Below are 57,671 nucleotides of genomic sequence, written 5' to 3' on the forward strand. Positions count from 1 at the left end.
TATTTGTCTACACAGACCCGGAGATCGCCGCGCATCTGCTGGATTACCGTTACGGCACACTGGATAAGGCAAGGGCCAGAGCCAGGATACTGGGGCATGATAAAGGCGCTCTGTACCCATGGAGGACCATCAACGGGGAGGAGGCGTCCACCTACTATCCCCTGGGAACGGCTCAGTATCATATAAACGGTGACATTTCCTATGCCCTATGCCTCTATCTGGATGTGACAAAGGACAAAGAATTTTTCCTTGAAAAGGGAGCGGAAATGCTCATAGAGATGGCCCGGGTATGGGCAGATGTGGGAAGCTTTGCGGAATGTAAAGGCGGAAAATACTGCATCTGTGATGTGACAGGCCCGGATGAATATAACGTGCTGGTAGATAACAATTTCTATACAAACCTGTTGGCAAGGGAGAGCCTGCGGGCTGCCCTGAAGGCTGTCAGGTACCTCAGGGAACAGGAACCGGAGAGATACGAAAGCCTTGCCGGGAAACTGGATTTTGCCTGGGAGGAGACAGATTTGTGGGATAAGATCATTGAGAATATGTATTTCCCATACGATGAGAAGCGTCAGGTCTATCCCCTTGATGACGGATTTATGATGCGCAAACCGTGGGATGAGTCTAAGATCCCGCCGGAAAAAAGGGCATGGCTGTATGAAAACTATCACCCGCTGTTCATTATGCGCCACAGGATGTCAAAACAGGCGGATGCCATTCTGGGCATGTATCTGTACAGCAATCTGTTCACTGAGGAAGAGCTTAAGAGAAATTATGATTTCTATCAGGAGGTAACACTGCACCACTCTTCCCTTTCCACCTGTATCTTCGGGATCGTAGCCTGTGAGATCGGTTATTACGATGAGGCGTATACCTACTTCTCCCAGTCTGCCAGAATGGACCTGGATGACTACCACAACAACTTCTACGCGGGTATCCACGCTGCCAATATGGCGGGAACCTGGCAGGCAGTGGTAAATGGGTTTGCAGGGCTGAGGACCAATGACGGCACACTGCGCTTTAAGCCGTATCTGCCGGAAAAATGGGAGGGATATCAGTTCTGTATCGGTTATCAGGGCAGCACCCTCAAGGTGGAGATCGGAAGAAATGGGGCTGACTTTACCCTGCTTGAAGGAAAGCCTGCAGTCTTCTATGTAAACGGGAAAGCGTGCAGTATCAAAGAGGAAGGAGGTACCTGGCATGAAGAAATATAAAGCAGTATTTTTTGACTGGGACGGGACTGCGGTCTTTTCCAGGACAGCGCCTGTGGATCAGGTTGTTGTTCCCATGAAAAAGCTGCTGGCAGAGGGCGTGAAGCTGGCTGTCATAAGCGGCACCACCATCAATAATATCGGAGGCGGAAAGCTCCATGAATATTTTACCCCGAAGGAGAGGCAGAACCTGTTCTACGGTCTGGGCAGGGGGGCTTATAACTACCATTTTACGGATGACGGACGGCCCGAAGTCTTCTGCAGTCTTATCCCGGATAAAGAACTGATGCTCAGGATACACAGGGCGTGTTACAGGATCCATGAGCGGCTGCTCCAGGAGTTCGATTTTAAGACAGACATCGTATTTTCCCGGCCAAATTACTGCAAGATAGATATTCTTGTGGAAAATGACAGGAACGGGCAGTTGTTTTTCCAGGAGCACGAGCTTGACAGCCTGAACCAGACCCTGAAAGAGCACGGGATCGGTGATCTGAGACAGCTTATCCGCATGGCGGAGGAGATTGGCAGGGAGGAGGGATTATCCCTGTCAGCAACCACGGACGCCAAATACCTGGAGGTGGGATTGTCCAGCAAGAGCGACAATGTAAATGCTATCCTGGAGCGGCTTGGCACTGCGTGGGGCATTCAGGCTGAGGACTGTTCTTTCTGGGGGGACGAGTATATCGGGCTCTCAGAGGGATTGTTCGGCAGTGACAGCTTCATGATCACAGAACGGACCATGGCAGGGGATTTCTTTGACGTGTCAGAGGCACGGGGAGAGCGCCCCGAAAATGTGCAGGTACTGGGAGGAGGTGTGGAACAGTTTATCGGCTTTTTGGAAGCCCAGAGTAATTTATAATTAAGACAGGTTAAGAGGATGAAAGTATGAGGAGATTAGGAAAAAGAATTCTGGCGGGCATCGCTGCCTGCTGTATGGTCTGCACCACTATGCCGGAGATTCCGGTGTGGGCGGACGCAGAGGGAACTACCTATTACGTGGACCAGGACGGGGGGAACGATGATGCGTCCGGTACCAGTGAAGCGGAGGCCTGGTCCTCCCTTGACAAGATCAACAGTGTTACATTTCAGCCCGGCGACCGTATTCTCTTTCAAAAAGGAGATGTGTGGACAGGGCAGTTAAGTCCCAAGGGGTCCGGTGAGGAGGGAAATCCCATTGTCATCGGCGCTTACGGTGAAGGGGATGAAAGGCCCAGGATCGACGGCAATAACTGGTGCGGGGAAGACGGGGATGACCTGGAAAACAGGATCTTTAACTCGGCTGTCTACTTCTACAACCAGGAATACTGGGAGATCACATCCCTGGAAGTGACCAACAGAATACCCGGGGACAACCCGGATGACCACATTAAGAAGTACGGGATCCTGATCATGGGAGAGGACGCGGGGACACTGCGCCATATGTACTGTCAGAATCTGTATGTGCATGATGTAGTCTCACACCCCATCGGTCAGCAGGCCGGCATCGGGCGCGGCGGTATCATTTACATTATCAGGGGCAATCAGGTACCTACCAATTGGGATGATATTGTAGTGGAGGACAACTATGTCGGGCCGAATATCAACCATTACGGCATCAACTTCCTGTCCACATGGGGAAGCAGTCAGTTCCAGCACGAGAGCGGCATTCCGGACAGCGAGTATGCAGGTCAGAGGGTCAACAGCACCAATCTTGTGATCCGCAACAACTACTGCAAGGATATCGGAAACGCGGCGATCTGTCCCTCCGCCTACAGCAATGCCCTTATAGAGCACAACACCTGTGACGGCTGCAACAGCGGACCTAACGGAAACGTGCCGGTATGGTGGGAGAACGGTGACTGTACCGTGGTGCAGTTCAATGAGGTCTTCGGTTCAGGCGCGTCCAGCAGCAAGGAGGATTCCCAGGCATTTGACGCGGATGTGAACGCAAAACTGAATTATATTCAGTATAACTATACACATGACAACCCGTCAGGCGCATTTTTCGAGTGTGCCCTGGGGACAAAATACACTACATATATCCGTTACAACATCAGTGAGAATGACGGATGGGGAACCAACGTATACGGCGGCGGGGCTATTGTGACCCTGGGCGGATATTCCAGCGGAAGCGGAAATAAGATGTATGTGTATAACAATGACTTTTACCTCAGTGAAGGCCATGACAGCTATATCACCAACAACTGGGACCAGCAGCAGTTAAACGATGCGGACTTCCAGTTTAAGAACAATATCATTTACAGTGACGCCCAGTCCAAAGGCTGGAGTGAATGGTTTAAGGGCAGCGTGGACAACAATGCTTACGGCGGCACGGACCAGAATATCAGAAGAGCGGATGATGAAAATGCATTGGAAGTTAAAGCTTCTGATTTTGAAGATCTGGGAACAGCAGGCGCCGGAGTGGACGGGTTTAAGCTGAAAGAGACTTCCGGCTGTATAGGCACGGGAGCGCTGATACCGGATAACGGCGGACTTGACTATTTCGGCAATCCGGTATCCTCTGACGGATACCCCAATGTCGGCGCTGACAATAGTTTTGCTGAGATTGGTGCGCAGAATGCGGGAATCGACTTCGAGGACCGTCCTGAGGAGGAGACAGCACTTACAGGCTCCTACGCAGACTGTGATTTCCGGGAGGGATGGCTTACCGCACAGACAGGAAGCTCCAAAGAGCTGTACGGGGACGGACAGAGTACGGTATATAAGATCAGCCTTCCGGACAATAAGACCCTCAAATCCTTCCAGGCACACTGCTCAGGAAGCGCTCTGGTGAAGATCGGGGGCAATGGATATGAGAAGACATTCAACATTACAACACTGAAGAATACCTATGAACTCCAGATTCCATCTGCTATCAAGGAAATGACCGTCACTGTCAACTCCCCAAAAGGAAGCAGTGATGTAAAGTTTGACAACCTGGTTTTGGAGGATGCGGAGTATGCGAGATACAACCTGGCACTGAACCAACCCGCTTATTCAGATGGGAACGACCAGTACTCACCATCCTGCGGAAACGACGGGGATGAGGGAACCATGTGGGTACATGCAGGGGATGACCTGGACGGCTATTGGTTCGTGGATCTGGGACAGGATTATGATCTGTCGGATTTTGAGCTGGTGTTTGAACAGGATGAAGAGAATGCCTGGGGTTACACCATAGAGGCAGCACGTGATGGTGAGGAGTACTTTGAGGAACAGCCTATTTATGACGCGTCAGAAAATACAGATGGTTCCAGAGTGCAGACCGGAAGCTTTGAACCGGGTACTTCCTATCGGTTTATCCTGATCAGACTGACAAAATTCCCGGGGGATGACTACTGGCCCGGATTTGCGGAATTTAAGGTTTATGAGAGGGACAACAGTGAGCTTGACAAATCCGCTTTGACAGATCTGATCCTGAAAGTAAAATACATGCAGCAGGGAAATTATACAGATGAGTCCTGGCAGAATCTGATGAATGCACTGGAACAGGCAAAAGCAGATTTTAACGCGGCAGTTACACCGGAGCAGGTGGATGCAGCCATTTATACGCTTCAGGCAGCAGTGGACAGTCTGGATGAGCATACAGACGGCAATCTGGCACTGAATAAGCCGGTGACATCATCTGCGGAAGAGTATGCGCCTGCATCAAACGGCAATGACGGAAGCACAGATACTTTATGGATCGTAAACGGTGACGCTGTGGAAGATCTGCTTCCTCAGTGGTGGCAGGTGGATCTGGGCAGTGAGTTTGTACTCAGCAATTACCAGCTTGATTTTGAAAAAGACGAGGCAGAGGGATTCTGGCAGTACAGAATCGAAGGCTCAAAAGATGGAGAGAATTTTGATGTGCTGGAAGATAAGACAGAGTCCGAGAGCGGTATCCGTACGGAAACAGGTACACTGACATCTGCGGAGAGTTACCGTTATGTCAGAGTGGTTCTCACAGGATTCCCGGAATACGACGGTGCGGACTACTGGCCTGCATTTGCGGAATTCCAGGTATTCGGGCAGGAACCTGCAGAGCCGGAAGTGGATAAAGAGCTTCTGAAGGCGAAAGTGGAAGGTGCAAAGGCCTTGAACCCGGATAAATATACGGAGGAGAGCTACGGCGTCCTTCTGGATAAGATCACCGAGGCGGAAGCAGTGATCGAAGACGATGAGGCAGCGCAGGAGCTGGTGGACCAGAAATGTGATGAACTGCAGGCTCTTATCGATGCCCTTGAAGTCAAAGTGATCGAACAGGTGAAGAAAGACAGGCTTGCTGCAATGGCAGCGGGATGCAGGGAGGCTGATCCTGAACTATATACGGAGGAGAGCTTCCGGAACCTTACCGATGTACTGGCTCAGGCATCCGAAGCACTGGAAGAGACCTGGTATACCCAGGAGATGGTAGATAATATTTCAGCTCTTCTGGAGGAGGCCGTAAATGGTCTGGTACCGACAGAGGAGGTTTCAGCGGAGGACACGGCAAGGGATCTGGCGAAGATGAGACTGGCCCAGGCAGCAGCACTTGATACAACCCTCTATTCAGAGGAAAGTCTCGAGAAGATTGCGCTGCAGAGCAAAGCACTCAGCGATGCCCTGGAGAATCCGGAACTGACGGCTGAGGAGATCAACAGCCTGACAGCACAGCTTACAGCGGCTCTGTCTGAACTCACAGATAAGGAAGAGCCTGCGGAAGTTGACAGAGAGAAGCTGAATGCCAAGATCATTGAGGCAAAGGCTATCGAGCAGGGTGATTTTACAGATGAAAGTTATGGAAATCTGCAGAATGCCATAATTGCAGCCGAGGGCGTATACGCGGATGAGAATGCCACACAGGAACAGATTGATGAGCAGGTAGAACTGCTGAAAAATGCCATATCCGCACTGGAGAAGAAACCGGCAGAAAAACCGGATGATCCGGATGATCCGAAAGACCCGGAAAAACCCAGTGACCCGGAAGATCCGCATAAACCAGGTACCACACCAACGACACCTACGACACCGGGGGATAACGGCAGTGACAAACCGAAACCGCCTGCAAAACCGTCCGGAAGCGGACAGGGAAATAAGAATACCGGCACCAACAACAATGGAAGCGGCGCAAAAGGTACTTCCGGCGGCAGTAGTGTGAAGTCACCCAAGACAAAGGACGAGGCAAGGACAGGAATGTTTGCAGGTCTCTTTGCAGTATCGGCGGCAGGTATCATTGTATTGGAAATGAAAAAGAAAAGAAGCAGAAGATAACAGAAGGAAACGGGAAACCGGGGCAGCCAACCATAGAGGGGAGGCTGTCCCGGTCTTTCTTATTTCTTCTTTTTTTTGTTCCTGGCCTTCTTTTTCCGGTGTCTTTTGATCTTAATGATAAGGAGTACAATATAGAAGATAACGGCTGACAGCAGGAAAATGAGCGCCGGATACTTCCACGTGGGCATGTTCCGGAAGTTATATTTAAGTTCCTGGAAGAATTCTCCCAGGGAACTGGAAGAGGTCTTGGGTGTTCTTTCGGCAGACACGCTGTCCGCGGTGTTATTCTGTGCGGCTGCCCCGGCTGTATTTGCTGTATTGGCAGGAGAGTCTTTGACCGCATCCAGGAATTCCGGCAGGGTGAGGGTCGGACAGACTTCTGCATGGCTTGTTGAGAGGAGCTGCTCGCCCAGATAATACTCTGTGGTCTGTATCTTTTTTTCCAGGGAAGTCTTACGGGTCAGTTTCTCAACAGGCAGGTCTGTCGGCAGATCCGCTGTTGCAGTATCTGTAAAACGCGTCATCATTTTAGCTTTGGTCAGGTTATAGAGATAATGCTCAATGGGCAGGGGTTTCAGACATTCAATCTCCCCCTTCTGGGCAAGAACTACCTTGTGGAAATTGGAAAATCCGTAGTCTAAAAGTGCCGCGGTATCCGGATACTGATAGACGGCATTGTCGGCCAGGACCACAGAAATCAGGTACATGCCGTTTCTCTGGGCATATGTCACAAGCGAGTTTCCGGCATCGCTTGTGTATCCTGTTTTTCCGCCCAGACATCCATCGTAATGCATGTCACCGGATACCAGCATCTTGTGATGGTTGTTCAGCCAGCGTTCCTCGTCTGTGATGTTGGTCTTTGGCTCAATGTAGTATTCCGTTCCGATGATCTTGCGGAAGGTCTCGTTTTTAAAGGCTTCTCTGGCAATATTCGCGAGATCCCGGGCTGTGGTGTAATGTTCCGGGTCATGAAGGCCGTTGGCATTGACAAAGTGGGTGTTTTTGCATCCGAGCTTCTCCGCTCTGGCGTTCATCATATTTACAAAGTCAGGGATACTGCCGCCCACAAACTCAGCTACGCCGGATGAGACCTCATTGGCGGATGCCAGCAGGATAGCGTACAGGCTCTGTTCCATGGTAAGTATCTCGCCGGGCTTAATGCCGATATGAGTGCTGCCGGGTTCTATGCCGTTTACAGCCTCAGCCGAGAAGGTGACCTGGTCTGTCAGAGCGCTGTTCTCAATGGCGATCAGGGCTGTCATGATCTTAGTGGTGCTTGCCGGGTACCTCTTTTCGTCAATACCCTTGGCGTAGAGTATCTCCCCTGTCTCTGCATCCATAAGAATGGCGGTTTCCGCAGCTACCTGCGGGCCTGTGGGCCATCCCGGAAGCGCATCGGACTGGACTTCCCAGTTATAACTGTCCGGCGGTGCGTTCGGGTCCTTTGGCGCTTCGGCGGCATCCGCAGGGGCGTTTGGGTCGGCCGGGGCGGCATTTGGGTCGGCTGCTGCGGCATTTGGATCTGTTGCGGCAGCGTTTGGGTCAGCAGGTGCCTGCGCTGCGTTCTGGGCAGCTCCGTATACTGAGGCCTGTCCGCTGCCGAGAAGAAGGCAGGAGGCCAGGACCAGGGCATTTATCCATAGTTTGGTTTTTTTCACAATAAAATCCTCATTTCTTAAAGGCTTTATTTATTATAAGAGATTTTATTCGCGGTTACAACCCCTTTCCTGCAACAAAGGTGTTGACAAATAGGTTCATAAGTGCTATGGTTAATTATACAAGTAATGAACCATATAACTAAGGCGGTCATAGATATTTTCCAGAAAGGGAGTGAGATGTTTGCAGGAACTATTGAGTCAGGAGAAGTCCATATATTTACAGATCAAGGAAATGATAGAAAACGATATTATCCGGGACATTCTGCTGGAGGAAGAGCGGGTGCCGAGTACAAATGAACTGGCGAAGCTCTACGCCATCAATCCGGCAACAGCGGCAAAGGGTGTAAATCTTCTGGTGGATGAAGGTATTTTGTATAAGAAAAGGGGGATTGGAATGTTTGTAGCATCAGGAGCAAAGCAGGTAATCGTGAGGAAGAGAAAAGAGAGATTTTTTGATGATTATATCAGAAGCCTTCTGACAGAAGCGGCAAGCCTGGGAATCACCAAAGAAGAATTGATCGATATGATAGCAGCAGGAAAAGGGGAGGATGCAAAATGAGCGTAATGACATTAAAATGTGAGAATCTGGTAAAACAGTATAAAGACAAAAGGGCACTGGACAATGTGAGCCTTACATTGGAGAAGGGAAAAATATACGGCCTGATCGGACGAAACGGCGCGGGCAAGACCACGCTTCTGTCTGTTTTGACCGCCCAGAATCCGGCCACACACGGAACTGTCACATTGAACGGACAGCCGGTTTGGGAAAATGAGGCGTCCCTGTCCCATCTCTGTTTTTCAAGGGAGATCAATGCCAATATGAATGCCGGAGGAATCGGCGCATTGAAAATAAAAGAGTATCTGAAAATGGCAGAGACATACATGCCTCACTGGGATAAGGAGATGGCAGAGCATCTGCTTGACATTTTCCATTTGGACCGGAAAAAAAGGATCTCCAAGCTGTCAAAAGGTATGACATCCATGGTCACCATAATCGTGGCACTTGCCAGCAAAGCAGATTTCACATTGCTGGATGAACCCGTTGCAGGGCTTGATGTAGTGGCAAGGGAACAGTTCTACAGGATACTGTTGGAGGAATATACGGAGACAGGGCGTACCTTTGTCATCTCCACACATATTATTGAGGAAGCAGCAGACCTTTTCGAGGAAGTTATCATTCTGCATGAAGGCAAAATGGTACTGAAGGAGAATACCCAGGAACTTCTGGAAAGCTGTGTACATGTAAGCGGCAGGGAAGAGGATGTGGATGCCGCGACAGCAGGACTTACGAAATACAGAGAGGAGACCATTGGAAGGAGCAAAAGCGTCACCGTAAAACTGGAGCCGGGCCAGAGAGTGGAAGCTGCAGACAGTGTCAGTGTACAGCCAATGAATCTTCAGAAAATATTCGTGGCGATGTGCGGCGGGGAGGTATAGAGATGAAGAAGTGGAGACTGTTCATGGAATGGGCACTGCAGGTTATAGGCATGTCTGTCGTAGTGGTTCTGGGTATGACAGTACTGACCGGGGGGCAGATATGGCTGGGATTTTCAAAGGCATCCGGCGGGCGTATGGTATCTGATCTGCCTGTTAAGATGATGCTTGTCACGGTATTTGTATCGGCGGTGACGTCCTCCGGTGTGTATACCAGTTATATACCTGCGGGTATGTGCCTGAACTGCAGGCGGAAAGATGCTTTGATGGGAATGCAGATCATGAAGCTGGTAGTTGCGCTACTGATGTCTGCCATCACTTTATTGCTGGCGGCAGTCGGAGACTGGCAGTTTGTCAGGGGAAATACGGCTGAGGCACTGGAGATTCTGGCGGTCGCATTCTGCGCTCTGCTCCTTGTGACATCCGTGGGAGAAGTCGTGGGGCTCGTCTATCTGCGGTTCCGGAAGATAGGAATGATAATCATGGTTTCCTTTTTCGCCATCGGCGGAGGCGCCCTGGGAGCAATTGTAGCCATGAATATTAAGGACATCCGTTTTGATTTTAAATTTACGAATGTGCTTATATATACAGCCGCAGCTACGGCAGTCGTATGGATTTTGGATATTATTATTTCAAGACGCCTGCTGGAAGGCCTTGAGGCGCAGTAGAGGAGGGATATCATGTGGAAATCAATAAAGGAGCAGGTAAAAATAGAGGTCTGCGACATGAGAGTTTATCTGGCTCTGGAGGCAGGACTGTGTGCCCTGGGTATGGTTATCATGACCTGTGTGCATATGTTCGGCAATGAGGAGAGTTATTTCCCTCTGGGCAGCATGATAGCGGCAATCGCTGTTCTGTGTCTGATCATATTCGGAAATATATTCAGCCTGTGCATGGGATTTGATATGGCGGTCAGCATGGGAAAAACAAGAAAGCAGTATTACCCGTCAGCTATTATCGTATATTTTCTCATGACACTGGTGCTCTTAGCAGGTCTGTTTCTGCTTCTGCGTGTGGAGACGGCCATATACGGTGTGCTGCTTCCGGGGAAAATAAAAGAAAATATACCGATCATGACAAAGTTTACAGTGCCCTGGATCTTTGGAGGGGCCGTAGCTTTAAATGGCTGTGCCGCTCTGGGGGCGGCCATTGTACGACGGTTCAAAAGAGGAAGGGTCGTCATTCTGGCCTTCTGGCTGCTCGGCTGCTGGACACTGCCCGGTGCTGCAGAGGGCAGGGACAGTAACGTCATGAACCGTATCGGAATTGCATGGGGACAGTGGTTCGGAGGATTTCAGACCTGGGCGCAGATCGGTATGATGGTGGGGGCCGGAGTTGCTTTGTGTGCGGCCGCGTATCTGATTTTCAGGAAACAGGCAGTGCAGTGGTAGGAGTTACAGACTCTGTAATTAGGATGATTGTGGAAACATCTCCTTTTACAGGGTCTGTTTTTGCGTTATAATAACACATATCAGGAAAATTCTGCAATGACAGGACAGAGCTTCCTTCCCCTGTCTGTAACGCTGTATTGTGAATATTATATAAAAACAGCAATCTAAATACAGGAATAATAACGAAAAAAATATAAATACAGAAATCCTATTGACATTTATATGTTAATTTCGTAAAATGACAACGTAAGACAAATGGAGAATTAAAACAAGATGAAAAAAGCGACGATTATTGATGTAGCCAATGCCTGCGGCGTATCCATGAAAACAGTATCAAGGGTGATCAACAACAGCCCTAATGTCAGTGATGCGACCAAGAAAAAGGTCTTTGCTGCCATGAAAGAACAGGGATATCAGGTGAATATCCTGGCAAAGGGACTGAAGGGAAACCGTACGAATATTATCGTGGTTTTTGCTGACCGTCATCATGAGGAACATTTAAGCATCTGGCATAATATCATGCTGAAGCATCTGTTCTCTTATGCGAAGGACAGAAACATGAAGATAGTCCTTTCTCCGTCCAACAGTGAAAAGTTCGAGGAGGATGAGACCGACGGTTTCTATCTGATGGCAAGCGGTATAGCAGACGGCGCCATACTGCTGGAGAATATTCTCAATGACCCGCGGGTGGATTACTTTGAAAAGCATAACATACCGTATGTGGTATTCGGTGAGCCTGAGAATCCGGATGTTCCTTCCGTCAGCCTTGACAATTTTGATGTGGGCTATAATGGAGGCAGATATCTGATAGGCAGGGGATACAGCAAGATAGCACTGCTGATAGGCGAACAGAAATTCCTGTCCACTCAGCTCCGCATAGAAGGCTTTGAAAAAGCCATGTATGGAACAGGCGCCCAGTATCATATCTTTACAGGGATCGATACCGTGGAAAAGGCTTATCACAAGTCAAAGGAAGTCCTGGAGGAGTATGATATACAGGCATTCTTCGTATCCGGTGATGAGAGAGCACTTGGTGTCTACAGAGGGATATATGAGAAAGGCATGAGGATACCGGAAGATGTGGCTGTTCTTGGGATTGATAATATAACATTAGGCGAATTTTATTATCCTCCTATTTCCACTGTCGCTCAGGATTTCAAACAGCTTGCAAAATGCTGTATTGATTTTGTGGTAGGAGAGATAGAAGAAGGTAAAAAAGAGGATGCAAGAAAGATATTTAAATTTCCGACAGAGATTATTGAAAGAAAATCTACATAATACCATAAAAAAGGAAGGAGATACTTCCTTCCATAATGACAACGTTGTCTTTTAGTGACAACGTTGTCAGAAAGGAGAAAAATATGAACCTGGAAACAAAGGCAAGACAGAGGCTGGCCGTCATCTATAAAGACGACGGAAAAATAAGCGAAGCCTGGGACAAAATTTCCCGTCAGCTGCAAAAGTATCAGCCGGCGGAAGAAAAAGGAAAGAAGTTAACCCAGAGAGATAGTATTTTGATCACATACGGAGATACTATCACCAAAAAGGGAGAACCGGGTCTTCAGGTACTTCATAAATTTTTGGAAGATTTTGTGGGGGATGCGGTGACAAATGTACATCTGCTCCCAATGTATCCCTATACATCAGATGATGGATTTTCTGTGGTGGATTACAGAAGCATCAATCCGGAACTGGGTGACTGGGAGGATATATCCGCACTATCTGAAAATTACGGGCTGATGTTTGACGCGGTGATCAACCATATATCCAAAAGCAGTGAATGGTTCAGCCGTTATCTGGAATGCGAGGCACCTTACAGAGATTATTTTATCACCTGTGATCCAAATGCGGATTACAGCACAGTGACCAGGCCAAGAGCACTTCCTCTTCTGACGGCCTTTCACACAAAGGAGGGGGAAAAGCATGTATGGACAACCTTCAGTGAAGACCAGATCGACCTGAATTTTGAATGTCCCGATGTGCTTGCGGAGGTTCTCGATATTCTGGTCATGTACGCAAAGGCAGGGGCAAAATTTATACGGCTGGATGCCATTGGGTTTATGTGGAAACAGCTTGGAACAACCTGTATGCATCTGCCGGAAACACATGAGCTTATCAAACTCATGAAGGATGTGCTGCAGGAATACGCACCGGGCACAAAACTGATCACAGAGACAAATGTTCCCCATGCGGATAATATCAGTTATTTCGGCAATGGGGAGGATGAAGCTGATCTGGTTTACCAGTTTCCGCTGCCGCCGCTCACCATGTATTCCCTCTTAAAGGGAGATGCATCCATTCTCAGTTCCTGGATGGCAGGCCTCAAACTTCCAGGCAGCAGGGTAACATATTTTAATTTTCTCAGTTCCCATGACGGAATCGGGGTGAGACCCACTGAGGGTATCCTGAGTGACGAAGACAGACAGTTTCTTGTGGAGGCGGCTCTTAAAAACGGAGGCAGGGTTTCTTATAAAGATAACGGAGACGGGACCAAAAGCCCTTACGAGCTGAATATCAATTATCAGGATGCCCTGGCAGGACCCGATGAGTCAGACGAGGAACGGATTGGAAAATTCCTGGCAGCAGAGACTATTTTACTTTCCATGCAGGGTGTTCCCGGTATTTACATCCACAGCCTGCTGGGTTCCAGAAACGATTATTCCGGTATGACCACATCGGATATCCCCAGAAGGATCAACCGGGAGAAGATAGATTATGATTATCTGAAGCAGCAGTTAGACGGAAAGACAAACAGAAGCAGGATCTTTCATGAAATGCGCAGAAGACTCCGGATCAGAAACGGGGAGAGCGCATTTTCACCGGAGGCAGAACAGGAGGTCATGGACCTGGATCCGAGAGTTCTGGCACTGAAACGTGAGAACAGGGAAACAGGAGAGATCATTTACGCGCTGATAAATGTATCCTCCCATAATGTTGAACTGAATCTTCCGCACATCTGCGGAAAGGACCTGCTCTTTGATAAAGAGATACAGGAAAAAATCAGCATGGTACCATACGGTACAGTCTGGCTGAAAAAACAGTGATTGTTGCAGAAAGGCGGCGTCCGAATTGTTTTAAGACGGTCTTTTTGACACAAATAAATAATGAGAATTCAAAAAAAGGAGAAAAAATTATGAAGAAAAAAGCATTGTGTGTATTACTGGCAGCAGCCATGGTTTCCACCTTTACAGCAGGCTGCGGAAGCAGCGGAAGCGGCAAAGAAGAAGCGAAAGGTGACAGCAAAAGCGGTAAGGTAAAGATCCAGTTCATGCACCAGCAGGTAGAACAGGAACGGCAGGATGTGGTGCAGGCGATCATCGACGATTTTGAAAAGGAAAATGAAAACATTGAAGTGGAGTCCATCCCGGTAAATGAGGATGACTATGATTCCAAGATCGTAGCTCTCGGAGGAAGCGGCGAACTTCCGGCCATCATTGAATACAGCCAGGACCAGGCAAAAACAAGTGTGTCAAACCAGTTCACAAACCTGGACGCAGTGAAAGAAGTCATTGACCAGAAGGGAGAGGATTCCTTCTACGAAGGCGCGCTGGATGTGACAAAGACAGAGGACGGAAGCGGATATGTAGGTGTTCCGATCTGCAGCTGGGTACAGGGAATCTGGGTCAACACAGCGATGCTTCAGGAGAAAGGACTGGAGCTGCCGGAAAACTGGGATGATATCCTGGAAGTGGCTGCAGCATTCAATGACCAGGCCAACAAAAAATACGGCATTGCTCTTCCAACATCAGAGTCAGCCTTTACAGAGCAGGTATTCTCACAGTACGCTCTGTCCAATGACGCAAACGTATTTGACAAGGATAAAAATGTTACAGTAAATACACCGGAAATGAAAGAAGCTGTTGAATTCTACAAAGAGCTGGCATCTTACTCCATGCCGGGCTCCACAGAAGTTGCAGATGTAAAAGATGCTTTTGTCGGAAAGAACACACCGATGGCAATGTACTCCACCTATATTTTAAACGCAGTGAAGGAAGCCGGATTTGCTGAGGACCTGGCACTGGTTCTGCCGAACAAGAAAGAGCCTGTTTCTTACGGCTGTATCACAGTTCTGGGTATTGCTGACGGTATGGAGGACGCAGAAACAGATGCTGCCAAGAAATTTGTCTCCTTCCTTCTGGAAAAAGAGAATAATATCAATTGGCTGAACATGGCACCGGGCGGAATCCAGCCGGTATTAAAAGAAGTGAGTGATGATGCTGCCTACACCGATATGGAAGAGCGTAAGGCATTCGCAGGATTAAACGATGATATCGCAGCAGCGGTTGACAGCCTTCAGCTCTTTGGTACTGTTGATGGAAAGAATTTTACAGAGATGGGCGATGTGACAAACACAGGTGCTATCAGCAAAATGATCAACAATGTGGTTGTACAGAACGCTGACATTGATAAAGAACTTGAAACTGCACAGGAAGCAGTTGAAAAACTGATCAAATAAAGGAAAAGAGATGCTGTGCGGGCGGCGGACTGTCCGCCTGTACAGCAGCCTTTGATAAAAGCAGAAAGGGGAAAGGAATGAAGTCCAAAAAGAAAAAACTGGGCGGAAATGATACCAGATTTGCTTATGCCCTGCTGGCACCAAGTCTGATTCTGCTGGTATTGCTGATAGGTTATCCTATGATTTACAATATTGTGATCAGTTTCCAGGATGTGCCCATCAATCCCAGAATGGCGTCAGAGTTTGTGGGTCTTGATAATTTTAAGGCTGTATTTCAGGATAAAAGCTTCTACCAGTCCGTATTTGTCACCCTGATCTTCACCGTTCTGGTAACTGCAGTAAGTACCGCGTTCGGTCTGGCTATCGCAGTATTCATGAACCGGGAGTTTGTGGGTAAAAAGCTTGTAAATTCAATTATTATTCTGTCTTACGTGGTTCCGGCTGTGTGTCTTATTTTCGCATGGCGTTATATGTTCAACAATATTTATGGTATCATTAACTATATCATAGTGGATGTGCTCAAGCTGGCAGATGAGGTTCCGTTATGGTTTGACCAGCCGGCAAGTGCGTTTATCCTTGTCACTATATTTGCTATATGGAAATTCTATCCGTATGCATACATGTCCTTTGTGGCGATCCTGCAGTCTGTGGACAAGAGCCTGTATGAGGCTGCTGACATGGATGGAGCTACCTCATGGCAGAAGTTCCTGGCAGTTACATATCCTGCCATCAAACCAACACTGGTAACAGTAGTCAGCCTGAGGACAATCTGGGTATTCTACATTTATACGGAAGTATATCTCCTGACAAAACAGGTAAATGTACTGGGTGTATACCTGTACGATATGGCTTTTGCCACACATGATTTCGGCAAGGCAGCAGCCATTTCCATTGTATTGTTCGTGGTGATCTTCAGCCTTGTTATGCTGATCAGAAAGAAGGTGCTGAGAGTTGAAGAAGATTAAGAGAAAAACATTAAAAGAGATATTTTTCTATGTGAGAGTAGTATTGCTGGTTGTGATCCTGCTGTTCCCATTCCTCATCATGCTCAGCGTGTCCATAAAATCCACAGCGGAAACCATTGCGTATCCGCCTACGGTCATTCCGAAGACATGGACCTTCCAGCACTTTATTGATATTTTTGATCCGGGTATTTTCCCGTATCTGAAATACTTTGGAAACAGTCTGTATATTGCCCTGACGGTCTCCGTACTGGCTGTATTTCTGGGGATCCTGGGTGGGTATGCGCTTTCAAAGCTGAAATTCAAAGGAAAAAAGGGAATCAGCGAAATGTTTTTCCTGGTTTATATGTTTTCCGGGATTCTGCTTATCGTTCCCCTGTTCCGTATGCTCTCTGCCATCGGGTTAAAGAACAGCAGAGAGGCTGTAATTGTGTGTATGATCATCCAGACACTTCCCACAGCCATCTATATGACAAGAAGTTATTTTGACACTATACCGAAAGAGCTGGAGGAGGCAGGAAGAGTGGATGGCCTCAGCAAGATGGGCATTATTTTCCGCATCATTGTTCCGCTTTCTATTTCAGGACTGATATCTGTATTCGTTTACGCATTTATGATCGCATGGAATGATGTGCTTTTTGCATCCATATTCATTGACTCCCCGGATATGATGACGATTCCGATCGGACTCAACTCCCTGTTCAATACACCGGATTACGTATGGGGAAGAATGATGGCGGCATCTTTGGTTACCTCGCTCCCTGTAGTGATCATGTATGGATTCAGCCAGAGACTGATCAAGGGCGGCAGAACTGACGGCGGTGTAAAAGGTTAAGGAAAAGAGGAGAACTGACATGAAAAAATTAGTGGCTACAGCACCCAGAGTTGCTGAACTGAAAGACTATACAGACAGAGAGATAAACAGTAATGAAGTAAAGATAAAGGTGGAGTTTGCAGCTCCCAAACATGGCACTGAGCTGGCGGATTTCCGCGGCACCACTCCTTTTATTGACGGGAAATTCGATGAGGAGTGGAGGGTTTTCACAGAGCGGGGTGAAGATGAACCCAGAGGTATTGAATTTGGAGACCTGGCACTTGGAAATATGTTCGTTGGAACGATCGTAGAAAAGGGCGCAGATGTTACAGAGTATGAAGTGGGTGACCGCGTATGCTCCTACGGACCCATTAAAGAGACCCAGATCGTAAATGCAGTGGACAATTACAAGCTCAGAAAAATGAGTAAAGAGGCATCCGCGAAGAATGCGGTCTGCTATGACCCTGCACAGTTTGCGCTGAGCGGAATCCGGGATGCGGATGTTCGCCCGGGCGACCGTGTTGTGGTGATCGGGCTCGGCGCCATCGGACAGATTGCCCTGCAGTTTGCGGCAAAGATCGGTGCCACCACAGTGATCGGTATTGACCCCATTGCGAAGAGAAGAGAAATCGCAGAAAAACACGGCGCACATTACACCATTGATTCCATGAGCTGCGACGCCGGAATGGAGATTAAGAAGCTGACAGATAAAAAGGGTGCTGATGTTATTATCGAGACAAGCGGTAATGTACATGCCCTGCAGTCCGCGCTGAAAGGTCTGGCTTATAACGGAACCATCGCTTATGTGGCATTTGCAAAACCATTCCCTGCAGGCCTGTGGCTTGGGCAGGAGGCACACTTCAATTACGGCAAGATCATTTTCTCCCGTGCCTGCAGTGAGCCGAACCCGGAATATCCGCGCTGGGACAGACACAGAATCGAAGATGTGTGCTGGGAGCTTCTTATGAACGGTTATCTTGACTGTGATGACATTATTTATCCGGTAGTACCCTTTGACAAATGCGCGGAAGGATTCTGCTATTACGTTGACCAGCACCCGGAAGAGAGCATTAAACTGGGTGTAGACTTTACAGGGAGGGAATAATATGCTGTTAGGAACACAGGATAAGGATTTTTTTCCGGAAGACCTGATTGAAAAATTCAAATTCGTAAAAAATATGGGATTTGAATGTTTTGAGATAGACGGAAAAGTGCTGACAGACAATGTAGAAACAGTAAAACAGGCCATTAAAGAGTCAGGTCTTCCCGTGTCCAGCGCCTGCGGCGGCTACAGAGGCTGGATCGGGGACTTTATAGAGGAGCGCAGGGAGAATGGTGTGGAGGATTTAAAAGAGATCATCCGTGCCTTGAAGGAAGTAGGGGGAACCGGTGTTGTGGTACCTGCTGCCTGGGGTATGTTCACTTTCCGTCTTCCGCCGATGGTATCTCCCAGAAGTCATGAAGGGGATGTAAAGGCTATTTTGAAATCACTTTCAGAGCTGGAGCCTGTGGCAAAGGAGAATGGGATCTACATTTACCTGGAACCTTTGAACCGTTATCAGGACCATATGCTGAACACCCTGCAGGATGCCATGGATATTATCCGCAGAGGCGGCTTTGAGATGGTCAAGATCACGGCTGACTTTTATCATATGGCCATCGAAGAGGATGATATCTCCCGCTCTCTTACAGAGTTCAGGGATGTGATCGGACATATCCACATTGCGGAGAACCACAGATATCAGCCTGGTACCGGGTCCATTGACTGGAACAGGCATATGCAGACTTTAAAGAATATAGGATATGAGGGCGCTGTTGTAAATGAAGGAAGGATCCGCGGGGATGATCCGCTGGAGGTATATCAGAAATCCGTTGATTTTATGAAGCAGTTTCTGTAAAAAACACCGCCGGCGTCTCAGGATGCCGACGGTGTTTTCTCTGCCCTCAAGAGGAGGATAAAGATGGATAAATTGAAAATGGCAATCATTGGTTCCGGCCAGATCGCCAGGGTGACACATATACCAAATTATCAAAGCATGGAAAATGTAGAGCTGGTGGGAATTTGTGATACCAACCCTGACGCTGCGAAGGCAGTGGCAGAGCAGTTTGGGATTGCGCGGTATTTCGGAAATCATCTGGAAATGCTGTCTGAGCTTCGGCCGGATGCGGTGACAATCTGCGTGCCCAATAAATTCCACTGTCAGATCACACTGGACGCGCTGGAGGCAGGCTGTCATGTATTATGTGAAAAGCCACCTGCCATAACTGTTCAGGAGGCACAGGCCATGGAAAAAAAGGCGGAAGAAAAGAAGCTGCTTCTGTCTTACGGGTTTCATTTCCGGCACAGTGAGCAGACTGCATTTTTGAAAGAGAAGATTCTGGCGGGGGATTTTGGTACCATTTATAATACGAACGTGCAGTGGCACAGAAGAAGAGGAATTCCCGGCTGGGGTAATTTTACCAATAAAGCTATGCAGGGAGGCGGCCCGCTGATTGATATCGGGGCACATATGCTGGACTGTGCGCTCTATCTTCTGGGGTATCCGCAGATTTCTTACGTGTGTGCTTCTTCCAGTGACAGAATCGGAAAAAGAGGCGGCCAGGGCCTTATGGGAACATGGGACGGTGGACGCTTTACCGTGGAGGACGGACTCTTTGGGTTTATACATTTTGCTGATGGAACCAGTATGAGTCTGGAAACATCCTTTGCCATTAATATGAAAGAACGTGATCTGAGGAAAATACAGTTATACGGAGATAAGCTGGGCGCAAACGTATTTCCTCTTGAAATATACGGGGAAGAACAGGGACAGCTTACGGACAAAAGTTTTCCGTTCATGGAGATGAGGGATTGGCACAGAGACAGTGAGGAGAACTTTGTAAAAGCCTGTCTTGGCAGGGAGCCGCTGCTGGTCACAGCCGAGCAGGGGACATATGTTCAGCGTGTGATCGGGGCATTATACAAAGCAGCCGAAAGCGGCATGCCTTATATATGGCAGGAATAGCTGACGGACGGCTGACAGATGGGAGAGGAAGAGACAGAATGATTCACTATGCGATTGAAAAACAGGGCGGAGAGATCTGGCTCAGACAGAAGAAATACGAACCTCGTTTTGCTTTGAAGACAGAATCTGTGTTTGCACAGTGTAATGGATATATGGGTGTCCGGGCTTCCCTTGGCCTCCCCTCTCTGGATGGGAAGAAGGGGATGTTCATAGCCGGTCTCTACAACAGGGCCTATGAGGAGGAAGTTACGGAACTTGTCAACTGCCCTGATGTGACAGGCTATGAGCTGGTGCTGGACGGGGAGCCGGTGCTGCCGGACAGCCGCTGTCTTACAGAGTTTGAGAGGAAATTCAATATCCACACAGGAGAGCTGGTGATCACATCTACCTATGAACTGGAATCAGGCGCAAGCTTCTGCCTGACAGACCGCCGGTTTGCCTCCATGGAAAATGAGCATCTGTTTGTACAGAGTATCGGAATCACCATGCAGAAGGGATGCATAAAGAACGGCGGAATCTGTACCGGAATCGACGGACAGCAGACCAACAGCGGTGTGTCCCACTTTAAGAAGGTGAACTGCCGGGTGTACGACAGAAAGTATCTGCATGTGGAGGGATATCTGGAGGAGGATACACTGAGTATTCTGGAAGGGGTAAGTTATACCGGAGAAGAGGAGGAGGCTGTGTTTACCCTGAAACGAAGAGGGATCACCGGCAGATATTTCTTCAGTATTCCGGATGGAGGAACCTGGGAATTTACCAAATATGTCTATATCCAAAATGAAAAAGACTCTCTTGGCCTGGACAGGCAGAAGAAGCTGCTGGAAAAATGCAGTGAGGCAGGGTATGCAGATGTCTTTTTAAAGCATAAGAAAATAATGCAGGATATCTGGAGACAGGCCCGGATTGAGATTGACGGGGCCAGTCCGGAGGAAGAGGCAGCAGTCAGTTTTGCCCAGTATCATCTGCTGGGAATGATGCCCTGGCACAGTACAGACTGCAGTATTGCGGCAAAAGGACTCACAGGTGAGGGGTACAAGGGACATGTGTTCTGGGATGCGGAGATTTTTATATTACCGTTTTTCCAGTATGTATTTCCGCAGGCAGCCAGAAATCTGCTGGAATTCCGGTATAAAGGTCTGGACGGAGCCAGGGAAAAGGCAGAGGCATATGGTTACAAGGGCGCCATGTATCCCTGGGAGGCAGCCGTAACAGGGCGGGAAGAGACACCGCTCTACGCAGCGCTTAACATACATACAGGCAAGGCCAACAAAGTGTGGTCCGGGATCAAAGAGCATCATGTGACAGCGGATATTGCCTATGCGGTATGGCAGTATTACAGTGTTACCGGGGACAGAGCATTTATGGAGCGGTTCGGTTATGAGATCATTTTTGAGACGGCTTCTTTCTGGGTATCCCGGGGGCAGTGGGATGAAAAAAGACAGGCTTATGTGATCTGTGACATTATCGGACCTGATGAATATACGGAACACGTGGATAATGACGCATATACCAATTATATGGCGCGCTACTGCTGCAGACTGGCCTCTGTTCTGGCTGAAAAGCTCTGTGCGGAGAGTCCGGATCTGTACCGTGAGCTGGACCGCCGTCTGGGGATGGATAGGAACAGAAAGAGCTGGGAAGAGTTTGCGGACAGGCTGTACGTTCCTGTTCCCAATGAGGAGCTTGTCATTCCCCAGGATGACACATTTCTCTCTAAAAAACGCATCCCGGATATTGAAAAATATAAAAAGTCTCAGATCAAACAGGCAGTCCTCCTGGACTACTCCAGGGACGAGGTGGTTGATATGCAGGTGCTGAAGCAGGCGGATGTGGTTATGCTCCTGAACCTGTTTCCATACATGTTCTCTAAAGAAGTGGTAAAAAAGAATGTTCTCTTTTACGAGGAGAGGACTATACACGACTCTTCTCTGAGTTACTGTGCCCACGCACAGGCCTGCGCTGCCATCGGTGAGACGGAACTGTCCTGGGAGTTCTTTAAAAAGTGTATGGTCATTGACCTGGATGACAATCCAAATGATACAACGGATGGTATCCACGCTGCTTCCCTTGGGGGAATCTGGAGTTGTGTTATCTTTGGATTTGCAGGCATCAGTTTTTCTGACGGAAGGCTGAATGTTTCTCCGCGGCTGCCAAAACACTGGAAGGAGATGCGTTTCTCTGTGAAGGTATATGGGCATGAAATAGATGTGAAAATAAACCGCCGGGAAGTTCTGCTGGAAAGCCGTGAGAAATTTGTGCAGCCTCTGTCTGTGCTGGTGAATGATGAAATATATACTCTGACAGATACCCTGTCAGTGAAGTGCAAAGACAAAGAGGAGGACATATGCGCATGAGAGCAGTGATTTTTGATCTGGACGGTGTTGTAGTGGACACCGCAAAGTATCATTATCTGGCATGGAGAAAACTGGCCGCAGAGCTGGGCTTTGTATTTGACGAGGCAAATAATGAGCGTCTGAAGGGGGTCAGCAGAATGACATCCTTGGAGATCGTGCTGGAGACCGGAAAGATACAGAATCTGTCCATGGAGGAGAAAATAGCGCTGGCGGACAGGAAGAACGGGTACTATCTGGATATGGTGTCCACTATAGATGAATCTGAGATACTGCCGGGCATACCTGCGTTTCTGGAAAGACTGAGAGCGGAGGGTTATAAGATCGCCCTGGGCTCCGCCAGCAAAAGCGGCGGCATGATCCTGAAAAAGCTGGGTCTTATGCCATTCTTCGACGCAGTGGTGGACGGAAACCTGGTGGAACGTGCAAAACCGGACCCCCAGGTGTTTACAAAAGCGGCTGAAATGCTGGGCGTACCTTGTAAAGACTGTGTGGTGATAGAGGATTCGGCGGCAGGGATCGCTGCAGCGGCAGCAGGCGGAATGAAAAGTGTGGGAATCGGCAGCAGTGAAATTCTGGGAAATGCGGACATCGTAGTGCCGGATACGGCAGAACTTCCCGGATTAGACCTGCCGAAATAGCCAAAATCACAGAAAATCTCCCATATCCCTTGACATTTTCTTCTCTATCTATTTATAATGAAATTTGATAAAGACAAAGACGATGATGGAGACAGTATTCTGCAGGAGAAAACCACAGCGAGCCGGGGAAGGTGCAAGCCCGGTATGAGTATCAGCAGAAGAATATCACTCCGGAGCCGCTGCCTGAAATATAAGTAAGGGATGCCGGATTTCCCCCGTTAAAAGGAACGCGTATGATAGTATGTGTAAGAGGTGGTTAAACGATAGCTGAGGCTTTCGTCCTGTTGCAGGGCGGAGGCCTTTTTTATATCCCCCAGGCACAGAGAAAGGAGAATAAGACATGTATCAGAAAGTCCCCACAAACATGAATTTTGTGGAAAGAGAAAAAAACATCGAGAAATTCTGGGAAGACAATGAAATTTTCAAAAAGAGCATGGAACACAGAAAAGAAGGTGAGACCTACACTTTCTATGACGGCCCGCCCACAGCCAATGGCAAGCCTCACATCGGCCATGTTCTGACACGTGTTATCAAAGATATGATCCCGAGATACCGCACCATGAAAGGCTGCATGGTACCGAGAAAGGCAGGATGGGATACCCACGGCCTTCCGGTAGAGCTGGAAGTGGAGAAAATGCTGGGTCTGGACGGCAAGGAACAGATTGAAGAGTACGGTCTGGAACCATTTATCAACCACTGCAAGGAATCTGTGTGGAAATACAAGGGAATGTGGGAGGATTTTTCGGGAACTGTAGGCTTCTGGGCAGATATGGATAATCCCTATGTCACCTACCATGATGATTTCATCGAGTCCGAATGGTGGGCTTTAAAACAAATCTGGGACAAAGGCCTTTTGTATAAAGGATATAAAATCGTTCCCTACTGCCCGCGCTGCGGAACCCCGCTTTCCAGCCATGAGGTAGCCCAGGGATACAAGGACGTAAAAGAACGCTCCGCTATCGCCCGTTTTAAAGTAAAAGGCGAGGACGCATATATTCTGGCATGGACCACAACACCCTGGACCCTTCCGTCCAATGTGGCACTGTGTGTGAACCCAAATGAAACCTATGTAAAAGTGACATCCGGGGAATACACCTACTATATGGCAGAAGCACTGCTTGATAAGGTTCTGGGAGAAGGAAATTATGAGATCCTGGAGCGCTATACAGGAAAAGAACTGGAGTACAAAGAGTATGAGCCGCTCTTCCCATTCGTAGAACTGAAAAAGAAAGCATACTATGTTACATGCGATACTTATGTAACGCTGACAGACGGTACCGGTGTGGTTCATATTGCACCTGCCTTCGGTGAAGATGACAGCAAGGTGGGAAGAGCCTATGACCTGCCGTTCTTACAGTTAGTAGATGAAAAAGGTGAGATGACCGCAGAGACTCCGTGGGCAGGTACTTTCTGCAAAAAAGCAGATAAAGAAGTGCTGATTGACCTGGAAAAACGCGGCCTGCTGTTTGATGCGCCTGTATTTGAGCACAGTTATCCCCACTGTTGGAGATGTGACACTCCGCTGATCTATTATGCAAGAGAGTCCTGGTTCATCAAGATGACAGCCGTGAAGGAAGACCTGATCCGCAACAACAATACGATCAACTGGATTCCGGAAAGTATCGGCAAGGGACGCTTCGGAGACTGGCTGGAAAATGTACAGGATTGGGGTATCAGCCGTAACCGCTACTGGGGAACCCCGTTGAATGTGTGGGAATGTGAATGCGGACATATGCACTCCATCGGAAGCAAAGAAGAGTTAAAGGCAATGTCCGACAACTGTCCGGATGACATTGAGCTGCACAGGCCATACATTGACAATGTCACCATCCGCTGCCCGAAATGCGGCAAAGAGATGCACCGTGTGCCTGAGGTGATTGACTGCTGGTTTGACTCCGGTTCCATGCCTTTTGCACAGCATCACTATCCGTTTGAAAATAAAGACCTGTTTGAGCAGCAGTTCCCGGCAGATTTCATCTCCGAGGCTGTGGACCAGACAAGAGGATGGTTCTACTCTCTGCTGGCTATCTCAACCCTGATCTTCAACAAGGCTCCGTTTAAGAATGTAATCGTGCTGGGCCATGTGCAGGATGAAAACGGACAGAAGATGAGCAAGTCAAAGGGCAATGCCGTTGATCCGTTTGAGGCTCTGGATACCTACGGGGCTGATGCCATCCGCTGGTATTTCTATGTAAACAGTGCGCCCTGGCTGCCGAACCGTTTCCACGGCAAGGCTGTACAGGAGGGACAGCGCAAATTCATGGGTACCCTGTGGAATACCTACGCGTTCTTCGTGCTGTATGCAAATATCGACAACTTTGACGCTACAAAATACAAACTGGAATACGACAAGCTTCCTGTTATGGATAAATGGCTGCTGTCCAGGCTCAATACCCTGGTGAAAACCGTGGATGACAACCTGGCAAACTACCGCATCCCTGAGACAGCCCGCGCGCTGCAGGATTTTGTGGATGAGATGAGCAACTGGTATGTGAGAAGAAGCCGTGAGCGTTTCTGGGCAAAAGGTATGGAACAGGATAAGATCAATGCTTATATGACTCTGTACACAGCCCTTGTGACTGTTGCAAAAGCAGCAGCACCTATGATTCCGTTCATGACAGAGGATATTTACCAGAACCTTGTGAGAAGCATTGACAAGAACGCACCGGAAAGTATCCATCTGTGTGACTTTCCGGAATGCAATGAGGCGTGGATCGATGCTGAACTGGAAGAGAACATGGAAGACCTTCTGGAAATCGTGGTAATGGGCCGTGCATGCAGAAATGCGGCAAATATCAAGAACCGCCAGCCGATCGGCAAAATGTTCGTCAAGGCCCCGTTCCAGCTCTCCGACTTCTATAAAGAGATCATTGAGGATGAACTGAATGTGAAGAAGATGAACTTTACAGATGATGTGAGAGACTTCACATCCTACAGCTTCAAGCCTCAGTTAAAGACCGTGGGACCAAAATACGGCAAGCACCTGAACAGCATAAGAGCAGCCCTTTCCTCCATCGACGGCAATGCAGCCATGGATGAGCTGAAGGCCGGCGGCGAGCTGAAACTTGACATTGACGGTCAGGAAATAGTATTATTAGAAAGTGACTTACTCATTGACACTGCGCAGATGGAAGGATATGTTTCCGAATCAGACAATGACATCACGGTTGTACTCGATACAAACCTGACTCCGGAATTAATTGAAGAGGGCTTTGTGAGAGAGATCATCAGCAAAGTCCAGACCATGCGTAAAGAGGCTGGTTTCGAGGTAATGGATAAAATCAGAATTTCCCTTACAGGAAACCAGGTGATTGAGGGCATCTTCCGCGCTCACGAGGCGGACATCAAGGCAGAGGTACTGGCAGAAGACGTCAACTACAATGAAGTAAGCGGCTATACAAAGGATTGGAAGATCAATTCTGAAAGCGTGACATTAGGTGTGGAGAAGATTTCATAAGGAATCTTCCCGGCCGGTCAGTTCCGGAGGAGGAGAAAATGTTAGATAATAATTTCAAAAAAGAAGAGTTTAAGAAAAGCGTCAGGGAAAATGTAAAGATGCTTTACAGAAAGACCATTGAGGAGGCAAGCCAGGAGCAGATTTTCCAGGCAGTTTCCCTTGCGGTCAAGGACGTTATTATTGACAACTGGTTATTGACACAGAAGCAGTATGAAAAAGATGACCCGAAGATTGTATACTACCTGTCCATGGAGTTCCTTATGGGCCGTGCGCTGGGCAACAACCTGATCAACCTGTGCGCATACAATGAAGTGAAAGAGGCACTGGAGGAACTGGGATTTGACTTAAATGTGATCGAAGACCAGGAGCCGGACCCGGCCCTTGGAAACGGTGGTCTGGGAAGACTGGCAGCATGTTTCCTGGATTCCCTGGCAACTCTGGGCTACTGCGCTTACGGCTGCGGTATCCGTTACCACTATGGTCTGTTCAAACAGAAGATCGAGAACGGATTCCAGGTGGAAGTACCGGATAACTGGCTGAAAGACGGATATCCATTCGAGCTTCGCCGTCCGGAATACGCCAAAGAAGTAAAATTCGGCGGATATGTAAAGGTAGTATATGACCCTGCCACAGGCAGAAACAATTTCGTACAGGAAGGTTACCAGTCTGTACTGGCTATTCCATACGACATGCCTATCGTGGGTTACAACAACAAGATCGTCAACACCCTGAGAATCTGGGATGCACAGGCCATCAGTGAATTCCAGCTTGATCTGTTTGACAAGGGTGACTACAGAAAAGCAGTTGAGCAGGAGAACCTTGCAAAGAATATCTGTGATGTCCTTTATCCCAATGACAATCACTATGCAGGTAAAGAGCTGCGTCTGAAACAGCAGTATTTCTTCATCTCCGCAAGTATCCAGGCTGCCATTGAGAAATTCAAAAAATCTCACAGCGACCTGCATGAACTGCCGAAGAAAGTTACCTTCCAGTTAAATGATACCCATCCGACCATGACTGTGGCGGAGCTTATGCGTATCCTTCTGGACGAGGAAGGCATGACCTGGGAGGAGGCATGGGAGATCACAACCCATACCTGCGCTTACACCAACCATACCATTATGGCAGAGGCACTGGAAAAATGGCCCATCGAGCTGTTCTCCAAACTGCTTCCCCGTATTTACCAGATCATTGAGGAGATCAACCGCAGATTCATCCAGGAAATCAACAATAAATATCCGGGCAATCAGGAGAAAGTCCGCAAAATGGCTATCATCTATGACGGCCAGGTCAAGATGGCACATCTGGCTATCGCAGGCGGTTACTCCGTAAACGGTGTTGCAAGGCTGCACACGGAAATCCTGAAGAAACAGGAGTTAAAGGATTTCTATGAGATGTATCCTGACAAATTCAACAACAAGACAAACGGTATCACACAGAGACGTTTCCTGCTCCACGGCAACCCGCTGCTGGCAGACTGGGTAACAGACCATATCGGAGACGGATGGGTGACTGACCTTTCACAGCTCTCCAAGCTGAAAGTATATGCAGATGACAAGAGAGCACAGCAGGAGTTCATGAATATCAAATATCAGAACAAGGTGCGTCTTGCAAAATATATTCTGGAGCACAACGGCATTGAGGTGGATCCGCGTTCTATCTTCGATGTACAGGTAAAGCGTCTGCATGAGTACAAACGCCAGCTTATGAATATTCTGCATGTGATGTATCTGTATAACCAGATCAAAGAGCATCCGGAAATGGATTTCTATCCGAGAACCTTCATTTTCGGCGCAAAAGCCGCAGCGGGATACGTGCGTGCAAAACTTACGATCAAGCTGATCAACGCAGTTGCAGATGTGGTGAACAATGATAAATCTATCAACGGAAAACTGAAAGTAGTATTTATTGAGAACTATCGTGTATCAAATGCGGAGATGATCTTCGCTGCAGCCGATGTGTCTGAGCAGATATCTACTGCAAGTAAAGAGGCGTCAGGAACCGGTAACATGAAGTTCATGCTGAATGGTGCGGTTACTATCGGTACTATGGATGGTGCCAATGTGGAGATCGTGGAAGAAGTGGGCGAGGAGAATGCGTTTATCTTCGGTCTGTCCTCCGACGAGGTTATCAACTATGAAAACCATGGCGGATATGATCCCATGCAGTATTTCAACAATGATCCGGATATCCGTAATGTGCTGATGCAGCTGATCAACGGAACGTATTCCAATGGTGACTTTGAGCTGTTCCGGGATATCTATGATTCACTGCTGAATACAAAGAGCAGTGACAGGGCAGATACTTACTTTATTCTGGCTGACTTTAAGGCTTATGCGGAAGCACAGAAGCGTGTGGAAGAGGCTTATAAGGATGAAGCGGGATGGGCTAAGAAGGCGCTGCTGAATACGGCATGCTCCGGTAAGTTCACGTCTGACAGGACGATACAGCAGTATGTGGATGAGATCTGGCATTTGGATAAGGTTACGATTGATAAATAGAGATAGTGTTATCCTGGTGAGTGCAGGGTGATGAGGTGAGGGGGCTGTCCTGATGAATTGAGAGGTTCATGAGGGGCGGCTCCTTTTTGTGTGGGGTAAAACCGGACGCCGGGTCTGGCCATAAGCTTCCCTGTACGGACGGGAGCAGAGAACTTCCGAGCTAACACGCAACCCGCACTAAGTTCATCGCCTTAGGGCTCTTCACTAAGTGCTTGCTAGCGTGTGGATCTCGTAAGATTCTCTAAGCGCTCCTAAACGCCCGTACAGGGAAGCTTATGGCCAGACCCGGCTGTGCGTTTAGGCGGGAGGTGTAAGCAGTTCGATGCGGGACACGATATAGAACGCTGTTTGTGTCAGACGTTTACTTGCCGTTATCGGTTTAAAATACGGGTAGAATACTGACAAAATAGAAAATATTAAAATGATTTCTGAATTTGATGATAAAATATATCTGACATGTAATAATTGGTGTATTTGTCAAAACTACGTGCCAATCATTTCTTTTGACATCCTTTTTGGTCTATGGTACACTGAAAATAATTATGGAGAAATATACCCTACCGTAATAATGTCTGAAGACTACTCGAAATTGAAGAATATACTAACAGAGGTGAAAACAGTGGACAAGAACGAATACCGTGCCAAGCTGGACGTGATCAACGATCTGGTTGACAGGCAGGACTATAAGGGGGCTCTGGAAATTGTCGATACGATTGACTGGCGCAGGGTGCGAAGTGCAAGAACACTCTGTATGGTCGGCGAGATTTATGAGGCGAATAAACGGTATGAAGACAGCCGCAGGCTGCTCATACTGGCACATCAGAGGGCACCTATAGGAAAAACAGTAATATACCGGCTGGTTGAGCTGGCAATCAAAATGGGGAATTTTGATGAGGCAGTGGAATATTACAACCAGTTTGTAGAAATCTCCCCGAATGATAACTCACGTTACATATTAAAGTACAAGATCTACAGAGGAAGACGTTCACCCATCCAGGAACAGATCGCAATTCTGGAAGAATACAAGGGACGTGAGTATACGGAGCGCTGGTCTTATGAGCTGGCAAGGCTGTATGCCAAGGCCGGTATGAAGGACAAATGTGTGGAAGAATGCGATGACCTGATTCTCTGGTTCAGTGAAGGCAAATACGTGATAAAAGCCATGGAGCTGAAAATGAAATATGCTCCGCTTTCTCCAAGCCAGGAGGAAAAGTACAGAAATCGTTATGTGGAACCGTCACCGGAGAGCGCCGCGGCAGCCGCAGCAGCTACAATAACCGCAGCCACACAGGCGGCTTCAAAGCTTGTCAGCCAGTCCGTGGGTACAGGAATTGCAGAACAGAATACAGATGAAATGCCCCATATCGAGTCAGTCCGCTCCAGGGCAACCGGAAAGGCACCGGAGGAAGTATCCGTATTTTCACCGATTCTGGAAACAACAGGGGTTTTACAGGATAAAATTGCAAAGGGTATCCGGGATGTATTCTCCGGCGGCCCGAAAGCAGAAGAGCCGGAGGCTGAGACAGATGCGCCGGCAGAATCTGCCGCAGATGATATACAGAGCTACGGCATGGAAGATGACACCAGGGATTACGTGGTAAAAGAACTGGAACCGGACAAACCTGCATCATCCAGCATCACACCTGCAGCCATGAAACAACCGGTATCAAGACCTGTCGAGGCACCGAAAGAGCCTGTCCGGGAGGTTGATTTGGACGCTATTCTGGCTGAGACAGCAGGAGAACTGGCACAGGCAGTCGCAAAGGTATCCGAAGGGGTAACACCGGCAGTTGAAGCCGTGGCCGAAACAGCGGAAAATGTGGCAGAAGACACGGTGATGCCGTCTGAGATATCGGCAGAATCCAATGCGGCAGATGCAGAAAACGATAGAAGTGAACCACAGCCAATATACGAAGCAGATCAGGAGCAGCAGCCGGTTTCAGAAGCAGTGGAGGAGCCGGTAAGAGAATATACGATCGGCTCACAGCCAACGGTTCTGGATGGGGAAGCTGCCCAGTCCGAACAGACAGTTTATGAACCGGCTCAGCCACAGCAGGCGGAAGCGGGATCATTCCAGGCTGAACAGGCAGCATATGAACCGGCTCAGCCGCAGCAGGCGGAAGCGGGATCATTCCAGGCTGAACAGACAGCATATGAATCAGCTCAGCCACAGCAGGCGCAAGCGGAATCATTCCAGGCTGAGCAGACAGCACCGGAATCCCCCCAGTTTGACCAGGCAGTACCGGAGTCAGCTCAGCCACAGCAGGCGGCCCCGGAACCCGTCCAGCCAGAGCTGGAGCAGCCGTCCATGGAATCCATCATGGCAGAGGCGGCCATCACCTCAGAACCGGACGATTTAGAAGGCAGAACCATCGAAATACCGGTAGATGAAGTGAAAGCAGGACTTGGCGGCATGACAATAGATCTGCAGAAAGCCCTGGAGTCAGCAGTTATGGAGCCGGAGACAACGGCACAGTCCAAGAGCGCCGCGCAGCCGGGAGATTATGCACAGCCAGGAAAAGCTGACCGGTCTGAAAGTTTTGAACAGCCTGAATATCCGGAGGATGAATTGGTCCAGACAGTTGCTGAAGACAAGCGTATGCCTAAAGAGGCATCCATGTCTCCTGCAGGGACTGCCACAGAATCCATACTGAGACATCACCTTACCCCGGAAGAACAGAAACGTCTCTTCACTTACTTTGCCCCCATACCGGGCCTGACCCAGCAGATTACAGAAGCACTTGACATTGCACAGGAGTCTGCCTGTGAAAGGACATCAAAATCCGGAAATATAGTGATTACAGGACGCGAAGATGCAGGCAAGACCCGCCTGTCAGAGGGCCTGATAAAAGCCATCTGCAAGGAGCGCCATATGGAAGGCGCCAAGATCGCATATCTGGATGCGGAGAAGATGAATGAGAAGGACCCGGCCTATGTAGTTGACAAGCTGGCCGGCGGCTTTCTGGTAGTGGAAAACGCTTCATCTTTAAAAGCGGATGTGATAGAGAAACTTTCCAAGGCCATGGAATTCAGGACAAACCGTCTGACTGTCATTTTGGAAGACTTGAAGCCGGGCATTCAGAGCCTGGAGAAGACGTATCCGGAGTTTATGGAGAAATTTGATTCCCGCGTAGTCATTCCGGTATTTACCAATGACGAGCTGGTATCCTTTGCAAAGACATATTCCAAAGAGATGGGATACAAAATTGATGACATGGCTGTTCTGGCCCTGTACACCCTGATTGGTGACAACCAGGACGAAGACGATCCCGTATCAGTGGGACAGGTAAAAGAGATGATGGACAACGCGATCAAACGTGCCTCCAGAGGCGGAAGACGCCCGGGCAAAAAAGTGGCAAAACGCCACCTGGATGAGAGCGGACGCATTATGCTTTACGAAAAAGACTTTGATGTATAAAATAATCCCCGGCAGCGCATTGGAGTGTGTAAACTCCGGCCTGCCGGGGAACATTAAATTATGACGGGAGATGAAAAGATGACAGCCCCATACCTGGGAAATCCGAAAAGGACCATAGAGGTCCTGCAGAAATATGATTTTGTTTTTCAGAAAAAATACGGGCAGAACTTTTTAATCGATACCCATGTACTCGACAAAATAATAGATGCCGCACATATTACAAAGGATGACTTTGTGCTGGAGATAGGCCCCGGTATCGGAACCATGACCCAGTATCTGGCACAGGCCGCCGGAAAGGTATATGCGGTAGAGATCGACAAGACGCTGATTCCCATTTTGGAAGATACGCTTCAGGAATTTCCGAATGTGACCATATTAAACGAAGACATTCTGAAAGTCGATATCAAAAAACTGGCAGAGGAGCACAACGCTGGAAAACCAATCAAAGTTGTGGCGAATCTGCCATATTATATTACGACTCCGATTATCATGGGATTATTTGAAAGTGATGTGCCTATTGCATCCATCACGGTTATGGTGCAGAAAGAGGTAGCAGACCGCATGCAGGTGGGACCGGGAACCAAAGACTACGGCGCCCTGTCTCTGGCAGTCCAGTATTACGCTGATCCGTACATTGTGGCAAATGTGCCCCCAAACTGCTTCATGCCGAGACCGAAAGTGGGAAGTGCGGTCATACGCCTGACACGCCACAGAGAACCGCCTGTGGACGTAAGGGATGAAAAGCTCATGTTCCGATTGATCAGAGCCTCCTTTAACCAGAGGCGGAAGACACTGGCTAACGGACTGAACAATTCTCCGGAGCTGTCATTTTTCAAAGAGGAAATACAGCGCACCATAGAATCCTGCGGTTTTCAGGCCGGTATCCGGGGAGAGACACTGACGCTGGCGGACTTTGCGAGACTGGCAAATGCCCTTGCAGACGGAAATACCGCAAAAGAATAACAACGGCGGTATCAGCAGATTTTATTGCCGTTTGCCATCAGCTTGAATTTCATGCCCAGCATTTCCGAGGCCCGTTTACACATGAGCATCGCTGCATGAAAATCTCAAAGTAATCCATAATGGAACAAATCTCTTCATCCAGTTCAATATTGAGCTGGATGATTTTTTTATCCATATGAATGGAGAGTGCGGAGGAGATGGCAGCATAATTGACTCTGTCGTGCTTATCGAAATTTTCCCGTATGGGGTTGCGCACTCGGTTGCGGCGCACATCCGTCTTGTCAGCCAGAATGACAGCCGCGGAGACCGGATCTACAGCGCTGCCGGTTCCCTCATCGTGCTGACCGATGGCGCTTATGATCACTGCAGTGTCCCTTGGCGGAAGTTTATATTTTTGAAGAATGTGCATAGCCATAAGCGCACCGCTGTGGGCGTGGTCGCTGCGGTTGATACAGTTTCCCACATCGTGAAGGAGTCCGGCCACTTTTGCAAGCTCCACTTCACGCTTTCCATATCCAAGTTTTTTCAGTATTTTTCCTGCTGTCTCAGCAACCTTGACGGCATGCCGGCAGGAGTGCTCCGTGAAGCCCAGGACACCCAGGCTGTGATTGCCCTGTTCCATGTATGCTTTCACTTCTTCGGATTTCTTCAGTTCCTTATAAATATTTTCATTCATATTTCTTTTCTTTTACCCTTCTGACGGCATCTGTAGCCGGGTCAGAATGTTCGCATTCATCTGCTGTGAGGGTGATCTGACAGCAGAGCGGATTTCCTTTCATATATTCTTATGCAGAGCTGAGGCCATTGGTCCTCTCATCCGGAAAAGGATGGTCAATCTGGTTCGGGTCTCCCGGCAGGATGACCTTCGCTCCTCAGCAGCATTAAATTCTTCAGCCGCCTGACGGATTCTCTTGCGCGAGCGCCTTTTTCCCTACTGCTTTCTGATCCATCCAGCTCCTTCAGTGCTTTTTTCATCATACATTCATATAGGAAACAGTTCTATCATCCCATTGTTAAATCCACAGACAGTTTTTGTAAAACGGGACGTCCCGGCCTGCTTTACAGGCATTTAACGAAGAGCTTACGAAAACAGGATGGATGAAAAGACGAAAATGCAGTTTAATAGGCATTGTCAGCAGCAGCGCTGTACATGAAAGGAAAGGAGAATACATTTCATGTTAGAACTTCAGAATGTAAAGAAATCCTATGACGGGGTCACCATTTTGCAGAATATCAATCTTTGTATCGAGGAGGGAGAAATCGTCTCTATACTGGGCCCGTCCGGATGCGGCAAGACAACACTTTTGAACCTGATACTGGGTATTACGGATTTAGATGAAGGAAAGATCATATTTAACGACAAAGATATCACAGACGTACCTATGGAGGAACGCGGATTTAATATTGTATTCCAGGATTATGCCCTGTTTCCCAATTTAAATGTATATGAAAACATTACATACGGCCTCAGAAACAAACCGGACATATCCAGCGAGAAGGAAGTACAGGAATTCATTCATCTTCTGGGGCTTGAGGAGCATCTGGAGAAGAAGATAGAACAGCTCTCCGGAGGCCAGAAGCAGCGTGTGGCGCTGGCCAGAACCATGGTGATGAAGCCTAAGATCCTTCTTCTGGACGAGCCTCTGAGTGCCCTGGACGGCGTTATCAAGGAATCCATCAAGGAGAAGATCAAAGAGATCGCCAGAGAATTCCATCTGACAACCATTATCGTCACCCACGATCCGGAGGAGGCGCTGACCCTGTCCGATAAAGTGTTGATCGTAAACAAAGGAACCATTTCCCAGTACGGATGTCCGGAGGAAATCATAACTGCTCCGCATAACCTCTTTGTAAAAGAGTTCATCCTGAACCAGTTGGAAATCAAGAAAAACAATATTTTCATGCTGTTCCGCCAGGATAAGCAGGTGAGTCTGCAGGTGGTGTGACTGTATGATAAAAAGAAATGAAAAGGAAATAAAGGTGATTTATGTACTGGTGGTCCTCCTGTTTTTGATATTTCTTGCAGTTCCCATAGTAAGGCTGCTGGGAAAATCCTTTGAGGGGACAGATGGATTGTCCGCGGAAAACTACATTGCAGTGCTGACCGGAAAAGGATTCGGCAGGGCACTTTTGAACAGTCTGTGGATTTCCGTGTGCAGTGCGCTTCTGGCTACTCTGCTGGCATTTTTCCTGGCTTACACGATCCATTACACCAATCTGAAAAAGAGGACAAAGAAACTGATCCGTACTTTGGCGGTTCTTCCCATGCTGCTCCCCACAATTACCTATGGGTTTGCCATCATTTACTCCTTCGGCAAACAGGGACTTCTGACGAGGCTTTTCGGACGTCAGATCTTTGAGATTTACGGCTTTAACGGCCTGCTTCTGGGGTATGTGATCTATACACTTCCCGTTTCCTTCCTGCTTATTTTGAACACCATGAGCTACATAGATAAAAAATTTATGGTGGTCTCAAGAGTCATGGGAGATAAACCTTTTGCCACCTTTATGGGAACCGTGGTGCGCCCACTTCTGGGCACTCTCGCAGCCTCCATGATACAGTGCTTTTTTCTGTGTTTTACTGACTACGGGATTCCCGCGTCGGTGGGAGGTAAGTTTGAGGTGGTGGCAACCGTTCTTTACAACGAAATGCTTGGTAGTGTGCCAAATTTCCGGAATGGAGCGGTAGTGGCAATGATGATGCTGCTCCCCTCTGTGCTGAGCATTTCCCTGCTTCACTGGCTGGAGCGCTACAATGTCCGGTACAACAAGATTTCCGCCATAGAGATAAGACAGAACAGGAGAAGAGATTTTTTCTGCGGCCTGACAAGCGGTGTAGTTCTGCTTGTGATCCTCTCCGTATTTGCCGTGATCTTTGTGGTTCCCTTTGTGGAGGAATGGCCCTACAGAACAAATTTTACCCTGTCTCATGTGACGGAAGTCTTCCGGGACAGCAGTCTGCTGGGGGTATTTAAGAATTCCCTGCTCATGGCAGTGCTGACTGCGCTGGCAGGACTTGTCACCACCTATGGAGCGGCCCTTGCCACAGCCAGAAGCCAGCTTGGAAGGAGGTGGAAGGGCATCATTGAGAGCATTGCCCTGGTCACCAACACGATTCCGGGCATGGTGATCGGTATAGCATTTCTGCTTATTTTTACAGGTACACCGCTGCAGAATACCTTAGCACTTATCATCCTGTGCAATGTGGTACATTTTTTTTCCACCCCGTACCTGATGATGAAAAACTCCCTGGAAAAGCTCAACAGTTCCTGGGAGACAACAGCCCTCCTGATGGGGGATTCCTGGGCGAAAACCATTTTCAGGATCGTAACGCCAAACATGCGCTCTACCATTCTGGAGGTATTCAGCTACTATTTTGTCAATGCCATGGTGACAGTCAGCGCCGTCATCTTTATCGCCGGAGCCAGAACCATGGTCATCACCACCAAAATAAAAGAGCTGCAGTATTACACCAGATTCAATGAAATATTCGTCCTGTCCCTTTTGATCCTGGCAACGAATCTGGTGGTGAAAGGACTAGTGGGATACCTGTCCCAGAGAGAATTCCATCCTGGAAAGATCCTGGAATCATCCATATTAAAAAAGAAAAGAGGAGTACAGAAAGTATGAAAATGAAAAAAGTGACAGCATTTATGATGACAGCAGCTCTGGCGGCATCCGTTCTTGCAGGGTGCGGTTCGGGCAGTGAGAAACAGGTAGTAATCTATTCCAATGCAGATGACGAGGCTGTGGAGGCTATGAAAGAGACACTGGACGCAAACGGTTATGAGGGAAAGTACCTGTTCCAGACCTTCGGCACCTCAGAACTGGGCGGCAAACTGCTGGCAGAGGGGAAAGATATTGAGGCGGACATGGTAACCATGAGCTCTTTCTATCTGGACAGTGCACAGGAGCAGAACAATATGTTTCTGGATCTGACCTTTGACTATAAAACCCTCACTGAGTTTCCGGCATTTTATGCACCCATCACCTCCCAGGAGGGCGCCATTATCCTGAACACAGAGATGCTCAGCGAAAACAACCTGGACAGACCGGAGAGCCTGAAAGACTTGACAAAACCGGAATACAAAGACCTGCTATCCGTGACAGATATCAAAAGTTCATCCACAGCATGGCTTCTTATGCAGGCGCTTGTCAGTGAATACGGCGAGAACGGTGCCAAAGACGTCCTGAAAGGCATCTATGAAAATGCCGGCGCCCACATCGAGAGTTCAGGCTCTGCGCCGCTTAAGAAAATCCGTGCCGGTGAGGTGGCAGTGGGATTCGGCCTCCGCCACCAGGCAGTTGCTGACAAAAAAGACGGCCTTCCCGTGGACTACGTGGACCCAAAAGAGGGCAACTTCTCCCTCACAGAGTCCGTTGCAGTCATTGACAAAAAAGAGGCGAACCCTCTGGCCATGGAAATGGCTCAGTGCATTGTGGAAAAAGGAAGAAGCGAGCTGATCAGGACATATCCGAACCCTATCTACGAGGGCGAGGAGGCAGACCCTGAAAATATGTCCGCCTACCCAAAAGTATTTCCAGAGAAACTCACCGTTTCCTTACTGGAACGGCACCAGGAGCTTTCGGAAGAATGTAAATAAACGAAGGCTGTGAAAGATACCAATAAAATCACATACAGGAGAATAGAAACATGTTAAACTATAAATTATTAACCCCAGGTCCTCTGACCACGACAGACACCGTAAAAAAAGAGATGCTTTTTGACCACTGCACATGGGATGATGACTACAAAAAAATCACTCTTAGTATTCGCAGCCAGCTTCTGAAACTGGCTCATGTAACCGAACCGGAATACACGGTTGTCCTGATGCAGGGCAGCGGCACCTTCGGTGTGGAGTCCGTCCTCACCAGTGTGATCGGTAAGAGCGACAAACTTCTCATTGCCGCAAACGGTGCCTACGGCGAGAGAATGGCAGATATTGCTGCCCACGCAGGTATTCCCTATGTGCTGTACCGTGAGGAATACGACAAAGTCCCCTCAGCCAAGATCATCAAAAAGATCATAAAAGAAGACCCGGAGATCACCCATGTATCCATGGTCCACAGCGAAACAACCTCCGGTATTCTAAACGATATTGAATCTGTTGCAAAAGTGGTAAAAGACATGGGAAGGACCTTTATCGTGGATGCTATGTCCAGCTTCGGCGGTGTGGATATCCCGGCAGCAGACTGGGGCATTGATTTTCTTATCAGCAGTGCCAACAAATGCATCCAGGGTGTCCCCGGATTTTCCTTCATCATCTGCAGAAAAGACAAACTTATGGACAGCAGCGGAAAAGCCAGAAGCCTGTCCCTGGACCTGTACGACCAGTGGCTGACCATGAACAAAGACGGAAAATGGCGTTTCACATCTCCCACCCATGTAGTTCTGGCCTTTGCCAAGGCTCTTGAAGAACTGGAGGAGGAAGGCGGCATCCCGGCCCGTGCCAGACGCTATGAGGAAAACAACCGATATCTCATTGAAAAAATGGCAGAACTGGGCATACGTCCCTACATAGAAGGCAAATACCAGGGCCCCATCATCACAACCTTCTACTACCCGGAAGGCAGCCACTTCTCCTTTCAGGAGATGTACCGGTACATCAAAGAAAGAGGTTACGCCATCTATCCCGGCAAAGTCACAGATGCGGATACTTTCCGCATAGGAAACATAGGCGAGATTTACCATGAAGACATGGAAAACCTCTATAACATTATCAAAGAATTTCTGGAGGCAGACAAGAGATGAGCAGATTTGATGCAGTTATATTTGACTGGGCAGGAACCACAGTAGACTACGGAAGCTTTGCACCCGTACAGGCATTCATAAAAGCCTTTGAAGAATTCGGTATCACCCCCACCATAGAGGAGGTGCGTGCCCCCATGGGCATGCTGAAAATAGACCACATCCGCACTATGCTGTCCATGGAACGCATCCGTAATTTATGGTATCAGATCCACGGCGCTCCCTTCACAGAACAGGATGTAAAAGAGGTCTACGAGCACAGCGAGACAGCAATACTGGAAATCCTCCCCGACTTCGCTGCTCCCAAGCCCTACGTCCCAGAGACCATAGAAAAACTCCGAAGCCTGGGCCTTCAGATAGGCTCCACCACAGGATACACAGAACAAATGATGAAAATCGTAGCCCCCAAAGCCGCAGAGCAGGGATATGCCCCTGACTTTTGGTTCAGCCCCGACGACGTAGGCGGTATTGGCCGACCCTACCCCTACATGATCTTCCGCAACATGGAATCCATGCACCTGATGGATGTCCGCCGCGTTCTCAAAGTAGGTGACACCATAGCTGACATCAAAGAAGGCAAAAACGCCGGAATGCCAACCGCAGGCATCCTGGAAGGCAGCTCCGTCCTGGGCCTCACCGAATCCGAATACAACGCCCTGTCCCCTGCCGACAGGTCCGCCCATCTCACCCAGGCTGCCCAAACCTACAAAACCGCCGGCGCCGACCACATCATCGAAGACATCCGGGGCCTCCTAGACCTCCTATAATTAACAATTCCCAAAAGAACCGCACCCCAAATCCAACACCGGTGCGGTTCTTTCTAAATATCCATATTCTTCTTCCAATCCACATATCCGCATCCAGCCCCACACCATCTCCCAAACTAACGCCTTTATTCTTTTACCGTCCTCTCCCCTCCTCCCCGTCCCTTTCGCCATCATTTCTGATGAATCATCTCCCGATACTCACTAGGCGTCCTCCCCATATTCCTTTTAAACAACCGCGTAAAATAATTCAAATCCGCCACCCCGCACGCCGCCGCAATACTTTGTATCTGCAAATCCGTAGAATTCAGCAAAAACACCGCATTCTCAATCCTTTTCTTATTCACAAAATCGGTCAGCGTACTCCCTGTTTCCTTCTTAAACAGTGTAGACAAGTAACTGGGGCTGATAGAAAACTCCTCCGCCAGCCTTTTAAGACTCAGATCATCTGTCAAATACAGACAAATATGGTTGATCACATTCTGAATAATTGGTGAATACCCCTTCAAAGAATGGGACTTCACCAGAAGACAATACTTCCGCATCATTTCCCGTTTCAGCTTCCCGTCCTCATCCTCGCTGGTGATCGTCTCAATTTCCCGTGCATACTTAGAAGAAAGTTCATCCAAATACAGCGGGTGCACCCCGCCATACTCCGCGGCCTTCCGAAGCAGGGCATTTAATATGATCAGATAATTCTTGGAGTCCCGGATTCGGTTGGAAAGCCTCTGCTCCAGAGAAACCGTCATCTCCCCGGCTGCCAGCAGCTCGATCTTTTTATAATTTCCTGAAGCCACTGCCTGCATCATCTCCTGCTCTGACTGGTACCTCTGTTCGATCAGTTCCCGGTTTTCCAGATTGACCTGTGCCTGTCCATAGTAAACCTTTGTAATTTCATCCATAAACATATCACAGTATTCAACAGAAAAATGTTCAGCCCCGCCAAATATTTCCGCTGCCAGCAGAAGCAGTATGGTGCGCACATCATCTTCGTGGTTAATGAAAGGGATCAGTTCATAATACTGTTTCAAAAATCCGGAAAACTCTGTGGGGATGGACAATTTTTGCTGCATCTTCAGGATGAATTTTTTATCAGCTCTGTGCTGCAGATATGGACCGGCTATAAAAAAGGCAGGTGATTCCGTCTCCGGCAGCCGCATTACTGTGTGATGGCAGTTAAAACAATCTTTGGAAAAATACATCACATGCTCTTTACTGTTTCTGATAAAATGCAGTGCGTTATCCCTGGAGTCACTGTCTGCCGCGATTTTCTTTCTCAATCCCAAATCCAGATCAATATGGTCAAGTTCATCCTCCATTAAGATGTAAGTTTGGAAATTATAATTTTTCAACACTTTCCGGGAAAAATTCAAAACAGTGTCATACGACGCCATACATATGCCCCCTCATACTATTTTTAATTATTATCATACAATTTTTTGAAATATTCAAGTCCTAAATAAAAAAATGCGAATAAAGCAAAAAAATGTAAGAATGCTGTTGGCTTAAAACTGCTAGAATCTAGCCATACAAGAAACGAGGAGGAGAAGAAATGTTACAGTATTCAATGTTATACCCGAAGCAGTCCGTATCCAGAAGAACCGTGAGCATGGATGGCATGTGGAAATTTTGCCTGGACCCGGAAGGAAAGGGAACAGAAATCGGGTGGGCAGATGGAATCCCCCAGGCTGACCTTATTCCCGTGCCTGCCAGCTTTCAGGATTTTTACACAGACAAAGACACAAGGGAATATGCGGGTGATCTTTGGTATGAGACAGATGTATTTGTTCCGGAAGAATATGCGGGAAAAAATGTAGCTATCCGCTTTGGGTGTGCAACCCACAGAGCAGAGGTTTATTTAAACGGTGTCCATGTGGCATCTCATGTGGGCGGGTTCCTTCCCTTTATGGCTGACATTACAAATGTGGCCAGATACAATGCAGTAAATAAGGTTGTTGTCAAAATCAACAATGAGCTGAGTGAGACCAATATCCCCTGCGGTAAGACAAAAGTTCTCAGCAATGGAAAGAAAATGAACAGTCCGTATTTTGACTTTTTCAACTATTCCGGGTTACAGCGCCCTGTAAAGCTGGTTGCATATCCAAAGGAATATGTGTTTGACCTGACAGTGGACCACAGGATAAACGGCAGAGACGCGGAGGTTTCTTACAGCGTAGTTACCACAGGAGAGCATCCGGTGGAGGTTACGGTTTATGATGAGGACGGCAGAGAAGTGGCAGTTTCCCAGGGAAAAGAGGGAATCCTCCACATTGAAAATGCACATCTGTGGCAGGTGAGAAACGCTTATCTCTATACCTTTACGGTGCGCATCAAGGACGAAGAGGAAGTGCTGGATGAATATAGTGAGGAGATTGGCGTCCGCACTGTGGAGGTAAAGGGAAAAGACATCCTGATCAATGGTTCTCCTGTTTATCTGAAAGGTTTCGGAAAACACGAGGATAGTGATATTGTGGGCCGCGGGTTTCACATTGGGGTTATGAAGAGAGATTTTGAATGTATGAAATGGATCGGAGCTAACTCCTTCCGTACCTCCCATTATCCATACAGTGACGAGATTTACCAGATGGCGGACCGTGAAGGCTTCCTGGTCATTGATGAGGTTCCGGCTGTGGGACTTTTTGAGAGTCTGATGAACTTCATGGAGGCATCTACTGGGAAGAAGACGGCATTTTTTGCAAAAGACACCATCCCTGAATTGCTGGAAAATCATCTGCGTGCAGTGGAGGAGATGATAACCAGAGACAAGAACCATGCCTGCGTCATTGCCTGGTCCCTGTTAAACGAGCCTGAGACCACAGATGAGGCCGCAGTACCATATTTTGAGAAAGTGTTTGCGCGGGCTCATGAGCTGGATGTGCAGAAGCGCCCCAGAACATTTGCGCTGATCATGAATTCCCTGCCGGATACCTGCAAATGCTATCATCTGGCAGATGTGATCAGTATGAACCGTTACTATGGCTGGTATCTTATGGGCGGGTACGAGATGTGTGACGCAGAGGCGGCTTTCAGGGCAGAGATGGACAAGTGGGCCGGCAAGGACCTGGACAGACCGTTTATCTTCACCGAATATGGAGCTGACACGTATGCCGCGGAGCACAAACTGCCTTCTGTTATGTGGAGCCAGGAATACCAGAAAGAATATCTGGAAATGTGCCACAGAGTCTTTGACTCCTATGATTTCATCAAAGGTGAGCAGGTTTGGAATTTTGCGGATTTCCAGACCACAGAGGGGATCATGCGTGTAAACGGCAACAAAAAAGGAATCTTCACCAGGCAGAGACAGCCAAAAGATGCAGCCTTCTACTTTAAGGAGCGCTGGGAAAGCCTGCCGCTGAACCATAAAAGTAAGTAAGCATACAGCCCGCACTAAGCAGAGATCCAATTGCCGTAGGTGCTTCGGCGGGATTTCTGCCTGTAACTGCAGGCGGGGGACAGTTGCCTGAGGATAAGAAAAAAAACAGGGAGATTACCATGAACGAGAAAAATAATGCAAGGCCATTTGGGATACGGGATAAAATCGGCTATATGTTCGGTGACTTTGGAAATGATTTTACCTTTATATTTGCCAGCTCCTTCCTAATGGTATTTTATACAAAGGTACTTGGGATCAGCGGTGCTATGGTAGGAACGCTGTTTCTGCTGGCCAGGGTAGTGGATGCCTTTACGGATATCACCATGGGGCGTATTGTGGACTCTGTGAAGCCGTCCAGAGACGGAAGGTTCCGCTGCTGGCTGAGAAGAATGTGCGGTCCGGTTGCCATTGCCAGCTTTTTGATGTACCAGGGCGGCATGGCAGGAGCGCCTATGACACTGAAGATTGTTTATATGTATGTGACATACCTGTTGTGGGGCAGTGTGTTTTATACATCTATCAATATCCCTTACGGTTCTATGGCATCAGCTATTACGGAGAAGCCGGATGAGAGGACTGCCCTCTCCACATTCCGTACTGTGGGAGCCACACTGGCCGGTCTGGTTATCGGAACGGTGACACCGCTTCTGATCTACGTGAAGGATGCGGACGGCAATCAGGTTATCAGGAGTACCTCTATTTTCACTATCATTGCCGGTGTGTTCGCGGTATGCGCAATCCTTTGCTACATCATTTGCTATAAGCTTACTACAGAGCGTGTAAAAGTGGAGCCAGATCCGAATGCTAAAAAGGTAACATTGGGACAGACCTTTGCAGCTATTTTCAAGAGCCGTGCACTGCTGGGGATCATTGGGGCAGCTATTTTCCTTCTGCTGAGCCAGCTTCTCATACAAGCCATGAACAATCATCTGTACACAGAATATTTTGGATCTGCAGGCGCGATCTCCATTGTGACCATAGTGAACACAGCCCTTATGCTGCTGGTGGTTGCACCACTCAGTGTGCCCATCAGCCGCAGATTCGGGAAAAAAGAAGCATCCACGGCAGGAGTGCTTCTGGCAGGAGTTATCTTCCTTGTCCTGTATTTTATGCATGTGCAGAACGTTTTGGTTTACATTGTACTTGCCAATGTGGGGATGCTGGGACTTGGATTCTTCAATACCGTAATTTGGGCTAATATCACAGACGTTATAGACGACCAGGAGGTAAAGACAGGTCAGAGGGAAGACGGTACCGTTTACGCAGTATATTCCTTTGCAAGAAAACTGGGCCAGGCACTGGCCGGAGGCGCAGGAGGCTGGGCACTGTCCATTATCGGGTACGACCAGCTTGCAAAGGTACAGACAGCGTCCGTGATCAACGGCCTGTACACAACCTCCACACTGATACCTGCCATCTGCTTTTTCGTTGTGGCTCTGTTCTTATGGTTTGTGTATCCGCTGAGTAAGAAAAAGGTGGAAGCCAATGTGGAAGAATTGAAGAGCAGACGTGAGAACGCCTAAATAAATTTTTCCAAAACAAAAGCCATCGCCCGGACATATCCAAACCGGGCGATGGCTTTTTCTATAAATATTAAAGGAAGGAGAGCCGGTCTTACGACCGACATATGAAAAAGAAAATATAAAAATAATGTTTGATTTAAATTATTTTTATGATATAAGTATATTCCCTAAATATGTGCAAATCATGTTTAACTTGTGAAGAATTCATGAACGAAAACCGAATCTTTTATGAATGTAAAAAATTATCGTAAATTGTCACTAAATGGAACCCGTATTTTCAAATGTTTGATATCCAGAAAACGTTCCGCACACAGCCGTATCCCACCCATAAGCCCTGATGTATCCTGCAGTCTGGAGGGGATAATGCGGCAGTCCCGGTTTTGATGGGAGGCCAGGTATGCCACGATCCGCTGATTAATATCAGGAATATAGTTGGAAAAAGAACTGTTGAGCACGATCAGGTCAATATTGAAGGTATTGATGATATTATTAATGCCGATAGACATATATTTTACAAACAGATCCATCATCTCCAGCGCATCTGTTTTCCGATCCTGATATGCCCTGAGAAAGCTGTCAATGGTAACGGTGTTTTGATGGGTGCGCGCAGCATATTCTTTCAGAATAGCCCTCTCCGAAGTATACAGCTCAAAACAGCCGTTATTGCCGCAGGGACAGGGTTTGCCGTCGGGGAACAGGATGGTGTGGCCGAACTCTCCGGCGTAGCCGTCACGGCCTTTATAGAGCTGCTCATCAATAAGGATACCCATACCGACTCCATCGTGTATGTTCAGATGGATCATATTTTTATAATTATAATGAAATGCGGACTCACCCAGCACGGACAGATTGGATTCATTTTCCACATGTACCGGTATGCCAAACTCCCCGGCCAGGATTTTTCCCAGGTAAGGTTCTGGAAGAGGGTAGTAGGGGGTAAAAATGATCTCATTGTCCCGCACAACACCGTAAATACCGATGGATACTCCCACAATCCCATAAGGAGCATCCTTGCACCGGGGAATGGCTTCTTTCATAATACCGCGGAGCAGCTCCAGCAGACTGTCCTCCTCCCGGAAGGGATATTCCTTCAAATGGCAGTCTTCACCCTTTAAGTCAGCGGTCAGTGTGATGATCTGACGGGGATGGACATCTATGGAAAAGACATAACCGCATTTTTTCCGGAACTCCAAAAGGATGGGCTTCCTGCCCAGGGCGGTCTGGGCGCTGCCTATCTCTGCCACCAGATTCTGGTCCATCAGCTCCTGCACAATGTTGGATATGGTTGCCTTTGTCAGATGCAGCTCCTTAGCCAGAGCAGCACGGGAGATAGGCGGATTGTTTACAATATATTCCAGGACCTGCCGCCTGTTGTTGTCTCTTATCATTTCTTGGTTTGCGATCGCCATAAATAATCCTCCGTAATGCAGAATGTAATTACTGTTATAGTAATCATACCACTTCTTCTATACTTGGGGCAAGTAATTTGTTTACCCACTATACAAATTAAAGCTATATTCCAATGTGCACCACACAGCATCCCCTTGGGGGAAATACCTAATTGGACGGCGGGCAGTGAACCGCAGCCTTAGGAAAATTTTAAGAGAAACTTTAGATGCAGGATTTGATGATTTATGCTATTCTTATAGCAGGCAGGGACATCCTGCGAGCTGCAAGGGGATAAATGAAAGGAGTTATGATTATGATGAAACGAGGAATTGCGTTCCTGGCTGCGGGGATCATGCTGCTGGCATCACCAGTCAGTGTACTGGCAGACAGGGAGGACGCCAAACTGGAAAAACCATATGTATCATTAGGCGCGGATCTGAATGCGCAGGAGCGTGCAACCGTACTGGAGCTTCTGGGGATTACAGAGGATGACCTGAAAAATTATACGGTAGCCACTATCACCAACCAGGATGAACACGACTATCTGGATGCTTATCTGGACAAGAGTGTGATTGGTTCCAGAGCGCTCTCATCCGTACTGGTAGAAGGCAAGACGGACGGGAACGGAATCAAGGTAACAACTCACAACATTTCCTATTGTACCACCGGTATGTACCAGAATGCCCTGGTGACAGCAGGCATCAAGGATGCGGATATTGTAGTTGCGGGACCATTTAAGATCTCAGGGACAGCAGCTCTTGTAGGCGCCATTAAGTCCTACGAGAACATGACCGGAGAGAAAGTGGAGCAGGAAAATGTGGACACAGCCACCAATGAGCTGGTCATCACAGGAAAGCTGGCTGAGAATGTGGGAGACAGCGAGAAGGCAGAGCAGCTTGTGGGCGCGGTCAAGGAAAAGGTCGTGGAGGCCCAGAACATGTCAGAGGATGAGATAGGTGACGTGGTGGACCAGGCGGCAGATGAGATGGAGATCAATCTTTCCGCTGAGGACAGACAGGCTATTGTGAATCTGATGGAGAAGATCAAGGGGCTGGATCTGGACGTGGACAGCCTGAAGGAACAGGCAAAGGATTTGTATAACAAGATTGAGGACCTGGGACTGAAGCTGGATATCAACCAGGAAAAGGTACAGGGATTTTTTGATAAGATCATAGAGTTCTTTAAGAACCTCTTTAGCTGATAAATAAAAGGATGGCCCCGGGCATGCAGAATATCTGCGGCCAGGGGCCTCTCTTTCATACTTCTTAACAGCCGGCACTCTTTAAGGCCGGCCCGGACGTCTAATCATTATCATAACCGGTACTGCACTTCTGAATTGCCTCGTTCAGGGACAGCATACGGCGGTCAAGCTGGGATGCTATTTTGGCACATTCCTGTAATTCACTGCTTATATAGGCCGGAGCATTTCCCTCAAATTTGTAATAAATCTTGTGCTCCAGGCTTGCCCAGAAGTCCTGGGCGATGGTGCGGATCTGTATTTCCACCTTGGTCTCCACTACTCCGTCTGACAGGAAGATGGGTACGGTTACGATCATATGGTAACTCTGATAACCGCTCTCCTTAGGATTCTTGATGTAATCCTTCAGGGAAAGTATCTTCAAATCAGTCTGTTTTGCAATCATGTCGGCTATGCGGTAAATATCTGAAGTGAAAGAACAGATGATTCGGATACCTGCAATATCGTTTACATACTTGACCATGTTCTCGATATTGGAATCATATCCGTTCTTCCTCAGTTTCTTTACAATACTCTCAGGAGTTTTAATCCTGGATTTTACATGTTCTATCGGATTATAACGGTGGATGTGCTGAAATTCTTCGTTCAGAATATCAATCTTGGTCCCCACTTCCTTCAATGCGGCATTGTACAGGAACATCAGAGTTTCCCAGCTGTTTACGTCCTCGTAATTGGTAATATGAAGGGCGCTGCTCATTCTTTTCACATCCTCTTTCGTGATTCGTGGCAGTTCAAGGACACTCTGTCAGGTGTATTTTACTGCCGGCAGGAAGATTTCCCACTTTTATCAAGTATATCACAAAAGCGTCAGATTGTCACATTTTTGACGATTGTTAATGAAAATTTTATAGGATTGACAATATTTTACACTTCCAGCTTCATATCACCATTCTTGATCCAGTTCAGCTTCCGCATACAGTTGCAGAAGAACAGGGACAGAAGTCCCGGCAGCAGAAAATGGATCACAATGATTTTCACCATTACGAGTACGGCTCCCTCTGCGGGAACCATAGTCTGCCATGTCATGATCTGGCCTACAAGCCCTGCGGTTCCCATTCCGGAGCCGGTGGCGTTGTTGGTCATTTTAAATACCATGGTGCCGATGGGTCCCAGAATCGCACTGGACAGGATTACCGGCAGCCAGATGACCGGTTTTCTTACTATGTTGGGCACCTGGAGCATGGATGTACCGATACCCTGTGCCAGAAGACCGGAAACCCCGTTCTCCTTAAAACTTGCCACAGCAAAGCCTACCATGTTGCAGCAGCATCCTACAGTTGCTGCGCCGGCAGCCAGACCGGACAGATTCAGGATAACGCCCAGTGCGGCGGAGCTTATAGGCAGCGTAAGTATCATGCCCATAAGGACAGACACGATGATGCCCATAAGAAACGGCTGCTGTTCGGTTCCCCAGTTGATAAGGGAGCCTAACTGTGTCATCATGCGGCTGATGGGAGGGCCTACAAGTATGCCCACAGCAGAACCGGAGAGGATACCCACAAGGGGTGCCAGGATAATATCCAGGCGTGTTCTGCCTGCTACCAGCCTTGCCAGTTCAATAGCAACATAAGCGGCCACAAAGGCACCGAGAGGTTCCCCGGGGCCGGACAGGATGACAGAACCGTCCTCTGCAAATACGGCGCCCGCAGTGATCTTACCTGCGAAACCGCCCACCATGCCTGCGGTGGCGGCAGAGAGCACCACAAGAGGTGCCTCCTTAAATCTGCAGGCCACACCCACACCGATTCCGGCGCTTGTCATGGCTGCAGCCATCTTGCCGAACTGGTACAGCAGAGTCCCGATATTTCCGCCAATGAGATTTCCTATCTGCTGGATGATCGTGCCGATGATCAGCGTGGCAAAAAGCCCGGAGGCCATGCCGCTCAAACCATCCACGAAAATCCGGTTCAGTAATTTTTTCAATGTTCTGTACTCCTGTCTTAATCCAGTTTGATATTTTTAAACAGGGAACCGAGAGTGGTGGTCAGCTCTTCGCTTTTCGGAATTTCGATATCTTCAAACTCATCCTTCTCTTCCGGCACTTCCTGGAGTGCTTTCATGCTGAGGCTGATCTTGCCGTCTTCATTCTTGATCACTTTAACAGTTACCTTATCGCCTACAGATAAAACTGCTTTCGGGGATTTGATCCTCTTCTGGCTGATCTGGGATACGTGTACCAGACCGGAGATACCGTCACCTAAGTCCACGAATGCGCCGTAGTTCTGCAGTGTCTCAACAGTGCCTTCCAGAACTGTGCCGACTTTGATGTCAGCGATTTTTTCACGTTTCTCAGCGTCTCTTTTCTCTCTTAAGACTTCTCTTGCTGAGAGGACCAGGTTGTTCTCCTCCTCGTTTACATCAAAGACACGGACAGTCAGAGTTTTTTTCAGGAACTCCTCCGGGTCTTCCACATACTGCAGGGACAGCTTGGATACGGGGATGAAAGCGCGGATGCCTTCCACGTAAGCGATAGCGCCGCCTTTTACGATGCCCTCAATGGTCACGTCAAATTCGGTCTTGTCCTCTTTCATCTTCTCCAGCTTCTCCCAGATGTCCATATCCGCATCTCTGAAACTTTCAAAAGAAGCATCGATCTCCTTTGCGAAGTCGTCCATAGTTTCCTGGTTTTTCATTTCTTCTGCCATGATTTTCCCTCCTGTGTCGGTTAGCAAATTCTTTTGCTTTCGATTATATCACAGAAAGGGGAAGGTCTGCAATGTCCGTGTGCAGTTCTTTCTGTTAGCATGTTCGGTTTTGGGGTATGGTCAGGAGTTATTGTATTTTTGTTCAAAGTCCTCAATTGTCTTGGCCCTGGCCGCATATCTAATCCATGGGTCCAGAACTTCGGTGTCGTTTTGCTCCATAATGTTTCTTTGCAGTTTTTCAGATACTTCGCCCAGATCCTTCAGCAGAGTTATAATACCCTCTGCCTTTCCCAGGGCCAGTCCTTCCGCATACAGTTCAAAGTGGATTCCGGCATAAAAATCAGGGTGTCACTGCATGATATGGGGCTGCTGTTTCCGTTTTTCCATATAAAACATGTTTTATGAGTTTTCAATGAATTAAATTGACGCAGGAGGTTTCCTATCCTTCCGAAGACCCCTGCAAAAAATATGGTGAAAAGCACGAATTTTCCGAAAGGACAGACCAGACATAGGTCGGTCCGTTATTATGAAATGATTTAAGATATTTTGAATCCCAAGACAGATTCAAAATCAGAGAGATAATCCCGAAAATTTGCGTTTTCTTAGTTTCACAGGCTTTTCCCGCCGGCAACAGGTATCTCTGATCTATAACTGAAGTTTGCTGTGGTTCAGCCAGGGAGATAACCTAAAATTTCTATTTATATATCATTCGAGAAGTACCAGAGTAATGTTTTTCGAGCCCACCAACTAGAGCCAAGAGCCTGTTTCAGATTATATGTAATATGGGTAGTAGACATGGTCAGGTTCCTTAAGATTACCTGCCAATCTTAAAAACGTCTATCAGATTATGTGTAAAACAAGCAGAAAGGAAGGTCAGAATCTTCTAGGATACCTACAAAAGCTCAAGGCGTCAGTCTGGTTATATGTAAAATACGCAGAAAAGAAGGTCAGAATCTTCTAGGATACCTACGAAAGCTCAAGGTGTCAGTCTGATTATATGTAAAATACGCAGAAAAGAAGGCAAAAGATTACGAAATTACCTACAAAAGCGCAAGAGGTCAGCCTGATTATGTGTAAAACAAGCAGAAAAAAAGGTCAGAATATTCCAGGATACTTACAAAGGCACGGTGCGTCAGTCTGATTAAATGTAAAACAAGCAGAAAAGAAGTTCAAGACCATTCAGATTACCTAAACCCACCAAGTCACCTAACATATTATCTATAAAACAAGATGAGAGCAGCAGTCCCATTAAGATCATATATTTGATTCAGGTAACTCCTCCAGACAGTCAAAATCAGGAAAAACCAGGGTCATCCTTTGTGACTGCTTATTAAATAAAACAAATCCGCGGCGGCCACATATGCATGTCCAACCAGCTGCCATATATGGTCACACTGGTCACCAGGCCAATTTTATCGCAGCATAAAATCTAACAATTGGTACTGAGGACACTGAGCAGTAAACAATAAATTTCCATAACTCTTTAAAATGAAAAAAGGCAGGTAAATTGATATTCTCCCAAAAGTATGTTAGGATGTAACTATTCAACAGGCCAGTGCATTTACTGTACTGACCATAGGAATTCCCCAACAGGGAAACACGTTAAGCCGTCAGGTAAAAATACAATGCATAGACTGGAAAATTCTACAGAAAATTATAATTATTATAGAAGCAAGGGAAAGGACGCAGAGAATGGCAAAACAAGGGAAAATCTATATTATGGGCCATAAAAACCCGGATACGGATTCCATCTGCTCAGCCATCGCCTATGCGGATATCAAGAACCGCTCCGGCGACGGAAGAAGATATTTGGCAAAGAGAGCAGGACAGATCAACAGTGAGACGGAGTATGTACTGAAGCGTTTCGGTATGGAGGCGCCGGGTTATCTGGCAGATGTGGGCACACAGGTGAAGGATATGGAGATCAGGGAGACACCAGGTGTTTCCAGCAGCATTTCCATCAAGGATGCCTGGGCCATTATGAAAGAGAGCAATGCCGTGACACTGCCCATCACAAAAGAGGACGGACAGCTTGAAGGACTCATCACTACAGGAGATATTGCGAAATCCTATATGGATGCCCACGACAATTATTTCCTGTCAAATGCCAGAACCCAGTACAGAAGCATTGCCAACACTGTGGATGGTACCGTGGTAACGGGAAATCCCCATGGATATTTTGTCAGGGGAAAAGTGGTTATCGGCGCGGCCCATCCGGATAAGCTGGGAGAATTTCTGGAGGAGGACGACCTGGTGATCCTGGGTGACAGACACGAGGACCATCTGTGTGCCATCCGCGAGAACGTGAGCTGCGTCATTGTCTGCAACAGTGCTGAGGTGGCGGATAATATCAAGGATGCAGCCGTGAAAAATGACTGCGTGATCATCCGCTCTCCCCTGGATACTTTTACAGTGGCAAGACTCATCAACCAGAGTATCCCCGTAAAACACATTATGAAGAAGGACAATCTGATAACCTTTCAGACCGACGACTTTACGGACGATATCAAGGATGTGATGGTTAAGAACAGACACAGGGCTTTCCCTGTGGTGAACAAGCATGGAAAATACATCGGAACCGTGTCCAGACGAAACCTGCTGGGCATGAAGAAGAAAGAGCTGATCCTGGTGGACCACAATGAGAAGACTCAGGCAGTGGATAATATTGATGCAGCCGATATCCTGGAGATCATTGACCACCACAGACTGGGATCTCTGGAAACCATCTCGCCCATCATGTTCAGAAATCAGCCGGTGGGATGCACTGCCACCATTATGTATCAGATATATACGGAGAAAGCCATGGAAATACAGCCGAACATTGCAGGGCTTCTCTGCGCGGCCATCATTTCCGATACGCTTATGTTCCGTTCGCCCACCTGCACCCATATGGACAAGATGGCAGCAGGGGCGCTGGCCCTCATTGCCGGTGTAAATATAGAAGAATTTGCAAAAGAAATGTTCACAGCGGGAAGCAATCTGAAAGGAAAGACCACAGAAGGCATTTTCTATCAGGATTTCAAACGCTTTACCGCAGACGACACCAACTTCGGCGTGGGTCAGATCAGCTCCATGAATGAGGAGGAGCTGAAGGATCTGAAGAAACGCCTGATTCCGTTTATGAAAAAGGAATGCGGCAAGAACGGGATCACTATGGTATTCATCATGCTTACCAACATACTGGACGAATCCTCAGAGATCATCTGTTACGGGGACGGAAGCGGGAAACTGGTGGAGGATGCCTTTGGTGTGAAAGAGGAGGAGGGCGGCTATATCCTTCAGGGAGTTGTTTCCAGGAAGAAGCAGCTTATCCCGGCCTTTATCGGTACGCTGCAGCAGAATAATAACTAGGACTCTGCGGGGTCTTATACGGGAGGAAGATATGGTATTTCCAATTTTAGAAAATGAATACTGGTACGGCGGATATGTATACGGCTCCTGTGCGCAGCCCTACGATGCCTTCAGTGAAGCAGAGATCGATCTGCGGAGAAATGACAGTACAAATCAGGCAGTACCCTTCTTTGTATCCACAAAGGGCCGCTACATCTGGTGTGAGGAGGGCTTTCTGCTGCATTTTGGCGGCGGAAACATTACAATTGACCGGAATGTGGAACTGAGAGAAGGTTATGTAAACCTAAAAGGCGCGTATCTGGCCGCCTGCAGAGAACATTTTCCTTTCCGGGAAAACACCTTGAGTGATGAGTTTTTCAAAAATCCGGTCTACAATTCATGGATAGAGCTTACATTCTGGCAGAATGAAGAGGATATTCTTCGTTACGCGGATCATATTCTGGAAAACGGCATGCCTGCAGGTGTGCTCATGATTGATGACGGCTGGTCTGACTACTATGGGAAATGGGTTTTCAGCCGGGAAAAATTTCCCCATGCGGAGGAAATGCTGAAGACACTTCACAACAAAGGCTTTTTTGTCATGCTCTGGATCTGTCCCTACATTACTCCGGACACCCTGCAGTACCGTCAGGCAAAGGCTATGGATATTCTCATTAAAAATCCTGACGGAAAGCCTCTCATCACAGAGTGGTGGAATGGCTGGTCCGCTGCCCTGGATCTGTCGAATCCGACGGCTGTAAACTGGCTGGATGAGCAGCTTCAGGCCCTGAGAGCCATTGGCGTGGATGGTTTTAAGTTCGATGGGGCGGACGTGTTCTATTATCCTGACGACATGGTCACTGCCGGCGGTGTCACGTCCAATGAGATGGCACGCCTCTGGTGCGCTTACGCGGAGAAATTCCCGTTCAACGAGCTGCGTATGGCCTTTAAGGCAGGGGGAATGTCCCTGATGCAGAGACTCTGTGACAAGCCCCACAACTGGGGCGAGGAGGGCATCCGGGCGCTGCTGCCCGACACCCTCATGCAGGGGATCACAGGACATCCCTTTGGCAGTCCGGATATGATCGGCGGCGGCGAATACGTGAATTTCCAGGAAAACAGCGGCAATCTGGACCAGGAACTGTTCAACCGGCACAGTGAGATTGCCTGTCTCCTGCCCGTTATGCAGTTCTCCGCAGCGCCCTGGAGAGTGCTTGGCAGGGAAAGCTATGACAGGATATTAAAGAGTGTGAAACTGAGGGAACGCTATGCTGCCAGGATTCTGGAGCTTGCCCACCATGCTGCGCGGACAGGGGAACCCATTGCGCGGTATATGGCATATGAGTTTCCTGAGGGCGGATACGAGAGGGTCAATGACCAGTTCATGCTGGGAGAAGATATTCTGGTGGCACCTATCTGTGAAAAAGGCAGAACATCCAGAAATGTGGCTGTGCCAAAGGGAAAATGGTGTTTTCGCGGCACCGTGATCGAGAGTGAAGGAACCCTCATGGAGCTTACTCCGGAGGACGGAGAGCCGATTGTGCTCGAAAAATGCGAATAAAAACCTTTGAAGAAAGGAAACAAAATGTCTAAAATAGAATGGAAGCCCGGAAACATGCTTTACCCGCTGCCAGCCGTGATGGTGACGGTGGCGGATGAAGAAGGGCATGACAATATCATTACCGTGGCATGGGCCGGGACGGTCTGCACCAATCCGCCCATGGTATCCATTTCCGTAAGGCCGGAGCGCTATTCCTATAAAATGCTCTGCAGCACCAGAGAGTTTGTCATAAATCTGACCACGGAAAAGCTGGCATATGCCACAGATTACTGCGGGGTAAAATCCGGCAGGGATGTGGACAAGTTTAAAATGGCCCATCTCACCAGAGAGGAGGCTTCCCATGTGGGTGCCCCGATGATAAAAGAATCACCGGTTTCCATAGAGTGCCGTGTGAAGGAGATCACGGAGTACGGAAGCCACAGCATGTTCCTTGCGGATGTGCTGGCCGTACATGTGGACAAAGAATACATGAATGAGAAGGGGAAATTTGACCTGGCTCTTGCCAATCCCATTGTCTATTCCCACGGAGAGTATTACAGCCTCGGGAAAAAGCTGGGAACCTTCGGATACAGTGTTAAGAAGAGCAGAAAGAAGAAAAGCAGAAAATGAAAAGAAACATAGTATTGATCGGAATGCCCGGTGTGGGTAAAAGTACGGTTGGAGTCATTCTGGCAAAGGTGCTGGGATACCAGTTCATAGATGCAGACCTGGTGATCCAGGAGAGGGAGAACCGGCTGTTAAGTGAGATCATTGCCCAGGACGGGCTGGAAGGCTTCCTCAGAGCAGAGGAAGATGCCAATGTACAGGTTGCCAAAGATGCCAAAAAGGCTGTTATCGCCACAGGGGGGAGCGTGGTGTACTGCAGCCGGGCCATGGAACATTTATCAGAGACAGGACAGATCGTCTATCTGAAACTGGATTACGATACCCTGGACAAACGCCTCAGTAATTTGAAGGGACGCGGTGTTGTCCTGAAGGAGGGTCAGGACCTGAGAGGACTCTACGATGAGCGCATACCGCTTTACGAAAAGTATGCGGATATCACAGTTGATGAGAAAAATCTGGATGTGGAGGAAACTTTACAGAAAATTGTAGAAAGACTGAAACAGTGACAGAGAATAAAAAATGTCGGTTTATGAAGAAAAAATGAAAATATTAATTTTTGTTTACAAATTGCTTTATCTGTTATAATATAATATTTAAGTCGTAGACTATCTTAGCAGGAAGATAAATCATGAACCTGCCGGAAAGTCTGTCTTTTATCCGATCAGATGAATAAGAAAAGTAAATTTGAAGACGAGATTATGTTTTCTGGTACCGAGTATACCGGCGGGGAGCATAAATAAAATATAGAGGTGTGAATATGGAACAATATGTTATCAAAGGCGGTAACCCGTTAGTCGGCGAAGTGGAGATCGGCGGCGCGAAGAATGCGGCACTGGCCATCCTTGCGGCGGCAATCATGACGGATGAAATGGTTTACATCGAGAACTTACCGGACGTACGTGACATCAATGTTTTATTAGAGGCAATCAGGGAAATCGGCGCATCTGTTGAGAGAATCAGTCCCACAGAGGTGAAGATCACAGGTTCCACCATAGCCAACATCAGCGTGGAATACGAATATATCAAGAAGATCAGAGCGTCCTACTATCTTCTGGGCGCGTTACTTGGAAAATACAAGACAGCGGAAGTTCCTCTTCCCGGAGGCTGCAACATCGGAAGCAGGCCCATTGACCAGCATCTGAAAGGTTTCCGGGCTCTTGGTGCGTCCGTTGATATTCTGCACGGCGCAGTTGTCGCCAAAGCGGAGAGGCTGACAGGAAAGCATATCTTCCTGGACATGGTGTCTGTAGGTGCGACCATCAATATCATGATGGCAGCCGCCATGGCAGAGGGCAATACCACCATCGAGAATGCGGCCAGAGAGCCTCATGTGGTGGATGTAGCCAACTTCCTGAACAGTATGGGAGCCAACATCAAAGGCGCCGGTACGGATGTTATCCGTATCAAAGGCGTGGAGAAGCTTCACGGAACCAGTTATTCCATTATCCCGGATCAGATTGAGGCGGGTACTTTCATGTGCGCGGCAGCAGCTACCATGGGGGATGTCATGGTGAAGAACGTGATTCCGAAGCATCTTGAGGCGACCACAGCCAAATTAGAGGAGATTGGATGTGAGGTGGAGGAATTCGACGACGCGGTACGCGTAGTAGCCTCCAAACGCCTGAAACGCACCCATGTAAAAACCATGCCCTATCCGGGCTATCCCACAGACATGCAGCCCCAGTTTACTGTGGCACTGACACTGGCGGAGGGGACAAGCATTGTGACGGAGTCCATTTTCGAGAACCGTTTCAAATACGCGGACGAGCTCTCCCGTATGGGAGCCAGCATCAAGGTGGAGGGCAATACAGCCATTATTGACGGCGTACACAAACTGACCGGTGCCAGGGTAAGTGCGCCCGATCTGCGCGCGGGAGCGGCTCTTGTCATTGCAGGGCTTGCGGCAGAGGGAATCACCATTGTGGACGATATTGTTTATATCCAGAGAGGATATGAGCGTTTTGAAGAGAAATTAAGATGCCTGGGAGCAGAGATTG

General features: G+C 48.1%; 38 protein-coding genes and 3 pseudogenes (2 of these 41 cut by a window edge). 33 read left to right on the forward strand and 8 right to left on the reverse strand.

Features of this window, described 5'->3' with window-relative positions:
* The 3 genes in view from WMO65_RS09380 to WMO65_RS09390 are tightly spaced (at most 26 nt apart) and all read left to right on the forward strand, a layout consistent with a single transcriptional unit that may run on beyond the window.
* On the forward strand, positions 1-1,214 hold the 3' portion of the coding sequence (locus WMO65_RS09380) for a glycoside hydrolase family 65 protein (protein ID WP_148392025.1). Its footprint begins 1,126 nt before the window's first position; the window shows 1,214 of its 2,340 coding nt (coding positions 1,127-2,340); its start codon lies beyond the left edge, outside the window; its stop codon occupies positions 1,212-1,214.
* Positions 1,201-2,070: a hypothetical protein gene (locus WMO65_RS09385; protein ID WP_018595301.1), complete on the forward strand. Its 870-nt coding sequence runs from the start codon at positions 1,201-1,203 to the stop codon at positions 2,068-2,070. Before WMO65_RS09380 ends, WMO65_RS09385 begins: the two co-directional genes overlap by 14 nt.
* A gap of 26 nt (positions 2,071-2,096) precedes the next feature.
* Positions 2,097-6,422, forward strand: coding sequence for a discoidin domain-containing protein (locus WMO65_RS09390; RefSeq protein WP_349064043.1), 4,326 nt, complete (start codon positions 2,097-2,099; stop codon positions 6,420-6,422).
* A gap of 59 nt (positions 6,423-6,481) precedes the next feature.
* Here WMO65_RS09390 and WMO65_RS09395 read toward each other — a convergent pair whose 3' ends face one another.
* The gene (locus tag WMO65_RS09395; RefSeq protein ID WP_148392023.1) at positions 6,482-8,080 is read right to left on the reverse strand and encodes a D-alanyl-D-alanine carboxypeptidase family protein; all 1,599 of its coding nucleotides are present in this window, start codon (positions 8,078-8,080) and stop codon (positions 6,482-6,484) included.
* Between the two features lie 181 nt (positions 8,081-8,261).
* On the opposite strand from WMO65_RS09395, the gene WMO65_RS09400 reads away from it, so the two are divergent.
* The 18 genes from WMO65_RS09400 (at position 8,262) to rsmA (ending at position 33,476) form a co-directional block, all read left to right on the forward strand.
* A complete protein-coding gene (locus WMO65_RS09400) occupies positions 8,262-8,639 on the forward strand; it encodes a GntR family transcriptional regulator (RefSeq protein WP_026255477.1) in 378 nt (125 codons plus the stop codon).
* Positions 8,636-9,517 carry an ABC transporter ATP-binding protein gene (locus tag WMO65_RS09405; RefSeq protein ID WP_033140655.1) on the forward strand — a complete coding sequence of 294 codons (882 nt, stop codon included), beginning with the start codon at positions 8,636-8,638 and terminating at the stop codon, positions 9,515-9,517. Before WMO65_RS09400 ends, WMO65_RS09405 begins: the two co-directional genes overlap by 4 nt.
* Positions 9,518-9,519: 2 nt before the next feature.
* Positions 9,520-10,182: a hypothetical protein gene (locus tag WMO65_RS09410; RefSeq protein WP_148392022.1), complete on the forward strand. Its 663-nt coding sequence runs from the start codon at positions 9,520-9,522 to the stop codon at positions 10,180-10,182.
* 12 nt (positions 10,183-10,194) lie between these two features.
* The gene (locus WMO65_RS09415) at positions 10,195-10,905 is read left to right on the forward strand and encodes a hypothetical protein (protein ID WP_148392021.1); all 711 of its coding nucleotides are present in this window, start codon (positions 10,195-10,197) and stop codon (positions 10,903-10,905) included.
* A 273-nt stretch (positions 10,906-11,178) separates the two neighbouring features.
* Positions 11,179-12,183, forward strand: coding sequence for a LacI family DNA-binding transcriptional regulator (locus WMO65_RS09420; RefSeq protein ID WP_033140652.1), 1,005 nt, complete (start codon positions 11,179-11,181; stop codon positions 12,181-12,183).
* An 83-nt stretch (positions 12,184-12,266) separates the two neighbouring features.
* Positions 12,267-13,949 (forward strand): sugar phosphorylase, encoded by a 1,683-nt coding sequence (locus WMO65_RS09425; protein ID WP_103731356.1) that lies wholly within the window; start codon positions 12,267-12,269, stop codon positions 13,947-13,949.
* A gap of 89 nt (positions 13,950-14,038) precedes the next feature.
* Positions 14,039-15,361, forward strand: coding sequence for an ABC transporter substrate-binding protein (locus WMO65_RS09430; RefSeq protein ID WP_054353153.1), 1,323 nt, complete (start codon positions 14,039-14,041; stop codon positions 15,359-15,361).
* 77 nt (positions 15,362-15,438) lie between these two features.
* On the forward strand, positions 15,439-16,326 hold the full coding sequence (locus WMO65_RS09435) for a carbohydrate ABC transporter permease (RefSeq protein WP_018595312.1): 888 nt from the start codon (positions 15,439-15,441) through the stop codon (positions 16,324-16,326).
* Positions 16,313-17,158 (forward strand): carbohydrate ABC transporter permease, encoded by an 846-nt coding sequence (locus WMO65_RS09440; protein ID WP_018595313.1) that lies wholly within the window; start codon positions 16,313-16,315, stop codon positions 17,156-17,158. Before WMO65_RS09435 ends, WMO65_RS09440 begins: the two co-directional genes overlap by 14 nt.
* Before the next feature lie 19 nt (positions 17,159-17,177).
* On the forward strand, positions 17,178-18,242 hold the full coding sequence (locus WMO65_RS09445) for a zinc-dependent alcohol dehydrogenase (RefSeq protein WP_018595314.1): 1,065 nt from the start codon (positions 17,178-17,180) through the stop codon (positions 18,240-18,242).
* A gap of 1 nt (position 18,243) precedes the next feature.
* A complete protein-coding gene (locus WMO65_RS09450) occupies positions 18,244-19,035 on the forward strand; it encodes a sugar phosphate isomerase/epimerase family protein (RefSeq protein ID WP_018595315.1) in 792 nt (263 codons plus the stop codon).
* A gap of 63 nt (positions 19,036-19,098) precedes the next feature.
* Positions 19,099-20,142 carry a Gfo/Idh/MocA family protein gene (locus WMO65_RS09455; protein ID WP_018595316.1) on the forward strand — a complete coding sequence of 348 codons (1,044 nt, stop codon included), beginning with the start codon at positions 19,099-19,101 and terminating at the stop codon, positions 20,140-20,142.
* Entirely contained in the window at positions 20,130-22,499 is a 2,370-nt protein-coding gene (locus tag WMO65_RS09460; protein WP_148392020.1) for a glycoside hydrolase family 65 protein, read from the forward strand. The genes WMO65_RS09455 and WMO65_RS09460 overlap by 13 nt, the downstream gene beginning before the upstream one ends.
* Positions 22,496-23,137 (forward strand): beta-phosphoglucomutase, encoded by a 642-nt coding sequence (gene pgmB, locus WMO65_RS09465; RefSeq protein WP_018595318.1) that lies wholly within the window; start codon positions 22,496-22,498, stop codon positions 23,135-23,137. The genes WMO65_RS09460 and pgmB overlap by 4 nt, the downstream gene beginning before the upstream one ends.
* 340 nt (positions 23,138-23,477) lie before the next feature.
* Positions 23,478-26,594 carry an isoleucine--tRNA ligase gene (gene ileS / locus WMO65_RS09470; RefSeq protein ID WP_148392019.1) on the forward strand — a complete coding sequence of 1,039 codons (3,117 nt, stop codon included), beginning with the start codon at positions 23,478-23,480 and terminating at the stop codon, positions 26,592-26,594.
* Between the two features lie 38 nt (positions 26,595-26,632).
* A complete protein-coding gene (locus WMO65_RS09475) occupies positions 26,633-29,095 on the forward strand; it encodes a glycogen/starch/alpha-glucan phosphorylase (RefSeq protein ID WP_148392018.1) in 2,463 nt (820 codons plus the stop codon).
* A gap of 619 nt (positions 29,096-29,714) precedes the next feature.
* Entirely contained in the window at positions 29,715-32,513 is a 2,799-nt protein-coding gene (locus WMO65_RS09480) for a hypothetical protein (RefSeq protein WP_243128792.1), read from the forward strand.
* A 78-nt stretch (positions 32,514-32,591) separates the two neighbouring features.
* Positions 32,592-33,476, forward strand: a complete 885-nt coding sequence (gene rsmA, locus WMO65_RS09485; protein WP_148392016.1) for a 16S rRNA (adenine(1518)-N(6)/adenine(1519)-N(6))-dimethyltransferase RsmA — start codon at positions 32,592-32,594, stop codon at positions 33,474-33,476.
* An 11-nt stretch (positions 33,477-33,487) separates the two neighbouring features.
* On the opposite strand, the pseudogene WMO65_RS09490 reads toward rsmA, so the two are convergent.
* Positions 33,488-34,152: pseudogene (locus tag WMO65_RS09490) on the reverse strand (HD domain-containing protein).
* Positions 34,145-34,348 (reverse strand): annotated as a pseudogene (locus WMO65_RS09495) (PhoH family protein); the annotation flags it as partial. The pseudogenes WMO65_RS09495 and WMO65_RS09490, both read right to left, overlap by 8 nt.
* Positions 34,349-34,651: 303 nt before the next feature.
* On the opposite strand from WMO65_RS09495, the gene WMO65_RS09500 reads away from it, so the two are divergent.
* The 4 genes and pseudogenes from WMO65_RS09500 to phnX all read left to right on the forward strand — a co-directional run bounded on the left by WMO65_RS09500 (position 34,652) and on the right by phnX (position 39,992).
* A complete protein-coding gene (locus WMO65_RS09500) occupies positions 34,652-35,422 on the forward strand; it encodes an ABC transporter ATP-binding protein (RefSeq protein ID WP_148392015.1) in 771 nt (256 codons plus the stop codon).
* A 4-nt stretch (positions 35,423-35,426) separates the two neighbouring features.
* Positions 35,427-38,080: pseudogene (locus tag WMO65_RS26645) on the forward strand (extracellular solute-binding protein).
* A gap of 50 nt (positions 38,081-38,130) precedes the next feature.
* Positions 38,131-39,228, forward strand: a complete 1,098-nt coding sequence (gene phnW / locus WMO65_RS09515) for a 2-aminoethylphosphonate--pyruvate transaminase (protein ID WP_103732235.1) — start codon at positions 38,131-38,133, stop codon at positions 39,226-39,228.
* On the forward strand, positions 39,225-39,992 hold the full coding sequence (phnX, locus tag WMO65_RS09520) for a phosphonoacetaldehyde hydrolase (RefSeq protein WP_148392014.1): 768 nt from the start codon (positions 39,225-39,227) through the stop codon (positions 39,990-39,992). Before phnW ends, phnX begins: the two co-directional genes overlap by 4 nt.
* 170 nt (positions 39,993-40,162) lie before the next feature.
* On the opposite strand, the gene WMO65_RS09525 is transcribed toward phnX, so the two are convergent.
* Entirely contained in the window at positions 40,163-41,383 is a 1,221-nt protein-coding gene (locus tag WMO65_RS09525) for a helix-turn-helix transcriptional regulator (RefSeq protein ID WP_349064052.1), read from the reverse strand.
* A 158-nt stretch (positions 41,384-41,541) separates the two neighbouring features.
* Between WMO65_RS09525 and uidA the strand changes: the two genes are divergently transcribed.
* Both uidA and WMO65_RS09535 read left to right on the forward strand, forming a co-directional pair.
* The gene (uidA, locus tag WMO65_RS09530; protein ID WP_033140637.1) at positions 41,542-43,362 is read left to right on the forward strand and encodes a beta-glucuronidase; all 1,821 of its coding nucleotides are present in this window, start codon (positions 41,542-41,544) and stop codon (positions 43,360-43,362) included.
* A gap of 119 nt (positions 43,363-43,481) precedes the next feature.
* A complete protein-coding gene (locus WMO65_RS09535) occupies positions 43,482-44,885 on the forward strand; it encodes an MFS transporter (RefSeq protein ID WP_349064055.1) in 1,404 nt (467 codons plus the stop codon).
* Between the two features lie 242 nt (positions 44,886-45,127).
* Here WMO65_RS09535 and WMO65_RS09540 read toward each other — a convergent pair whose 3' ends face one another.
* A complete protein-coding gene (locus tag WMO65_RS09540; protein WP_065543966.1) occupies positions 45,128-46,294 on the reverse strand; it encodes an ROK family transcriptional regulator in 1,167 nt (388 codons plus the stop codon).
* Between the two features lie 293 nt (positions 46,295-46,587).
* Here WMO65_RS09540 and WMO65_RS09545 point away from each other — a divergent pair, with 293 nt between their 5' ends.
* The gene (locus tag WMO65_RS09545) at positions 46,588-47,475 is read left to right on the forward strand and encodes a DUF1002 domain-containing protein (protein ID WP_148392012.1); all 888 of its coding nucleotides are present in this window, start codon (positions 46,588-46,590) and stop codon (positions 47,473-47,475) included.
* A 100-nt stretch (positions 47,476-47,575) separates the two neighbouring features.
* Here WMO65_RS09545 and WMO65_RS09550 read toward each other — a convergent pair whose 3' ends face one another.
* From WMO65_RS09550 to WMO65_RS09560, 3 genes are all read right to left on the reverse strand, one after another.
* Positions 47,576-48,229, reverse strand: a complete 654-nt coding sequence (locus WMO65_RS09550) for a GTP pyrophosphokinase (protein WP_181014537.1) — start codon at positions 48,227-48,229, stop codon at positions 47,576-47,578.
* Positions 48,230-48,396: 167 nt separating this feature from the next.
* Entirely contained in the window at positions 48,397-49,455 is a 1,059-nt protein-coding gene (locus WMO65_RS09555) for a PTS sugar transporter subunit IIC (RefSeq protein ID WP_033140635.1), read from the reverse strand.
* A 17-nt stretch (positions 49,456-49,472) separates the two neighbouring features.
* Positions 49,473-50,177 carry a S1 RNA-binding domain-containing protein gene (locus WMO65_RS09560; RefSeq protein ID WP_148392011.1) on the reverse strand — a complete coding sequence of 235 codons (705 nt, stop codon included), beginning with the start codon at positions 50,175-50,177 and terminating at the stop codon, positions 49,473-49,475.
* A gap of 1,692 nt (positions 50,178-51,869) precedes the next feature.
* Between WMO65_RS09560 and WMO65_RS09565 the strand changes: the two genes are divergently transcribed.
* From WMO65_RS09565 to murA, 5 genes are all read left to right on the forward strand, one after another.
* On the forward strand, positions 51,870-53,528 hold the full coding sequence (locus WMO65_RS09565) for a putative manganese-dependent inorganic diphosphatase (protein ID WP_033142606.1): 1,659 nt from the start codon (positions 51,870-51,872) through the stop codon (positions 53,526-53,528).
* Positions 53,529-53,559: 31 nt separating this feature from the next.
* Positions 53,560-55,068 (forward strand): glycoside hydrolase family 31 protein, encoded by a 1,509-nt coding sequence (locus tag WMO65_RS09570; protein WP_148392010.1) that lies wholly within the window; start codon positions 53,560-53,562, stop codon positions 55,066-55,068.
* A 24-nt stretch (positions 55,069-55,092) separates the two neighbouring features.
* Positions 55,093-55,677 (forward strand): flavin reductase family protein, encoded by a 585-nt coding sequence (locus WMO65_RS09575; protein ID WP_148392009.1) that lies wholly within the window; start codon positions 55,093-55,095, stop codon positions 55,675-55,677.
* Positions 55,674-56,180 carry a shikimate kinase gene (locus WMO65_RS09580; protein WP_118743497.1) on the forward strand — a complete coding sequence of 169 codons (507 nt, stop codon included), beginning with the start codon at positions 55,674-55,676 and terminating at the stop codon, positions 56,178-56,180. The genes WMO65_RS09575 and WMO65_RS09580 overlap by 4 nt, the downstream gene beginning before the upstream one ends.
* A 251-nt stretch (positions 56,181-56,431) precedes the next feature.
* Positions 56,432-57,671: the 5' portion of a UDP-N-acetylglucosamine 1-carboxyvinyltransferase gene (gene murA, locus WMO65_RS09585; RefSeq protein ID WP_033142610.1), read on the forward strand. Its footprint extends 53 nt past the window's final position; only the first 1,240 of its 1,293 coding nucleotides appear in the window; the start codon lies at positions 56,432-56,434; the stop codon falls past the right edge of the window.

Origin of the sequence: Blautia caccae, from assembly GCF_040095955.1 — a bacterium.
Classification (GTDB): Bacteria; Bacillota; Clostridia; order Lachnospirales; family Lachnospiraceae; genus Blautia; species Blautia celeris.

Bases quoted from the DNA above. Each gene is read 5' to 3' on its own strand.
- WMO65_RS09385 (WP_018595301.1), top strand. From the start codon at position 1,201: ATGAAGAAATATAAAGCAGTATTTTTTGACTGGGACGGGACTGCGGTC.
- WMO65_RS09390 (WP_349064043.1), top strand. From the start codon at position 2,097: ATGAGGAGATTAGGAAAAAGAATTCTGGCGGGCATCGCTGCCTGCTGT.
- WMO65_RS09405 (WP_033140655.1), top strand. From the start codon at position 8,636: ATGAGCGTAATGACATTAAAATGTGAGAATCTGGTAAAACAGTATAAA.
- WMO65_RS09410 (WP_148392022.1), top strand. From the start codon at position 9,520: ATGAAGAAGTGGAGACTGTTCATGGAATGGGCACTGCAGGTTATAGGC.
- WMO65_RS09415 (WP_148392021.1), top strand. From the start codon at position 10,195: ATGTGGAAATCAATAAAGGAGCAGGTAAAAATAGAGGTCTGCGACATG.
- WMO65_RS09420 (WP_033140652.1), top strand. From the start codon at position 11,179: ATGAAAAAAGCGACGATTATTGATGTAGCCAATGCCTGCGGCGTATCC.
- WMO65_RS09425 (WP_103731356.1), top strand. From the start codon at position 12,267: ATGAACCTGGAAACAAAGGCAAGACAGAGGCTGGCCGTCATCTATAAA.
- WMO65_RS09430 (WP_054353153.1), top strand. From the start codon at position 14,039: ATGAAGAAAAAAGCATTGTGTGTATTACTGGCAGCAGCCATGGTTTCC.
- WMO65_RS09435 (WP_018595312.1), top strand. From the start codon at position 15,439: ATGAAGTCCAAAAAGAAAAAACTGGGCGGAAATGATACCAGATTTGCT.
- WMO65_RS09445 (WP_018595314.1), top strand. From the start codon at position 17,178: ATGAAAAAATTAGTGGCTACAGCACCCAGAGTTGCTGAACTGAAAGAC.
- WMO65_RS09450 (WP_018595315.1), top strand. From the start codon at position 18,244: ATGCTGTTAGGAACACAGGATAAGGATTTTTTTCCGGAAGACCTGATT.
- WMO65_RS09455 (WP_018595316.1), top strand. From the start codon at position 19,099: ATGGATAAATTGAAAATGGCAATCATTGGTTCCGGCCAGATCGCCAGG.
- WMO65_RS09460 (WP_148392020.1), top strand. From the start codon at position 20,130: ATGGCAGGAATAGCTGACGGACGGCTGACAGATGGGAGAGGAAGAGAC.
- pgmB (WP_018595318.1), top strand. From the start codon at position 22,496: ATGAGAGCAGTGATTTTTGATCTGGACGGTGTTGTAGTGGACACCGCA.
- ileS (WP_148392019.1), top strand. From the start codon at position 23,478: ATGTATCAGAAAGTCCCCACAAACATGAATTTTGTGGAAAGAGAAAAA.
- WMO65_RS09475 (WP_148392018.1), top strand. From the start codon at position 26,633: ATGTTAGATAATAATTTCAAAAAAGAAGAGTTTAAGAAAAGCGTCAGG.
- rsmA (WP_148392016.1), top strand. From the start codon at position 32,592: ATGACAGCCCCATACCTGGGAAATCCGAAAAGGACCATAGAGGTCCTG.
- WMO65_RS09500 (WP_148392015.1), top strand. From the start codon at position 34,652: ATGTTAGAACTTCAGAATGTAAAGAAATCCTATGACGGGGTCACCATT.
- phnW (WP_103732235.1), top strand. From the start codon at position 38,131: ATGTTAAACTATAAATTATTAACCCCAGGTCCTCTGACCACGACAGAC.
- phnX (WP_148392014.1), top strand. From the start codon at position 39,225: ATGAGCAGATTTGATGCAGTTATATTTGACTGGGCAGGAACCACAGTA.
- WMO65_RS09525 (WP_349064052.1), bottom strand. From the start codon at position 41,383: ATGGCGTCGTATGACACTGTTTTGAATTTTTCCCGGAAAGTGTTGAAA.
- uidA (WP_033140637.1), top strand. From the start codon at position 41,542: ATGTTACAGTATTCAATGTTATACCCGAAGCAGTCCGTATCCAGAAGA.
- WMO65_RS09535 (WP_349064055.1), top strand. From the start codon at position 43,482: ATGAACGAGAAAAATAATGCAAGGCCATTTGGGATACGGGATAAAATC.
- WMO65_RS09540 (WP_065543966.1), bottom strand. From the start codon at position 46,294: ATGGCGATCGCAAACCAAGAAATGATAAGAGACAACAACAGGCGGCAG.
- WMO65_RS09545 (WP_148392012.1), top strand. From the start codon at position 46,588: ATGATGAAACGAGGAATTGCGTTCCTGGCTGCGGGGATCATGCTGCTG.
- WMO65_RS09550 (WP_181014537.1), bottom strand. From the start codon at position 48,229: ATGAGCAGCGCCCTTCATATTACCAATTACGAGGACGTAAACAGCTGG.
- WMO65_RS09560 (WP_148392011.1), bottom strand. From the start codon at position 50,177: ATGGCAGAAGAAATGAAAAACCAGGAAACTATGGACGACTTCGCAAAG.
- WMO65_RS09565 (WP_033142606.1), top strand. From the start codon at position 51,870: ATGGCAAAACAAGGGAAAATCTATATTATGGGCCATAAAAACCCGGAT.
- WMO65_RS09570 (WP_148392010.1), top strand. From the start codon at position 53,560: ATGGTATTTCCAATTTTAGAAAATGAATACTGGTACGGCGGATATGTA.
- WMO65_RS09575 (WP_148392009.1), top strand. From the start codon at position 55,093: ATGTCTAAAATAGAATGGAAGCCCGGAAACATGCTTTACCCGCTGCCA.
- WMO65_RS09580 (WP_118743497.1), top strand. From the start codon at position 55,674: ATGAAAAGAAACATAGTATTGATCGGAATGCCCGGTGTGGGTAAAAGT.